Annotated in this window: 47 protein-coding genes and 3 pseudogenes; 24 read left to right on the forward strand and 26 right to left on the reverse strand. The window is 61.1% G+C overall.

What is annotated here, in order from left to right:
• The first annotated feature begins 264 nt into the window (after positions 1-264).
• Both OS914_RS12730 and OS914_RS12735 read left to right on the forward strand, forming a co-directional pair.
• On the forward strand, positions 265-873 hold the full coding sequence (locus OS914_RS12730) for a rhodanese-like domain-containing protein (RefSeq protein ID WP_267546437.1): 609 nt from the start codon (positions 265-267) through the stop codon (positions 871-873).
• Entirely contained in the window at positions 870-1,634 is a 765-nt protein-coding gene (locus OS914_RS12735; protein ID WP_267546438.1) for a sulfite exporter TauE/SafE family protein, read from the forward strand. Before OS914_RS12730 ends, OS914_RS12735 begins: the two co-directional genes overlap by 4 nt.
• 99 nt (positions 1,635-1,733) lie before the next feature.
• On the opposite strand, the gene OS914_RS12740 is transcribed toward OS914_RS12735, so the two are convergent.
• The 3 genes from OS914_RS12740 to OS914_RS12750 all read right to left on the reverse strand — a co-directional run bounded on the left by OS914_RS12740 (position 1,734) and on the right by OS914_RS12750 (position 5,000).
• Entirely contained in the window at positions 1,734-1,889 is a 156-nt protein-coding gene (locus OS914_RS12740) for a hypothetical protein (protein WP_267546522.1), read from the reverse strand.
• A 295-nt stretch (positions 1,890-2,184) separates the two neighbouring features.
• Positions 2,185-3,492, reverse strand: coding sequence for an MFS transporter (locus tag OS914_RS12745; RefSeq protein ID WP_267546439.1), 1,308 nt, complete (start codon positions 3,490-3,492; stop codon positions 2,185-2,187).
• 98 nt (positions 3,493-3,590) lie between these two features.
• A complete protein-coding gene (locus OS914_RS12750) occupies positions 3,591-5,000 on the reverse strand; it encodes an MBL fold metallo-hydrolase (protein WP_267546440.1) in 1,410 nt (469 codons plus the stop codon).
• Between the two features lie 193 nt (positions 5,001-5,193).
• Here OS914_RS12750 and OS914_RS12755 point away from each other — a divergent pair, with 193 nt between their 5' ends.
• The 4 genes from OS914_RS12755 to OS914_RS12770 all read left to right on the forward strand — a co-directional run bounded on the left by OS914_RS12755 (position 5,194) and on the right by OS914_RS12770 (position 7,805).
• Positions 5,194-5,451: a metal-sensitive transcriptional regulator gene (locus OS914_RS12755; RefSeq protein ID WP_267544417.1), complete on the forward strand. Its 258-nt coding sequence runs from the start codon at positions 5,194-5,196 to the stop codon at positions 5,449-5,451.
• A 133-nt stretch (positions 5,452-5,584) separates the two neighbouring features.
• The gene (locus OS914_RS12760; protein WP_324290659.1) at positions 5,585-5,851 is read left to right on the forward strand and encodes an SHOCT domain-containing protein; all 267 of its coding nucleotides are present in this window, start codon (positions 5,585-5,587) and stop codon (positions 5,849-5,851) included.
• Complete coding sequence (locus tag OS914_RS12765) at positions 5,851-7,338, forward strand: multicopper oxidase family protein (RefSeq protein ID WP_267546442.1); 1,488 nt, start codon at positions 5,851-5,853, stop codon at positions 7,336-7,338. The genes OS914_RS12760 and OS914_RS12765 overlap by 1 nt, the downstream gene beginning before the upstream one ends.
• 56 nt (positions 7,339-7,394) lie before the next feature.
• Positions 7,395-7,805: a DUF302 domain-containing protein gene (locus OS914_RS12770; RefSeq protein WP_267546443.1), complete on the forward strand. Its 411-nt coding sequence runs from the start codon at positions 7,395-7,397 to the stop codon at positions 7,803-7,805.
• A gap of 638 nt (positions 7,806-8,443) precedes the next feature.
• On the opposite strand, the gene OS914_RS12775 is transcribed toward OS914_RS12770, so the two are convergent.
• From OS914_RS12775 to mobC, 4 genes are read right to left on the reverse strand one after another with little or no spacing between them, the layout of a single operon-like run.
• On the reverse strand, positions 8,444-8,818 hold the full coding sequence (locus tag OS914_RS12775; protein WP_267546444.1) for a DUF1016 N-terminal domain-containing protein: 375 nt from the start codon (positions 8,816-8,818) through the stop codon (positions 8,444-8,446).
• A gap of 60 nt (positions 8,819-8,878) precedes the next feature.
• Positions 8,879-10,111, reverse strand: a complete 1,233-nt coding sequence (locus OS914_RS12780) for a hypothetical protein (protein WP_267546445.1) — start codon at positions 10,109-10,111, stop codon at positions 8,879-8,881.
• A gap of 34 nt (positions 10,112-10,145) precedes the next feature.
• Positions 10,146-11,786 (reverse strand): relaxase/mobilization nuclease domain-containing protein, encoded by a 1,641-nt coding sequence (locus tag OS914_RS12785; protein ID WP_267546446.1) that lies wholly within the window; start codon positions 11,784-11,786, stop codon positions 10,146-10,148.
• Positions 11,787-11,788: 2 nt separating this feature from the next.
• Positions 11,789-12,181 (reverse strand): plasmid mobilization relaxosome protein MobC, encoded by a 393-nt coding sequence (mobC, locus tag OS914_RS12790; RefSeq protein ID WP_267546447.1) that lies wholly within the window; start codon positions 12,179-12,181, stop codon positions 11,789-11,791.
• A 250-nt stretch (positions 12,182-12,431) separates the two neighbouring features.
• Between mobC and OS914_RS12795 the strand changes: the two genes are divergently transcribed.
• Positions 12,432-12,746 (forward strand): hypothetical protein, encoded by a 315-nt coding sequence (locus tag OS914_RS12795; RefSeq protein WP_267546448.1) that lies wholly within the window; start codon positions 12,432-12,434, stop codon positions 12,744-12,746.
• Positions 12,747-13,040: 294 nt separating this feature from the next.
• Here OS914_RS12795 and OS914_RS12800 read toward each other — a convergent pair whose 3' ends face one another.
• Entirely contained in the window at positions 13,041-13,214 is a 174-nt protein-coding gene (locus OS914_RS12800) for a hypothetical protein (RefSeq protein ID WP_267546449.1), read from the reverse strand.
• A gap of 179 nt (positions 13,215-13,393) precedes the next feature.
• A complete protein-coding gene (locus OS914_RS12805; protein ID WP_267546450.1) occupies positions 13,394-14,401 on the reverse strand; it encodes a DUF4192 domain-containing protein in 1,008 nt (335 codons plus the stop codon).
• 488 nt (positions 14,402-14,889) lie between these two features.
• On the opposite strand from OS914_RS12805, the pseudogene OS914_RS12810 reads away from it, so the two are divergent.
• Positions 14,890-15,936: pseudogene (locus OS914_RS12810) on the forward strand (PDDEXK nuclease domain-containing protein).
• Positions 15,937-16,286: 350 nt separating this feature from the next.
• Here the strand turns inward: OS914_RS12810 and OS914_RS12815 are convergent.
• The 3 genes from OS914_RS12815 to OS914_RS12825 form a co-directional block, all read right to left on the reverse strand.
• The gene (locus OS914_RS12815) at positions 16,287-17,015 is read right to left on the reverse strand and encodes a hypothetical protein (RefSeq protein WP_267546451.1); all 729 of its coding nucleotides are present in this window, start codon (positions 17,013-17,015) and stop codon (positions 16,287-16,289) included.
• A gap of 249 nt (positions 17,016-17,264) precedes the next feature.
• Positions 17,265-18,719, reverse strand: coding sequence for a hypothetical protein (locus tag OS914_RS12820; protein WP_267546452.1), 1,455 nt, complete (start codon positions 18,717-18,719; stop codon positions 17,265-17,267).
• Between the two features lie 14 nt (positions 18,720-18,733).
• A complete protein-coding gene (locus OS914_RS12825) occupies positions 18,734-19,786 on the reverse strand; it encodes an OmpA family protein (protein WP_267546453.1) in 1,053 nt (350 codons plus the stop codon).
• Positions 19,787-20,968: 1,182 nt separating this feature from the next.
• Between OS914_RS12825 and OS914_RS12830 the strand changes: the two genes are divergently transcribed.
• The 4 genes and pseudogenes from OS914_RS12830 to OS914_RS12845 all read left to right on the forward strand — a co-directional run.
• Positions 20,969-21,796 (forward strand): sigma factor, encoded by an 828-nt coding sequence (locus tag OS914_RS12830; RefSeq protein ID WP_267546454.1) that lies wholly within the window; start codon positions 20,969-20,971, stop codon positions 21,794-21,796.
• Entirely contained in the window at positions 21,789-22,754 is a 966-nt protein-coding gene (locus tag OS914_RS12835) for a hypothetical protein (protein ID WP_267546455.1), read from the forward strand. Before OS914_RS12830 ends, OS914_RS12835 begins: the two co-directional genes overlap by 8 nt.
• Positions 22,755-22,996: 242 nt before the next feature.
• Positions 22,997-25,846 (forward strand): CHAT domain-containing protein, encoded by a 2,850-nt coding sequence (locus OS914_RS12840; RefSeq protein WP_267546456.1) that lies wholly within the window; start codon positions 22,997-22,999, stop codon positions 25,844-25,846.
• A gap of 62 nt (positions 25,847-25,908) precedes the next feature.
• Positions 25,909-26,077 (forward strand): annotated as a pseudogene (locus OS914_RS12845) (recombinase family protein); the annotation flags it as partial.
• A 362-nt stretch (positions 26,078-26,439) separates the two neighbouring features.
• On the opposite strand, the gene OS914_RS12850 reads toward OS914_RS12845, so the two are convergent.
• The 6 genes from OS914_RS12850 to OS914_RS12875 all read right to left on the reverse strand — a co-directional run bounded on the left by OS914_RS12850 (position 26,440) and on the right by OS914_RS12875 (position 33,123).
• Positions 26,440-26,745: a hypothetical protein gene (locus tag OS914_RS12850; protein ID WP_267546457.1), complete on the reverse strand. Its 306-nt coding sequence runs from the start codon at positions 26,743-26,745 to the stop codon at positions 26,440-26,442.
• A 375-nt stretch (positions 26,746-27,120) separates the two neighbouring features.
• Positions 27,121-27,471, reverse strand: a complete 351-nt coding sequence (locus OS914_RS12855) for a hypothetical protein (RefSeq protein ID WP_267546458.1) — start codon at positions 27,469-27,471, stop codon at positions 27,121-27,123.
• 514 nt (positions 27,472-27,985) lie between these two features.
• Positions 27,986-28,084 (reverse strand): zinc-ribbon domain-containing protein, encoded by a 99-nt coding sequence (locus OS914_RS12860; protein ID WP_267546459.1) that lies wholly within the window; start codon positions 28,082-28,084, stop codon positions 27,986-27,988.
• Positions 28,085-28,623: 539 nt separating this feature from the next.
• A complete protein-coding gene (locus OS914_RS12865) occupies positions 28,624-28,764 on the reverse strand; it encodes a hypothetical protein (RefSeq protein ID WP_267546460.1) in 141 nt (46 codons plus the stop codon).
• Between the two features lie 248 nt (positions 28,765-29,012).
• The gene (locus OS914_RS12870; protein ID WP_267546461.1) at positions 29,013-31,022 is read right to left on the reverse strand and encodes a WD40 repeat domain-containing protein; all 2,010 of its coding nucleotides are present in this window, start codon (positions 31,020-31,022) and stop codon (positions 29,013-29,015) included.
• A 1,900-nt stretch (positions 31,023-32,922) separates the two neighbouring features.
• The gene (locus OS914_RS12875) at positions 32,923-33,123 is read right to left on the reverse strand and encodes a hypothetical protein (RefSeq protein ID WP_267546462.1); all 201 of its coding nucleotides are present in this window, start codon (positions 33,121-33,123) and stop codon (positions 32,923-32,925) included.
• Positions 33,124-34,442: 1,319 nt separating this feature from the next.
• Between OS914_RS12875 and OS914_RS12880 the strand changes: the two genes are divergently transcribed.
• Positions 34,443-34,679 carry a DUF1016 N-terminal domain-containing protein gene (locus OS914_RS12880; RefSeq protein WP_267546463.1) on the forward strand — a complete coding sequence of 79 codons (237 nt, stop codon included), beginning with the start codon at positions 34,443-34,445 and terminating at the stop codon, positions 34,677-34,679.
• Positions 34,680-34,686: 7 nt separating this feature from the next.
• Here OS914_RS12880 and OS914_RS12885 read toward each other — a convergent pair whose 3' ends face one another.
• Entirely contained in the window at positions 34,687-34,962 is a 276-nt protein-coding gene (locus OS914_RS12885; protein ID WP_267546464.1) for a ParB family protein, read from the reverse strand.
• Positions 34,963-35,157: 195 nt separating this feature from the next.
• Positions 35,158-35,442, reverse strand: coding sequence for a hypothetical protein (locus OS914_RS12890; protein WP_267546465.1), 285 nt, complete (start codon positions 35,440-35,442; stop codon positions 35,158-35,160).
• A gap of 903 nt (positions 35,443-36,345) precedes the next feature.
• Between OS914_RS12890 and OS914_RS12895 the strand changes: the two genes are divergently transcribed.
• The 3 genes from OS914_RS12895 (at position 36,346) to OS914_RS12905 (ending at position 39,560) form a co-directional block, all read left to right on the forward strand.
• The gene (locus OS914_RS12895; protein WP_267546466.1) at positions 36,346-37,830 is read left to right on the forward strand and encodes an amidase; all 1,485 of its coding nucleotides are present in this window, start codon (positions 36,346-36,348) and stop codon (positions 37,828-37,830) included.
• Between the two features lie 6 nt (positions 37,831-37,836).
• Positions 37,837-38,583 carry a 5-oxoprolinase subunit PxpA gene (locus OS914_RS12900; protein WP_267546467.1) on the forward strand — a complete coding sequence of 249 codons (747 nt, stop codon included), beginning with the start codon at positions 37,837-37,839 and terminating at the stop codon, positions 38,581-38,583.
• A 143-nt stretch (positions 38,584-38,726) separates the two neighbouring features.
• Positions 38,727-39,560 carry a hypothetical protein gene (locus OS914_RS12905; protein WP_267546468.1) on the forward strand — a complete coding sequence of 278 codons (834 nt, stop codon included), beginning with the start codon at positions 38,727-38,729 and terminating at the stop codon, positions 39,558-39,560.
• A gap of 207 nt (positions 39,561-39,767) precedes the next feature.
• On the opposite strand, the gene OS914_RS12910 is transcribed toward OS914_RS12905, so the two are convergent.
• The 3 genes from OS914_RS12910 to OS914_RS12920 form a co-directional block, all read right to left on the reverse strand.
• On the reverse strand, positions 39,768-44,666 hold the full coding sequence (locus OS914_RS12910) for a helicase-related protein (RefSeq protein ID WP_267546469.1): 4,899 nt from the start codon (positions 44,664-44,666) through the stop codon (positions 39,768-39,770).
• A gap of 185 nt (positions 44,667-44,851) precedes the next feature.
• The gene (locus OS914_RS12915; protein WP_267546470.1) at positions 44,852-45,193 is read right to left on the reverse strand and encodes a hypothetical protein; all 342 of its coding nucleotides are present in this window, start codon (positions 45,191-45,193) and stop codon (positions 44,852-44,854) included.
• Between the two features lie 93 nt (positions 45,194-45,286).
• Positions 45,287-45,655, reverse strand: a complete 369-nt coding sequence (locus OS914_RS12920) for a MerR family transcriptional regulator (RefSeq protein ID WP_267546471.1) — start codon at positions 45,653-45,655, stop codon at positions 45,287-45,289.
• Positions 45,656-45,844: 189 nt separating this feature from the next.
• Between OS914_RS12920 and OS914_RS12925 the strand changes: the two genes are divergently transcribed.
• The 4 genes and pseudogenes from OS914_RS12925 (at position 45,845) to OS914_RS12940 (ending at position 49,834) form a co-directional block, all read left to right on the forward strand.
• The gene (locus tag OS914_RS12925) at positions 45,845-46,270 is read left to right on the forward strand and encodes an Hsp20/alpha crystallin family protein (RefSeq protein WP_267546472.1); all 426 of its coding nucleotides are present in this window, start codon (positions 45,845-45,847) and stop codon (positions 46,268-46,270) included.
• A gap of 363 nt (positions 46,271-46,633) precedes the next feature.
• A pseudogene (locus tag OS914_RS12930) lies at positions 46,634-47,007 on the forward strand (hypothetical protein).
• 951 nt (positions 47,008-47,958) lie between these two features.
• Complete coding sequence (locus OS914_RS12935; protein ID WP_267546473.1) at positions 47,959-49,008, forward strand: BMP family protein; 1,050 nt, start codon at positions 47,959-47,961, stop codon at positions 49,006-49,008.
• Between the two features lie 244 nt (positions 49,009-49,252).
• Positions 49,253-49,834, forward strand: a complete 582-nt coding sequence (locus OS914_RS12940; protein WP_267546474.1) for a recombinase family protein — start codon at positions 49,253-49,255, stop codon at positions 49,832-49,834.
• A gap of 95 nt (positions 49,835-49,929) precedes the next feature.
• On the opposite strand, the gene OS914_RS12945 is transcribed toward OS914_RS12940, so the two are convergent.
• Together OS914_RS12945 and OS914_RS12950 are read right to left on the reverse strand one after the other, a co-directional pair.
• Complete coding sequence (locus OS914_RS12945) at positions 49,930-51,411, reverse strand: amidase (protein WP_267546475.1); 1,482 nt, start codon at positions 51,409-51,411, stop codon at positions 49,930-49,932.
• 98 nt (positions 51,412-51,509) lie between these two features.
• Positions 51,510-52,976 carry an MFS transporter gene (locus OS914_RS12950; protein ID WP_267546476.1) on the reverse strand — a complete coding sequence of 489 codons (1,467 nt, stop codon included), beginning with the start codon at positions 52,974-52,976 and terminating at the stop codon, positions 51,510-51,512.
• Positions 52,977-53,639: 663 nt separating this feature from the next.
• Between OS914_RS12950 and OS914_RS12955 the strand changes: the two genes are divergently transcribed.
• Genes OS914_RS12955 through OS914_RS12970 form a run of 4 tightly spaced genes read left to right on the forward strand, consistent with a single transcriptional unit; the run spans position 53,640 to position 57,365 of the window.
• A complete protein-coding gene (locus OS914_RS12955; RefSeq protein WP_267546477.1) occupies positions 53,640-54,287 on the forward strand; it encodes a GntR family transcriptional regulator in 648 nt (215 codons plus the stop codon).
• A gap of 56 nt (positions 54,288-54,343) precedes the next feature.
• Positions 54,344-55,138 carry an aspartate/glutamate racemase family protein gene (locus OS914_RS12960; RefSeq protein ID WP_267546478.1) on the forward strand — a complete coding sequence of 265 codons (795 nt, stop codon included), beginning with the start codon at positions 54,344-54,346 and terminating at the stop codon, positions 55,136-55,138.
• Positions 55,138-56,643 (forward strand): amidohydrolase family protein, encoded by a 1,506-nt coding sequence (locus tag OS914_RS12965; RefSeq protein WP_267546479.1) that lies wholly within the window; start codon positions 55,138-55,140, stop codon positions 56,641-56,643. The genes OS914_RS12960 and OS914_RS12965 overlap by 1 nt, the downstream gene beginning before the upstream one ends.
• Positions 56,640-57,365, forward strand: coding sequence for a maleate cis-trans isomerase family protein (locus tag OS914_RS12970; RefSeq protein ID WP_267546480.1), 726 nt, complete (start codon positions 56,640-56,642; stop codon positions 57,363-57,365). The genes OS914_RS12965 and OS914_RS12970 overlap by 4 nt, the downstream gene beginning before the upstream one ends.
• Before the next feature lie 68 nt (positions 57,366-57,433).
• On the opposite strand, the gene OS914_RS12975 is transcribed toward OS914_RS12970, so the two are convergent.
• Complete coding sequence (locus OS914_RS12975) at positions 57,434-57,640, reverse strand: hypothetical protein (protein WP_267546481.1); 207 nt, start codon at positions 57,638-57,640, stop codon at positions 57,434-57,436.
• Between the last annotated feature and the right edge of the window lie 31 nt (positions 57,641-57,671).

A 57,671-nucleotide genomic window follows, 5' to 3' on the forward strand; every position in this document is an offset into this window, starting at 1 on the left:
GCCGCAGCGCAGCAGCCGCGGACCAGCTCGCCGCCGCAGGCTTCACCGCGTACACCATGCCCGGCGGAATGCTCGATTGGACAGCCGCAGGCTTCCCCATCAGCTGAGCCCACCAGAGCGCCCGGGCGGCATGCCCTCCCACCTGCCGCCCGGGCTTCTACTTGACCGGACCGTGTCCCTGACACGGCCGCCCGAACGCTGGGCGGCGGCTGCGTACAAACGCGGCCGCCACCGGAAACGTTCCACAATATATCGAAAGAGATCATGACTTCCTTGACTACAACCCCCACCGTTGATTCCGCTCCTCAGTCCATTGATGCCCCCACTCTGAAGGCCTGGGAAGAAAACCACGACGATCTGATGATCGTTGACGTGCGCAGCGGCGCAGAGTTTGATGCCCTGCACATCTTGGGCTCTTACCATGTACCGCTGGCCATGCTCAGCGAACATGCGGAAGAGTTCGCGGCAAAAATGGGCACCCGCGTGGTCCTTGTCTGCCAGTCCGGTAACCGGGCCGAGCAGGCCCGCAAGCACCTGGATGCTGTTGGTCTGGCCAGTGCCAGTGTCCTTTCCGGCGGGGTCCCGGCTTACGCAGCCGCCGGCGGCAACGTGGTCCGCGGCCGCGGCCCGTGGGCGCTGGAGCGCCAGGTCCGGATGACCGCGGGCTCCCTCGTCCTGGCCGGCGTGCTCGGCAGCAAGTTCATCTCGCCCAAGCTGGGCCTGCTCGCCGGCGGGATCGGGGCCGGGCTGACGTTTTCCGCCGCGACCAACAGCTGCGCGATGGGCAAGGCACTGTCCGCGATGCCGTGGAACCGCTCCGCTAATGAGCCCACCGCGCACCAGGCCCTGCAGACCCTGAGCGCCCGGGCATGATCCTCCCCGCGGCGGCGTTCGGGCTGATCGTCGGCGCCCTGCTGGGCCTGGTCGGCGGCGGCGGATCCATTCTCGCCGTGCCCGCCCTGGTCTATGGCGTGGGGCTGCCGCTTGCCGCGGCGATCCCGACGTCGCTGGTCGTTGTCGGCGCTTCCTCCGCCGTCGCGGTGCTGCCCCGGTTACGGACCGGGGTGAACTGGCGGCTGGCGCTGATCATCGGCGCGGCAGGAACCGTGACCGCGTACCTCGGCGCGGCGGTTAACCGGCTCCTGGATCCGAAGATCCTACTGCTGGTCTTCGCCGTCATCATGGTCTTCGCCGGGATCCGGATGCTGATGCCGTCCACGACCGCCGGAGGGGCCTGCGCGCTGCCCGGCGGCGGGATCAACTGGCGCAGTTGCCTGCCCAAGGCGATCGCCACTGGAGCCGTCGTGGGGTTCCTGACCGGCCTGCTCGGCGTCGGGGGCGGTTTCCTGATCGTCCCGGCCCTCACGCTGGTTCTCGGGCTCCCGATGGCGTTGACCGTCGGAACGTCCCTGGTCATCATCGTCATTAACTCCGCCGCCGGGTTCGCCGCTCACCTGGGTGACCTGCAGATCGACTGGGCCGTCACGGCAGCCTTCGCGGTCACGGCGATGGCAGCCTCGCTCGTGGCCGGACGGATCGGCCGCAGGATTCCGGACACAGCGCTCAAGCGCGGCTTTGGCATCCTGGTCCTGGTGATTGCCGCCTACGTTGCCATCCAGGCAATCCTCTCCTGACAGTGACGGCAAAGGAATACAGAAAGCGCCGGAGGAAGTTTCCTCCGGCGCTTTCTCTATTCCCCACTGTCCTAGTACCCCGGGGCCGGCAGGGTTGGTCTACCGTCCGAACAGCTTCGCGAAGAAGCCCTTCCCGGTCAACTTTTCCTGCTCGTGCCCGCGGCAGCGCTGGGAGCTGGGAACCCCGCGCATGACCTGGTCAATGTGCTGGCCGCAGCCGGCCCACGTCGTCTTACCGCATTTCTTACATGTCACTGCACGGCACATCTGCTTGCTCCCCTACTGGCTGGATTGTCTTATCAGTATACCCCATGGGGTATTTTCGATGAGAAATACGTGCATCCCGCAGACAAGTCACCGGTCCAGCGCGTCGGTGCGTCGCCACCACGTCTGTCTCTGGCTGGCCGGCGTCGTGGATCGGACTCGTCGGTGGGAGCCGTCCTCCTGTTGATCGGATCGCGTAGCCATAGCGGCTTGGCAGGAGTCCTCGTGGGCCCGGCATCGAGCCAAGCGGTACGCAAGGCCCTTGCCCTGCAGGGGTGGGGGGCTACTACGGCGCCGGTGCGGTTCCTGAGGTTGCGGGTTTGTGGTCGGTTCCGCGCATCCGAACGGCCACGAGGATTCCTGATAATGCTGTGAGGGCGGCGACGACGGCGACGGCCGCCGGGATGCCGTAGGCGTCGGCGAGGATCCCGGCGAGCAGCGCGCCGACGGCGAATCCGCCGTCTCGCCACAGCCGGTAAATCCCCACCGAGCGTGCCCGCCAGGCCGGGTGCGCGACGTCGCCGATGGCGGCCAGCAGGGTCGGGTAGACCATGGCGGTACCGGCGCCGAGCAGGACCGCTGCGGCCAGCCAGAACCCGAAGTCGTGGCCGACGGCGACCATTCCAAGGGCCGCTGCCTGGATGAGCATGCCGCCTACGATCAGCCATTTACGCCCGTACTTATCCGACAGCGCACCTGTGACGAGCTGGCCCGCGCCCCAGACGGCCGGGTAAACGGCCGCCAGGATGCCGATGTCCCCGATGCTCAGTCCGGCTGCGGCGAAGAGGACGGGGAACAGCCCCCAGGCGAGGCCGTCGTTGAGGTTGTTCACCAGACCGGCCTGGCTGACTGAGGACAGGGATTTGTCCCGGAAGCTGGTCAGGGTGAAGACGTCCCGGTTGCTGAGCTCCGCGTGGGCTCCGGCATGGGCCACGGTGTGGTTGGCGGCTTCCAGTCTGGCATGGTGATGGGTTTCCTTCACGGCCAGCACCGACAGTCCCAGCCCGAGCGCGATGAAGGCGGCGCCGAGCAGGAACGGCCCCGGCCGCAGCCCGTGGGTGGCGGCGATGTAGCCGGTGGCCAGTGCCGTGGCGGCGACGCCGAGGTAGCCGGCCGCCTCGTTCAGGCCCATGGCCAGGCCCCGGCGCGAGGGGCCGGCGAGGTCCATCTTCATCATCACGGTGGTGGACCAGGTCAGGCCCTGGCTGATGCCCAGGATCACGTTCGCGGCGACGATCCAGGCCCAGGACGGTCCGAGAATCAGCAGCAGCGGCACGGGGATGGCGATGAGCCAGCCAGCCACGAGGACCGGTCTGCGGCCGTAGCGGTCCGAGAGCGTGCCGGCGAAGTAGTTGGTGGCCGCCTTGGCGAGGCCAAACGCGAGGATATACGTCAGGGCGGACGTGTAAAGGTCCAGGTGGAAGACCTGGTCCGCCAGTAGGGGTAACACCGTGCGTTCCTGGCCGAGGGTGCCGCCGACGAGGGCGTTGACGGCTACCAGAAGCATGAACTGGGCCAGGTTCTGCCGCAGGCCCAGCGTAATACCGGGTCGCGCTCCGAGGCGCTGCGGTGAAGAGGTGTTGCCGGATGTCATCGCTGCACTCCAGTAGCTGGGGATCCGGCGTTGGCGGTGGCCCGGTGTCCCGGGCCGCCGCCAACGCTGTCAATCACTTATTTCAGATAGGGCCTGGGTTAGTTGCTGGAGACGGATTCGCGTGACTGCTGCCAGGCGGCCCAGCCTGTGTAGCTGCCGTCGAGTTCGACGACATCATAGCCGGCGCGGCGCAGCGCGGACGCCGCCACGGAGTTCCGGACCCCGCTCTGGCAGTAGCTCACGATAGTGCCTTCGGCCGGGAGTTCGTCAAGGTGCCACATCACGCGGCCGCCGCTGAGCTGGTGGGAGCCGGGGATGTGCCCGGCTGCGTGCTCGGTGCGGTTGCGGACATCGAGCACCATCGCGGCGTCGAAGCCTTCGAGTTCTTCGGGTTGGATCAGCTTCGGCGTGCTGGCAGGCAGTCCCTCGATGCTGGTGACGTAGCCGGCGATCTGGTCGATGCCGACCCGGACAAGGTGGTCCCACATCTGCTGCGCGGACGCCTGGTCCGGCGCCAGCAGCACCAACGGGTTCTTGTCCTTTTCCGTGTCCACGACCCAGGCACCGAAGCTTGCGGTCGACTTACCGTCCGGGATATTCACCGAGCCGGTGACGGTGCCCTGATGGACCTCGGCGTTGGACCGCGTGTCCACGAACGTTACTGTGTCTGAGGCGAGGTCCCCGGCGACGTCAGCGGGGGCGAGTTCCTCCAGCGGGGCACGTTCGCCCATCACGGCCGGGCCCTGTCGGTTTTCGCGCTTCATCCGGCCGAAGTAGGCGTGGGCGTCGGGTTGGCCGTTGAGGAGTTCGTTAATGAAGCCTTCCTCGTCATTGGCGGCCAGGTACGGCCCCCACCAGGAGTAGAGCCGCTCGTAGCCGACTGTGGAGGAGGGGAGGGCGCCCAGGGCCTTGCCGCAGGCGCTGCCGGCGCCGTGGCCGGGGTGGACCTGAACGTGATCCGGCAGGGTCAGGAATTTATCCCGCAAGCTGGTGAAGAGTTGCTTGGCCCCGGCGAAGCGGGTGTCCACGCCGCCGGCGGCCTCATCGAGCAGGTCAGGCCGACCCAGGTCGCCGGCGAAGACGAAGTCCCCGGAGAGCAGGTATCCCGGAGTGTCGGCGAATGCCCCGTCGGTGATCAGCAAGGACAGGTGCTCCGGGGTGTGGCCGGGGGTATGCACGGCCTTGATGGTGATGTTTCCCAGGATGATCTCATCGTTATCGACCAGGCGTTCAGCCGCGAACCCGTACTGCCAGTGGGTCCCGCCCTCACCGGAGACATAAGCGGTGGCGCCGGTCGCGGCGGCCAGTTCACGGGTCCCGGAGAGGAAGTCGGCGTGGATGTGGGTTTCGGTGACGGCGACGATCTTCATCCCGTTCGCTGCCGCCAGGGTCTGGTAGACGGCAATGTCTCGTCGGGGGTCCACCACAAGGGCTTCGCCCTTGGCCTGGCAGCCGATCAGGTAGCTGGCCTGCGACAGGTCTTCGTCATAGATGCGCTCTAAAAGCATGGGGCTCTCCTTCGTTGGGCGGTGGGGGAGTTTCCGGGAGGGGATCCTCCGTTCCTCTCTCCACAACGGTAATACCCCAGGGGGTATCTTGCAAGTAGTCAGCGCCGGGCCGGATGCGCCCGTCCCGCGGCTGGACTATATACCCCCACCGGTATAGAATTGGTGCAACATCCACCCAGCCTTGGAGCCCATCATGGAACTCGATTCGACAGAACTCACCCCGGTCGTCAATCGCCTCAAACGGGCCCAGGGCCAGCTTGCCGCCGTCACCCGCATGCTCGAAGAGGGCCGGGACTGCAAGGACATTGTCACCCAGCTCGCCGCGGTATCCAAGGCACTGGACCGGGCAGGATTCGCCATCATCGCCAGCGGTCTAGAGCAGTGCATCACCAAAGAAGATGCCACCATGAACAAGAAAGACCTGGAAAAACTCTTCCTGTCTCTCGCCTGAGCTGCAACCAACCCAACACCAAACCCGGGAGCGCGGCTTTGTGGCCCGAGCCGCTTCCGGTCACGAATTGCCATGACTCCCGGGCTGACCGCCACGACAGAGACCGGTGAACCAGGAACGGAGCAGGAAAGTGATGAACGGATACGGTTTCATGATGGGCTGGACGTGGGTGTTTTGGCTGCTCCTGATTATCGGTGTCGTCCTGCTCGTGATCCTTGCCGTACGGGCTTTTTCCGGGGGAATTACCCGATCCGGGACCGGCCGAGGCCCTGGTCCGGAACATCCAAGCACTATGGGCGCCACTACCGCCCGACGGATTCTGGACGAACGGTACGCCAAGGGAGAATTAAGCACAGAGGAATACCGTGAACGGCTCAAGGTCCTCGGGGACGATGCCTGATGCAACCTCTCAGCCGCCGCAGTGCCCTGATGCTGGGAGGTGTGGGTGCTGCGGCGGCAGCGACGGGCGCGGCCGGATTGCTCTGGAACCAGGCCATGGGATTCCAAGCTGCCGGCGGCCTGGACCTGAGTGAACCGCACGCCCTGCGCAGTGCCGATGGCCGGCTGCAGATTAAACTGTCAGCGGCCCAGGGCCAGGTGCGGATCGCGGGTCGGGACGCCGATGTGCTGTCCTATAACGGTTCCCTGCCCGGCCCCACCCTTATCCTGCAGCCCGGGGACCGGGTGAACGTGACGCTGGAGAACGGGCTGGGGGATCCGACGAACCTGCACGTCCACGGGCTGCACGTCTCCCCGCAGGGTAACAGCGACAATGTGCTGGTTTCGGTCGACCCGGGAGAGTCCTTTGACTATGAGTACCGGCTGCCGGTGAATCATCCGCCGGGTGTGTATTGGTACCACCCGCACCGCCACGGAAGCGTCGCCGACCAGGTCTTCGGCGGCCTGTACGGGGCGATCATCGTCCAGGACCCCCGACCCGTGCCGGTGACCAGGGAACGGGTCCTGGTCATTTCGGACATCTCCCTGACCGGGGGCGGTTCCACCGCCACCGTTTCCGCGATGGAGAAAGTGATGGGCAGGGAAGGTGCGCTGGTCCTGGTCAACGGGCAGCTGAACGCGGCCATGGCCGCCCGGCCGGGCGAGCGTGAACGGTGGAGGATCATCAATGCCTGCGCCTCCCGGTACCTGAAACTGCGCCTTGACGGCCAGCACCTGCAGCTGCTGGGCCTGGATTCAGGCCGCTTCCAGAGTCCCAAGGACGTTGAAGAGGTGCTGCTGGCCCCGGGCAACCGGGCCGACCTGCTCGTCACCACTGCCGCAGGGACCGCCATCCTGCAGACCCTGCCGGTGGACAGGGGTGGCATGGGATCCATGATGGGCGGCAACAACGGCAGCGGACAGTCCCGGCCCGGCCGGGACGGGAACACCTTGGCCACTCTGGCCGTTGCCGGCGCACCGGCGGCTGCGCCGGGACCGGTCCCGGCGCAGCCTGCACCCAGGGACCTGCGGGCCGCCGCGGTGACCGCCCACCGGGAACTGGTCTTCGCCATGGGAATGGGCATGAACAGCGGCGGTATGGGCGGTGGGATGGGGTCGGGGATGATGAGTTTCACCATCAACGGCAGGCCGTTTGACCCCGCCCGGGTGGACACCACGGTCCCCGCAGGTGCCATCGAGGAATGGACCCTGCGGAACACGAGCCCGATGGATCACCCCGTGCACCTGCACGTGTGGCCGATGCAGGTCATCGAACAGGCCGGTCAGCCCGTGGATAGCCCCGTGTGGCAAGATGTCGTCAACGTCCCGGCCCGCAGCAGTGTCCGGGTCAGGATCGCCTTCGATGACTTCACCGGTAAAACCGTCTATCACTGTCACATCCTGGACCACGAGGACAGCGGCATGATGGGCCTGATCGAAGCCCGGTAGCACAGCAGACCCACAGTCCGTTGCATGAATGAGAAAACCGATGAAGGAGCACAACAATGAGCTACGCACACACCATCACCGTCACGCTGCCCTACGAAGAAGCAGTAACCCGGACCCGTGGAGCCCTCTCGGAGCAGGGCTTCGGCGTGCTCTCCGAAATTGATGTCCGCGCCACCTTCGAGGCCAAGCTCGGCTCCGACGCCGGGCAGGGCCTGGGTGACTACCTCATCCTGGGCGTCTGCAATCCCGCCCTGGCACAAAAAGCCCTCGCCGCGGACCCCGACATGGGACTGCTGCTGCCCTGCAACGTCGTGATCAGACGCGGACCTGGCAACGACACCACCGTCATCCAGACCATCGACCCGCAGACCATGGTCCAGCTCAGCGACGCCCCGGCCGTCGCCGAAGTCGCCTCGGACGCCGGCCACAGGCTCCTCGCAGCCCTGAAGGAACTCGAAACCGCCTAAGACCCGGCCAACAGGCGGCGACGGACCGCCCGCGGAGAGAACGAGTACGGTTGAACGCCGCGTGGCACCGGAGCCCGCCCTCCGGCCGGGCGGCCAGACTACCCGCCGAAGGTGCTGGTCGGCCTCAATGAGTCCCCGCCGAGAATACGCGGACGTTTCTGGTACTCCTGTGCGTTCAGTTCACCGCGTGAGTATCGCTCAGCAAGGATCTCGCGGGCACCGTTCGACGGCTGCGGTTCGTGGGGCTGCAGTTTCAAGATACTTACACTTGAAGCTTAAACCGGTTTACTGGCGTAATCACGGCAATCGGCAACGCGCCGTCAGTCTTTCAGAGGCTGCTAATCGACGGTCCAGATGAAGCAAAGTGCGGGGCCGATCAGCAGGCCGCCCAACGATGGATTGGTCTGAATGAGGCAGACTAATCACCCTCTGAAGCCTGATCCTGGGGCAAATGGGTTCAAATCGGAGTCCATGAAAGGAGTATATAGAAGAATATGACTCAATATAACTATTTTTTTATAAGGATGCATCTTTATTTATGAAATTCATGCAACTCGCAGCGAAAAGTTAACCCAGGCTCGGGGCCTGGTCCTCGAGAACTCCACGCACCTCAAGTACCGCTGAAGCCACAGAAAACTTCAGCCGCCTACTATCGCTGAGGGTGTGACCATGATGTGGGCCCAGGGTAATTGCGCAGCAGGTTGCTGCGCAATTGGTCCCTGAGCCCAAGTCCTCGCAAAAGTCGTCATGTACTGGATGTTGCGGGCCGAGAGTCCCTTCATGTCCGGGAACTCCTTGCGCAGGTCATCTAAGAGACGTTTGATGACCTGGCTTCTCCACCCCTGTTTCTCCTGCTCGGCACGGACCGTCTGCCCAATGGTCCAGTACAGCTCAATGAGCTGAGTGTTGACTGTCCTGAGTGCTTTGATGCGGGCGTCCCGAACGCGCTTCTTGAGCTCACTGAGAAGGTCGGTGTAGCCGGAGGGAAGAGCGAGGTCAGGGGTGTCAGTCATGAATTTGATCCTATCCACCAGAGCCCGTCCGGCATGCCAGCTCCCCCAACAATCAAGTGCTTAGCGGCTGGGACCGCTCTTGGTGCGTTCTGCGCCGGCCGATATCCCTGTGCGCGTCTTTCTGGCCTTTGCGGCGCCCTTGCCCGTCGTCACTGCTGCGCTGGGGTGTGTGCCTTCGCTGCGCGCTGCGGCGAGGCGTCCGCGGATCTGGGTTTCATTCGCGCCGGTGTTTGCCAGGGATTCAGCGAATTTTTCGTGGTGTTCGGCTGAGCCATAGTCGGCGGCTGAGGTACTCTCTGTTTTGAGGCCATGGTCTTTGAGTCGGTTGCTGTCGTTGCCGGTGACGCGGTTCTCGATCTCGCGGCCGACGCCCTCCAAGCGGGCAAAGAGCTCCTTCTCAGCGCGTTCGTACCGCTGTTCCACTGATGTTCGTTCGGAGCCTGTGAAACCGCCCTCGGCCAGGAGTTTCGCTTCATGCATGTCCTTGGCAGCTTTCACGAACCCGGGATCCTCGAAGTGGGCATCGCCGGCACCGTTGACGTTCGCGGTGGTCTCCTTCCGCAGCTGGGCAATGTCCGGCCCGTTGATCCCGTCCTTACCGATGAGGAACAGACGTTCCCGCACGGTAGCGTCCGCCGCTTCCAGTGCTTTGGGGGTCTTTGCTGTGTGTACTGTCTGTAACGCCTGGGCCAGCTCGGGGTTAGCCAGGTACTCCACAGGCACCTGGTGGCGTTCCATTTCCGGGGCCAGTTTTGTGGCTTGTGCGCGGAGTTCTTCTGCGCGGGCCGCGGCGAGCAGGCCCATGGCCTTCTCGTGTTCGGCCGCCGCTTTGCGCGTCTCTTCCTGGCTACGCGCCAGCTCATCCAGCCGGGCCTTTTCGGTGGTGATGGTCTGAATCCCTGATTCCAGATATGCGGCGTCCGCACCGACGTCGTGGGTGTCGATGCCGTACCGGGTGAGCACTTCCTGCCGAATCCTTTCTGAGGCGGCCAGTGCGGTGGGGTCGTTGTCCTTCCAGCTTGTCGCTACGGCGTGCGCCGTGGCAATGTCATGGGGCTGGGCTTTATCCCACCACTGGTCCTTCTCCACCGGTGCCAACGCCGCGTGCGCGGCACTGCGTTCAGCAGCGAGACGTGCCTGGGCTTCGTGTGCTGCCTGGACGTCCTGGTGTTCTTGCTGCCGCTGGCTCTCCTGGCGCCGGTGTGCCAGTATCTCGGCAATGCGTGAGGCGATCAGCAGTGACTGCCGCAGGCCGCCATCCAGAACATCATCCATTCCATCTGATTCACTCATGCTATTCCCCTTTGCAGTTGGTCGTGCCTGGTCTTTAGCGGTCGAGACCCGACCCGGAATCGTGCCGGGCCGGCTGGTAAGGCTTCGCCGGCGTTGCCGGGGTTGGTGTCGTGGGTACTGCTGATCCCGGACGGATGGGTACCATTCCACGTCGTGCGATATCGACCGCCCTGGCCCGCCCGGAAGCATCTGACGTTGACTGCTGCTCGGCACCCACCAGAACCGCTTTAGGCATGGTGCCGGTGAACGGGGCCAGCTGTTCCTCAACCACGGACCGGATGCGTTGGGCTTCACGGGCCCGCCCGGACTGAGCGTGCATCTCATACACGGCGAAGGCCGTGTTGATCAGCTGCACCATGAGGGCCGTTTGCGCGGCCGTCTTATTCTTACTCGACGCAGCCATGAACAACATCGCCGTACCCGCAATCGACGGAAGCGCAACAGGCTTGCCGTGCTGCCGGGGTGCGCGTAGCTGGGCGGTGCGGGACAGTTCAGCGGCGGTGGCAGCCAACGGCCCCGGCGTTGGCTCGAGCCGGTATGACCATGCCGCGAAGGCCCCTGATACGTCCCGTGCAGCTTTCGCCCACGTCGCGTGATCATCCCGCGGAATGGTACGCAACTGGTCAGCCAATGCGGTCGCGTTGCGGGTGTATTCCACCCACATTTCCGCCGGCGGCGTTGCGTTCTCCGGGCCGGTCCTGGACACCGTGCGCCTGTTGCGGGCCGCTGCGTTCCACTCCTTCGCAGCCTCCGTCGCCAAGAGTGGGGTGTCCATCCACTCTGCACGCAGGGCACCAAGCTTCAGATCCGAGGCGAGGGTCCCCCCGCCGAACCAAATAGGCCGCTCACCCTGTCTGGGGCGTTCGGCTACGGAGTACCCGACAATGACGTCGGTGGTGTTCTTCGCGTAGCGCGGCCGGACAAGCAGTCCGGTGTTCCGGGCACGGCGAACGAACTCCCCTTCGGTCGCCGAGGCGCTGGCGCTGGCGCGTACCTTCCGTGCCAGCGATGAGCGGTGTATTTCCCGCTCATCCCTGGCAGCGGTGGCTTTCTCGGCCCGGTCGTAGCCACGGGAGGCGTACACGGTGGAGAGCTGTTCCAGACCGTACTTGACCTCCAATTCGCGGCAGGTTTCCTGGGCCCGCTTGTAGTCCCCATGGGTAGAGGCCTTGGTACCGTCCTCACGGACAAGTGAGACGGCCAGGTGGATGTGGTGGTTGCCGTTCTCACTGGTGCCGTGGTTCACCGCAGCCCACCGGCACTGCGCCTTACCGCTGGTCTCGGTGAAGCCCATGGAGTCCATGAAGTCGTTGGCGATATCGCCCCACTGCTGGTCCGTCAGAGCCCCTTCTTCGGCGCGCAGACTCAGGGAGCAGTGCCAGACGCTGGCGTCCTTGTACCCGACATGCACGCGCTCCTTCTTCACCGCGTCCCACTCGAAGTTCTTGACCTTCACCTCGACACCGAAGTTCTTCCGGGGACGATCCAGATGCTTCGCTATTGCCAGAGCATCATCCCGGTCCAGCACACCATCGTCATACCACGCCATGATCGCCGCATCCCCTGCCACCAGGTGCGGCTCGCTGTGCGCGTTCTTCGTCCTATCCGCATCCGTCGATGCCAGGTAAACCATGAGACCACCAATACGTGAACCACGCGTGATGTTGGGAATCACTCCTACACCAACCCATCCAAGGCACGATCAATGCGCATGGCCACAGACCGAATGAACTTCAACGATTCGTGGGCCTCGACCGGGAACTCACCCGTGGCGTTAGCCTGCCGGGCCAGCTGGTTAATGTTGTTCGACGAACGCGCCAGCAAGGTGTGAACGGCCATCAGTTCCGCTGCCAATGCACGGCGCTCAGTAGGTGAATCGGAATACTCCGACAGTGCCGCCGAAATCAGAAGATTCGGAACAGTCACTTTCTGGCCCGCAGCCTTGGCAATGAGAGCCCCGTCTTCCTCAGCCGTGACCCAAACCTCACGCCGCTTCTTCGTCCCCGCAGGGCGGTTCTCCCGCCGCCGGCGAGAGAGCCTGGAAGGCAGGTTCGGCTCTTCATCCGCCATCCCAATCCATCCCTTCAAAGACCCAGCGCAGCGACCCCGAAACCGGGGACCACACTGACCAGTGTGCTGCACCCGACCGCCAGTGTCGAGCGCCACAAGCCACTTACACCCGTGTAAGTGTATAACTTGCTCCGCAGGTCAAGCCACACGCACGAAAACGACGGATCTGCAGATGGTGAGTAAACGACACCGCTCCCCTTCCTTCCCCCGCCCCGGGCGGGGGAAGGAAGGGGAGCTTAGACTGGGTGCCATGGCTACCCACATTGACGCAGAAAAGATCGAACAAGAACTACAGCAGCGGCTGAACAGCCGCATGGATTCCGTTCGCGCCCTCGTAAAGTCACGAACGTCTATCGCGAACGCGCGTGCAGCACTACAGGAAGCCGAAGACGAAGACACACGCCGCTACCAGGCCGCGCTCAGCGCAGGCTGGACCGCGGAGGAGCTGCGCGTCTCCGGACTCCCGGAACCGGAAAAAAAGCTACGCGCTCGCAAACGCGCAGCCCGGAAACCGGCAGCCGCAAAGCAACCTGCGACTGCCGGCGAACCCGCCGGTCACCAATAGCTGCCTCTCGCCCACAGGTGCACAGCAAAAGATTAATCTCCGGTCTTTTCCTGCACACATGATGGACGACAGGAACCAGCGAACCGGCTGCACACAACCGCCACGACACCGACACCACAAAAGGTCACCAAAGCGAGCAGCGGATGTGCACAGCCTCCACATCCTGGTACCCACCAACAAAACCACCACCTATGCGGCGACAGACAGAAGAAGAGGGCCGGCCAAAGGCCGGCCCTCTTCTTCTTTCCTTCGCACGGGAAAAACTTTGGTGCCACAAAAACTTAGGTAGTGGATTTACCAGGTGAACCCTTCCAACGGGTCCTTAAAGACGATGTCGACCGGCCCGGGGACGGACGTCGCGCGTTGGTCAGTCTTGGCAGCAAGGAGTGTTTCAGCCTGGCTCGCCCGCGGGTCCACGGGGGTGTATTCCAGGAACAAGTCGGGGTGGGATATATCCGGTGCTGACACGGGAAGGCTCCTTGTGTAGGTGCGTTGCTTCCCTAGCCTATCCGCACGATCGAACATCAGGCCTGGTCGCTGCGCCCGCGCAGCGTGGATACGGCCGGGGGAGCGTGCGGCGGAGGCCGCCGCACCCACACGGGGCGGGCTGGGCACCCAACGAAAAAGGGTGCCCAACCCGTCACCTGCTAGGAAGCGCCGGGGTAGGCGTTGGCCTTGTTCTTGACCACCTCGGGCAGGAAACCGCGGTCAATCATTTCCTTCAGCAGGTCAGCCAACCGGTAGCCCGGGACTGCCGCCAAGGCCTTATCCAAGTACTGGACCGCGGTGCTTGACCGGCCCTTGTACCAGCTGAGGTGGCCCAGCATCGTGTAAAGCGGGGCGCGGAACCGGCCCGGGGTGTGTGCCAGCAGTTCCACCAGCAGGGCCTCACCCTGATCAACGCGTGCCCACGTCGGGCAGGTGCTGGTTTCCCCGATCAACACGGCAGCGTATTCTTCATCATCGGTGTTGATGAAGTCCGCGATGACACGATCACGCAAGCCCACGTTCTGCAGGTACGCCACCAGCTGGCAGGCCGTCGCGGTGTCCGGGACGGTACCCAAGGCGTCCGTCCACACCGCCCTGGCTTCGATCATGGCTGGGGCGCCGAAGTCCAGCGCGTCAACGTCCGTGAACCCGGTGGCCAGAACAGCGATCGCGGCCGCGTTGCCGGGTGCCCCGGTGAACTCGCGGTCTTGGGCTTTCCCGGCGTCCGGGTTGGAACCGGCGAAGATCATTTCCGCGTTCGCTTCACTATCGGTGATGGACGCCAAAGCCGTCACGGCGGCGGCGGTGTCGAAGTAGCCTCTCCACCCTCCCGGGCCCACCAGCAGGACCTCTCTGATGGGCATTCCAGCGGCCAGCAGCTCGTATTCCAAAGCTTCAACGTACTCGCGGTACGGCTGCTCGCCGTCCGCATTCGTGTAGACGGCCAAAATCGTGCCGTCCGCGTCCTTATCGTTCAGGAGGTAATCAACGACCGTGCCATCGAACACGGCTGCGGGGGCGTTGGTCGGGATGTTCACCCGCAGCGTTGCCCCGAGACGGCCACCCTGCAAGGTCACCAGCACGAACGATTCCACCGGTGTCATGCCCAGGGTGTGGGCGAAAACGGCCAACAGACCGGCAGGGGTGGAGACTTTGAGCTTTTTCATGGTTGTTCTCTTTCCTTGTGCGAAGGATGGGGGTGAGTGGGCGGTGATACCGGACCAGCTGCCCTCCTCTTTTCCCCGTTGTTTTTTGGTTGCTGGCGAAGCATCGCGTAGCTGTGGCCGACGGAGGCCTGTCTACCCGTTAGGGCAAGGGGCGAGGAAACGTGCGGAGGAAATAAGCGACGCAGGAGCGCCGGAGCACGTTTCCCCCCGCCCCGCGGGCCCCGACGCAGGAGGGGCTAGACAGGGTGGAGCGGCCACGTACAATCCGAAGGACAGCAACCAAAAAACGCGAAGCGTAAAAACAAGGGGACGGGCCGGGCGGAGCTTGCGGAGCCCGGAACGGCCCCCAACAGCCGGCCGCGCAGCGGACGCCCGACAACTTGGTGTGAGCTGACGACGGCTGCTCTTAATTGTCCAAAGTGCTTTGGACAATTGCGTACACCTGGTGCGCTTGGGGTCCTGTCGGACGCAGCGGCTAAGGTGGGTGCGTGCCAGAGATCGAACCTAAGCTGCCCAGCGGCTACGCCGGAATACTCGTCTCACTCAAGGAGCTAGTCACCTCAGCGCAGCTGCGTGCACAGCAGGCCGCGAGCAACGCCATGGTCGAAATGTATTGGGAGATCGGCTCCACGATCCTGCAGCGCCAGGCGGCCCAGCCTTGGGGGACCAAGATTTTGCAGCGACTTGCGTCCGACCTGAAATCCGCCTTTCCACACATGCGCGGGTTCTCCCGCTCAAATCTGTTCTACATGAGGGCCTTCGCCGCCGCCTGGGACATGTCAGATTCATCCGTTCGGAGCAGTGTTAACGGGCTGCCCTGGGGTCACATTATTGAGCTGCTCAAGCTGAAAGACCCGGTGATCCGTGACTGGTATGCCGAACGGGCTGTCGAGCACAAATGGCGGCTGGAAGTTCTCGAACACCAGATCACTACCGGTCTGCACCGCAGACTAGGAGCGGCTCCAAATAACCTTGAAGAACGCCTGTCCGAAGATGGGGCGGCGCTGGCCCGGAGCGTCGCCAAGGATCCTCTGGTTTTCGACTTCCTAGGCCTGACCAAGGAAGTCGAAGAACTGGCCATGGAAGAAGCCATGACTCAGCGGATGTCCCAGACCCTGGCCGAGTTCGGCCGGGGATTTGCCTTCTACGGCCGGTAGTATCACCTCGATGCCCACGGTGAAGACTTTTACATCGACCTTCTTCTGGTGCATGTCCCGACTAACCGCTTTGTGGTCGTGGAGTTAAAGTCTGGGAAGTTCAGGCCGGAGCACCTGGGCCAGCTGAATTTTTATGTCGCGGCAGTCAATGACCTGGTGAGATTTCCTGGAATGGCCCCCAGCGTGGGGATTCTCGTGTGCGGATCAAAACACGAGCCGACAGTAAGATACGCGTTGGACGGATCGTCGCAGCCCGTCGCCGTCAGCTCATACACCTATGACTCCCTTCCACCAGAGGAGCGCGCCGCATTGCCATCCCCTGAGGCGATCACGGCGGCGCTCGAACAGGGAACAGTGACCGATTCCGACACCCTTTAACTAGAAAATCTGGCGGCCTTCTTGATCGCGGTGAGCTGGACTAAGGATCCGGCTCCGCGGAACATCCCCAAGGCGTTGCTACCCCTGAAGGGCCCCTTCCGAAGCAAGATCGGAACCCGAGGCCACCTTCAGCGAACTTCTCGCTTCAAGTCGGCTCTAGGCAAGCGCCTACTCAAAGCTGCAAGCAGGAGCTCCAATGACCCACGATTTTCTATCCTTATCCCCCTATCTGGCCGTCGTTGTGTGCTCAAACCGATTAACGCCGCTTTTCCTTTGCTTGGCCGTGCTTGCCAAGGCGGGAAAGACGTGGCACCCGGGGTCCCTGACATTGCAGAGCGATTTAGGTGTGGTTAGGAACGTCGAGTCCAGGAAAGAACCGGGTCATCGGCCGAGATCACAGTGATTGTCAGGGGAAGTCTGCCCCCCGATGCCCAGGAATGGTTTGATGCGTGGCGTGGAAGGGCTAGGGCTTGTGGGTCCTTTATGCCGAGACGACGCCTGCCGGAGGCTGTGGTGGCCTTCCGGATGAACGCCCGCCGATGACAACCGGTGAGTGCGGCATAGCGCGCCTGCCACGTTTCCAGAATCGCGCGGGCGGCTTCGTGGAGTTTTTCACGGTGTTCGATCAGTTGCACGACATCAGTCGCGAGTGAGTCCTGTTGTGCCTGGACTACAGCGGTTTTCGAGGAAATCTTGTCTTTTTCGCGTAGGGATTCCTGACCTTGCGGGGTTGCCCGTTCCTCAGCGGTAGCCGGGTGGTCTGCTGACTGCTGTTTGAAGGATTTCTTGTTCTCTTCAAGTCTCCGGATTTGTGCTTCGGCACGGGCTATATCGTTGTCGATGGGCCGGAGTGCGGCGATGAGTGCGTCGTGGATTATTGCTTCGACGTGATCGACGTGTGAGTGGAGTGTCCGGGTGAGTGGGTGATGGCCCGATGCGTCGGGTGGGGTGGTCCTGGCATCTCTGCGTCCTTTGAGGCCGGTGATCCAGTTCTCGATGGCGGTATCGATTCCGACGCGTTTTGCGAAGTGGGGCGCATTGGGCAGTTCCCGTGACGCGTTTTTCTTGTCTTCTTTCATGAGATGCCTCCGTTGGGTTTGATGTGCCTGGGGTCCCCTGTTCTTTGTTACCGCTGGGCATGTCAGGTTGTGACCCAGTGCAGGTGGCAAAGAGAGCAGGTGTAGCCAAGGCGGCAGTGCATGCAGTTGGCCGACTTCCATTCGCCTTCACAGTGGGCGCATAAGCCCAGTTCTCCTGCGCAGGAGGTGCATGCGCGGGGAGATGGGTTTCGGGATTCGGCCCGGGTGATGAACCATTCTCGGATTTTTCTAAGCATTTGGGGTCTGGTCTTCTGTGGTGGGCTCCCATTCCGAGGGGACGGTCCATTCGGAGGTTGGGTCGGGGGCAAGGTTCTCGCTCTCGCTGTCGTGGGTGGGTCCCGGGGATGTCTCTGGGCTGAAGCGTGAGCGTACGATGCCGTCGGTTCCTACGCGCCAGTGGCTTATCCTGCCGTTGGATGCGGGTTTGTTGACTCTGCCGAGGTAATCGGAGATGACTTGGTTCGCGTAGGCGTTGTACCTTTCGGCGTAGGCCTTGGCGTTGTCTTGGAGATAAGCGGTGATGGTTGGATCACCGCTGGTGCGGGCTACTCCGTGGATATAGCAGTGCAGTCCTTCACCGACCATTGGGATGAGTGCGCGCAGGTAGTGTTGGGTCTGCCCCGGGATGCGATGGTAGTCGTGCTCAGCATCTGCTGCTTGCTGGTGGGCCAGCAGGCACATTTTTTCCAGGCTTTGGGTTTCCTCGTCGAGGTTGGACTGTTCTTGGCGCAGGTGTCGGAGTTCTGAGATGAGGGCCTGCTTGTTGTGGAGAATTTCCGTGAAAATCAGCAGTGCCAGGCACAGTGGAAGTGCGATGTTGAGAAGGATGAGCATGACTGTTCCCAGCGTGTCCAGGTGGACGCTGGTTAGACCGCCGGCGACGATCTTGCCGCCGCTGTGTTGGGCTGCGGTGAGGGCAGCTTCGACAGCTCCCTTCATGTAGGTGTAGCGGATCCAGGCGAAGCCAGCGATGACGAGTGCGAGAAATCCTAGCGCAGTCCAGGCGATGGCTTTCCCTATCGTGCGTGTCCCTTTGGAGGACATCAGGGCCGGCGCTGCCTGAAGGGGGACGGCTATGGTGATGAACGTGATCAGGCCGGCGAGGAGATAGGTTTTCCACTCTTCCTCGCCCAGCACGAATCCGGCCAGAACGTTGATGGCGAACTCCCCGATGGCGCCGAGAGTGATGTATGCCAGTAGCTTCGGACTCCAGGTCCGCGTCCGCTGACGCTTGTCCTGTCCCGGCTTAACCGGCGAGGTCCTGAGCTCGATGTCGGGTACGTAGCTCTCGTGTGCACGGTCGGTCATCCTGCTGAGTAGGACGTCCACTTTCGCGTCTTTTGTCTTCAGCGCTGCCCGTGCGCTTTGGAGGCGACCTGTGAGTTGGGTGGCTTCGGCACGTGCGCGGCTGACGATGTGCATGGCCGCGCGTTCGTCCTTCCACTGTCTGATGAGGGCGCCCCCGGCGTATTTTTCCAGCCAGAGTTGGACCTTGTGCTCGAACAATAGATGCCGGTCGGGGTGGAAGGAGTGCTTGTCGTAGAGCCCTTTGGCCGCGTCTTGGGCGCCTTCCTGATCGCAGGCGTCATTGATCTGCGACTGGCTGGCGCGTTCGTCGATGTCGGGGCCTTGGACGAGGTTAAGAGTGTCCAGATCGAAGTCCTGTGGTGGAGTGTAAGGCATGTGAGGTTCCCTTCTTATTGTGCGGGGTTTTCCATTTGTCGTGTGGAGGTGATTAGGACCTTGCGGTTCAGGGCAGCTTTTCCTGCGACCAGCTGGCCATGGGTGTCGAGGTCCGATATTCGGCCCGGGCAGTTCGGGCCGTAACCATCGGTGTGGAGGGTGGAAGTGACGCCGAGTCCGCGCAGGACCGTGGCGACGGCTTCGGCCCTGCGCTGGGAGAGCGTCTTCATGCTTTCGCTGGTGGACATGGGATCGAGCGCGGTGCAGCCCGTGAGCCAGATATCGGGGTGGTCGTTTCTGTTCAGATCCGGTGCGATGGCTGCCAGGACGGTTCGGGCCTTGTCCTTGTCAGCGAAGGAGGCCAGGTTGGGGTTGAATCTGAGTTGCGTTTGGGGCAAGGTCAGCGCGACTGGGGCAACCGGCGTGTCGGTGAAATTTACGGGGGTGACGGGGGGAAGCGGAGGTGATGCTGCGTCTCCGGGGGGGAAAATTTCGTTGTTGAACTCCACGGTTCCCCCGCCTGCGGTGATGATCGCTTCCCAGAGTTGCTGGAGTTTTGTATGCGCCCAGATTGGAAGGGCAGGCTGCGGCGCGGCGACCTGCCCGAGGCCCCACCAGGTGAAATGGGTGCCCTGGAAGCGCGGCTGATTGCCTGAGGCCTGGAGTTGTTTCACCAGGCTGTTGACATCGGTCTTCGTGGAGAGCAGCCCGGTCTGGAGCATGACTGGCCCGCTGGTGGAGACACCGCTGTCAATGATGAATACGGACTTGCTGGAACGGCCGGCCGTGTCGAGGGCGGCTAGGGTGTTACTTTCGTTGACTGTTGCGCGGGATGCTGCGATAAGCCCTACCGCGGAAGAAACGTTGGACTCGGTCGAGTCGGATCTGGTCTTCGGATTCTTGTCGATAACGGCCAGGTCTGCCGACCGGGCAGCCGTGGGTGCCCCGTCAGCGGGAATGACGGTAACGGTGAGGCTGGAGGAGAGCTTGTCGTGAAGGCTTTTCCCCAGGGATGAAAGATTCAGTACCTGCCGGTCCTGACCGTCAACGGAAATCTTGGAAAACATCGAGGGTTCGCCTTGCCTGTCGCCAGCGATGATGGCGAGGGTGGGTGAGGAAGCGTCCGTGCCTTGGGGTGTGGCTGTGGAAGAACCGCTGCAACCCGTGAGGATGAGGCAGGCAGCGCTTACGGCAGCAATGCCTGAAAGTATCTTTCGGTGAGGGGAAGCGGAGAACATGGGTTGCCTTTCACAGAGGGGGGCCGAAGCTTACGTGGCTGGATGTCCGGGGCGGGGTCCCTACCGTTGGGCCCGCCGCCCCGGAGTTTCAGTTGAACCAGAACTGGCCGTGCTTGCCATAGGTATCGCAAACGAGCCGCTGTTGCGGCAGTGTTTGCATTGCTTTCCGTTGGCTTTCAGTAGCTGCATTCGATGAGCAGCGAATGGCACTTCTTGCATTGCTTACCCGAACTTGTTCGACACTTCCTCTCTTCTGTGGGGGGGGGTGCTTTTCCCGGGTGTTCACTACTACCGGTCCGACTTGTCGGCTGTGACAGCGATCGGATACTTGATCCGGCGACCGCGAATTGCTAGGGCTGCGAGGTTAGGTGCCATGCGTGACAGTGAGGGCATTGGTAGCTACGAGTTTCGTGTCGGCGTTCTGCGAGGATGCCGTCCCGCTTGTCCAACGCAAACCTGCGCAGTGTGAACTCGGCGGCGGCCCGGTCGCGGAATTGCCGCTTACCCATGGAAGGGCAGATGTCCCAGGCCTGCTCGTCGTAATGAGCATGGAGGCCGGGACGGTAGGTCCTGAAGCTGGTAGTCGACATCGTTTTCTCCTGCATCGAAGTGATGCAGCTAATACGGCGCGGAAATGGTTATCGTGACACAGAAAAAAAGATTCGCCAGATCTGTCACAAGTCCGCATACTGAGCGGTATTAGGGACTGTGAGCTCATGGGAACAGCGGCGATGGCCTCAAAGTTCCAGCCGGCACGTAAAAGACGCTGGTAGCGTCCGCAGAAGATTTGGCTGGTAACCCTGTCACGGATCACATCAGCGGCCGGTACTAGCAGATGTGGCAGATACCGGCTGTGGCGGTTGGAGCTATCCTGCCCAATGGATGAAGGAGAAGCCATGGGACCAGCGGAGACACACGTCATTTTGACGCTCTTTATTGACTCCACGCACTTAGCCCCTTTTATGGTGCAGAATTCAACCAAAATGCAACAGGAAGAAAGGGCAGTAGCGCATGGAACAGGAAGCGCATGATTCGACGGAAGACATCGACTCGGCCGAAGACATCGAATCGGTCTATAAGAAAGAGACGGGGCCGGGTCACGCGCGCGCTAAAGCAGCCGCGCTGCAGTTTGAGAAAACCACCCAAGATCAACCGTTCAATCAATTCCTTGATGAGCAGTACCGTCTCATCAACGGAAAGCTTGTTGGCAAGCTAACCAAAGAACTCGGTTACGACGCGGCCCTCGATGTGGCTGGACAGACATGGACAAAGGCATGCCGATCCCTCCACCGTTTCGATCCCGAAAAAGGGTCCTTCAACAGCTGGCTTTGGAAGATCGCTCATAACTCCAAGGTTGATCACCTCATAAAGGTGGGAGATCGCTGGAAAAAAGAGCTCGGCCAGGACATCTCAGAAATGTGGAACGAATCACCACGCGATGTTTACGCTCACTACGTCCCCAACCCTGAAATGATTGCCATCCGTGCCGATCTTGAAGAAACGATCGCAGGCCTGGGCGAATACCTCAAGCTCGACAGCACGCAACAACAAATCCTGTTATTCCTCCTCTACTCGCCCGATGATGAGGAGGAGGAAGCCATCTCTAACGCGGACCGGCAGCGTCGGACCCGCCTGCGGAAAAAGATTGACGAGCTGACGGGCCTGGATCCGGAAGAAAAAGAAGCAGTACGCCTGATGCGCCGCCACCACAGCTACCAGAACATCCTCTCGGCCCACTCCCTTGACGAGGCAGCGTTCAAGATAACGTACCGGCGTGCCTGTGACAAACTACTCAGACTTCTCACCAAGGAAATCGAAGGAAACGAACCCAATGACTGACTTCCCTGCCGCCCCGACGCTGATCGAGGTAACCCCGGTGGAAACAGGCAACACCAATCCGCTCCACGTCGTCCTGGCACGTAGAGCATGGCTGGAGAACCCCCGTGTCACGGTTTCCTACGACCCTGCAGAGGACACCCTGATCCTCCGCTTTGTCATACTTCCCAGCACATATTCGATGTCCACTGACGAGCCCCTGTTCGCCGGATTCGACGCACTGGGCGAAGGTGCTTGGCCGACCACAATAGCCGTCAGCTCTGCATCGCAGGTTTTCTTTGAACAATCCCGCGCTATGACGAATCTTCGACACCTGATAGGCGAAATGGTGTGTGGGGCTGTCAGCGAGGTCCTGGACTCGGCCAAACCCCTGACTTCCACGGTTGAACTAACCGTCGAACAGGGTTTCGACCTTCACCTGCGATGGGATGCAATGACGACCGTGCTCGACGCGATGAGCGCCGAAGCAATGACCGATGACATCCTGAAAACCGTTCTGCTGTCCTGGACGGTGGAACTGGCTCCCGCTCTGCTCCGTGACGGGACAGCGAAAAAAACCATCGACCCGAAGAAGCTGCCAGAATCGATCCGCCGATCCGCTGCTGTTACCGACGATGCCCTCTTCCAACGGCTCGTTGGTCGCAAGCGACGCCCTGTCGAACCGTGGTCGGTTGCCCGCCTCGATCTGGATCACAAAGGCGAAGATTATCTCGTTTCAGTGGTAATTCCTCTCCCGCAGGGACCGGCAGTAAATACGACAGTGTCGGCCGATATCACCATCAATGACCAGACGTGGAACGTCATCCTCGAAAAAGACGAAGCGCAGGACCGCGTGTTGTCCCGAAAGCTTGTCGGATGCCGCCTCATTCCGGCAGAGGCCCTCATGGTTGATCAGGGCGAGCCTGCGGAAAACTTCTCGATCGAGCTGAAGATCCATGCCACCCCGGCAGATCCGTCATGAATGCGCAGAGCAACACGTGGGAAGAGTTCTTTAAGCGATCAACCGTTGTGGACGACGCTGAGCTGAAAAAGGCTCGTTTGACCGAAATATGCCTCGCATATACCCAAATAACCCGGCCCCACACCTTCGGCGACCGGCCGGGAGGGTCCCCGGCGGGGCGGCCCAACAGGGAAACGGTTCGCAAGGCAGGTAGCGTTTTGGTGGCGTCAACATCAGAGGACGCTGCCGGGTCATCCGATACTGTGCGGTACGCCATCGGCCTGATCTCGGTCAACGCCGCCCCTGCTTGGAATGGTGATCCCGCCGACCCGGGGCCGGAAATGAGTCTCGCCCGAGTGACTGGAGCAATGGCCGTCGACCAGGCAGCAACTGCCGGAGACCAAGATCTCCTTACCTGGGTGCTGCTGCAGGTTGCATCAGTGGCCCGGCGGGCAAATGATTTCCGGGCATCCCGCGACCTGGCTGAGAAAGGCTTGGCTGCAGCCATGACATCACCGCGGTCAGGGTACGGGCCATGGTCCCTGATGGAGGCCGCAGGAAACCCCGATTGGGCCGAGGAAGGCGACATCTACCGCCAAGTTGTTGCTGTGTCCGTTGCCAAACTGCTGGCAGCGAACAATTCCACATTGGGGGACTACCTGAAATGGAAGGAAGCTCTCGAACATCGATATCGATTTGCGGCGTCGATCCGCTCGGAGCGACCGACTCTCTATGCTCAATCCATTTCAGGTTTTGCCGGGCTTGCGAGATCCGTCGGAGACCGCCGCGCCCTCCTTCGAGCCGAACAGGAGTTGGAGGACTTCATCGTGAACGACGGTTCTTATAATCTGAAAAGAATCCTCTTAGCCTGTAAAGCGTCTTCCGCTGATTCCATGCGGGACTGGACGGCGATGCATGCCCTCAATAAGGAACGTTTGCAGTCCGTGCTCCTCTCAGTGGAAGAGCAGGCACGTGCTTCAGGTGTACCGGAGCCCCAGCAGAATGTTGAAGATGTGCTCTCCTTCCTGAAAGAACGGGGGGATCGCGTTTTTACGGCTGCCATAGGCAATTCCTGCCTTGGACAGGCAATGGCCCTCTTCAGGAAGGGTGATACGAGAACCAATGGGGACATATACGCACAAGCGATGGGATTACTCGACATAGCCGAAAAAGCATACGAAGGATACGGGAGCAACGGCTTCGCGGCTACGCGCCTCAGCCGTGCAAGAATCTCGCATGCCGCGCCGGACGGCAGGGGGATATCGGATGAAGCAGCGGCGGCCGAATACCTGACGATAAGCCGCACTGGCCATACGGGTGGCATAAGAAGGAATGCTGTTCTGGACGCTGCGATCATCGCTCCCCCCGGTAATCCATCTGTAGCCGAACGTATTCATGAGCTGTTGGAGGATAGCCAATCGGCCCACCCGAAACTGCGGGCAGCGGAAGCCATCTGGTACCACAAGGCAGCGAGAGCGGACGTGCCCGGATTTACCTGGGCCCAAGTGGAGCGTTTGGCGTTGGATGCGGCAAACGCGCTTGTGGTTGAAGGTCGGCCTATCGATCCCTTGCTTGCCGTTGATTGTTGGCTCGCCGCCGTTGAAGCTCACAAAGAAATGCATGGCAGCCAGCAACTGGACATACGACTTGAGCGACAGTTGCAGGCCGTTTGCTTGTTGGCCATGCATTTGGTGACCGTGACGTATGCCTCTGAACGTGGTCGGGTTGCACGACAATATTTTAGAGTTTTCGCTGTTGCTGCCGATATGGCCACACGACTGGGCAATGCCGGTGCTGCCGAAATCATCATGGAAGCAGCGAGGCGTGATCGGGTGGGTGTGCTTCTCGGTGAGCTATCCAGAAACCCCCAGGTCCATGAATCCATCCGTCTGGCCGCCCAGCAAATCGTCGTCGCCAACACTGCCGCCCCCGACGTACCCGATAACGTCGATACCGGTTCTTCCGCTCTTTGGACCACAAGATCGATGGCCGACATCAGGACCAGCCAGGCGATGGCCGCGGCCGATGCAGCCAAGATAATAGGACCTGCATCGACCTTGGCCGACTTCAACGAGTTCCCGAAAATCCGATCCGGCCAGATCGCTATTGATACCAGTATCAAAGGCCGTCCCGGGATAGTTCTTCAGCTGTTCAGACCAGAGGACGGCAGCAACCAGAAACAGGAGCTGTTTTGGGTTCTCACAAGCTCCATCGATAAGGGGCAACCAGTGTCCCAGTGTGGAAAGACCATCCTTCCGGTGAACCCCAGCACGCTCCCGCCGGCGGTTGACGCCGCCTTCTGGACTGAGCTCTACCAGCTGTCGGAATACCTCCTTCCCCAACCGTTACGTGAGCTGCTGTCTGAGCGGGCCCCGGGCAGTTCTGTCAGCTTGACCATAGTTCCCACCGGTTTGCTCAACATCCCTTTTGATTCGCTGGTCGTGGACCAGGACAAAGGCCTGATGCTCATCGACTGCGCCACCGTGATCCTTACCGGTTCACTCGCGGTAACTGACTCCATCGTCAAACCCGGCACCAACGATGGTGCAGGTTCCTGGATAGGGGTCTATGACACCCAGCGGCTCCCACATGCTGAGAAGGAAAGATCCGCAATGTTCGCCAGTCATCCGTCCGCCACGACGATAAACACGGCCGAGGAACTTCACACGGTTTTCAGTATTGAAGGCCAACGGAATGTCGAGGTCCTTACGTTGGCCGTTCACGGGACGGCTGATAGCTCGGGGTGGGGACAGAGTAAACTCATGCCGGATGGGTCGATACTACGAGCCGTCGACGTTCTTCGCTGGAACGCCCCGCAATACTGCGTCCTTTCCTCCTGCCACTCGTCCTTGGCGGCGAACGAAAGCACTGAGTTGAGTGGATTCCCCATCGCCCTTATTCTCCGTGGGGCAAGCACCGTTGTCGGTTCGCTCCACGAGGTTGATGACGCATCCACCGCGGAAATCATGTCAGCCTACTGGGCAAGGGCAGGCATCGGAACGCCAGCGGCACAAGCGCTGGCAGAAGCGAAGCGCGACTGGCTCGGCCGACACCCCGAAAGCAGGCACGCACCTTGGCTCTGGGCGGGACTTATCTCCTACGGCCGCCCATAACTAAGAGTTCCCTGAAGCTTAGAAATTGAGGACGGTGTCATTCCTGAAACTGCAGAAGCTGGCTGGCCCGCAACCTCGACGACCTGCGCTCCAAAGTTCAGAAACCGACAGTCCGCGGCATCCTGAAGGAAAGCCTCCTCTTCACCGGCGAAGACTCGTCCCCTGGCGAACCTGATGCTCTCCATCATGGGAGCGTTCGCGGAGTTCGAGCGTGGCCTCATCGGTGAACGCTAGCGCGCAGCTCCCCCTGCCTCGTCACGGGTCCGGATTCCGTCAATCATGATGTAGGGCCAGCTGCCCAGCCGTCACAGCCCCAGCCGGAGATGACATGCCAGCCGCGGGACTCGACGCGGTCCATTCAGTCATACCCGTCGCCGTTGTACCAGCAGCCCTCGACGGAGGCCTGTCCAACCTATGACGGAGGCCTGTCCAACCTATAAGGCCGAAGCATGTTTCCCCGCCCCGCAGGCCCCGACGAAGGGGGCGCTGGACAGGGTGGAATGGCCACTATAATCCGAAGGAATCTCAATGATGTTGTCAAGGGATGTTGGCGTGCCGCTCCCGGTGGCCCGGCCTTTGATGGCCCGGACACCTCAGAAGCTTTTAGCTGCTCCAGCCCGGGTAGGGCCTGCGGTCCCGTGCCGACAGTTCGGCGGTGGGGAGAGGTTGTCCGGGCCGTCGGACTGGCCGGAGGTCCAGTGGAAAAACACGTCAGCGGTGATCGCCTCGAAGCAGGCGTCCTGGGCCCGGAACCAGTATGTGGCGGTGTCACCTTCGACGTAGGCGCCGTAGCCGAACAACTCCCCTTCGGGTCGTGGGTCGGGCGCCAGCGAGGATAACCGCAGCGTCCGCTGCAGCCTCGGCCGTTCAAATTCCCAAATGGCAGTAGCTGCATACACGTACCACAAGCTACCCTCCGCCGAACAACAGGTAGTGCCAAATGAAGGACACCTCAGGGCAGCGCTGGAATGGGCAGAACCCCGGTTTGCCTCCGATGCCAATCGTGGTTAGTTATCTTTCCCGCAGTGCGGGCAGTTTACCGTAACTCCGTTCCACGACCGCTTGCCCCAGAATGCTCGTTGGCAATGTCGGCACTTATGAACCTCCGTGTACTCGCCCGTGCGAGAAGAAGATGCTGTCTCAGCCATATCTTCGCTTTTCCTTTCGTGATCGGTTATTGGTACAGGGTGGTTGGTTGTTTCGGCTCAGCGGCACGCTCTCCGGACCGAAGGATCCCCCAGGAATGGACCCGTTCTCAGGCGCCAAGCAACGGTCTACCCTCTGACTGCCGCCGCCGCTTGTTCTGCAACCTTTACGCTCTTGGAAAGAGATACGGTATTTTTGACGCCGCCAAAGGCTCGAGACATTCCGGCGTCACCTAGGGCTACGAGCTTCACCTGGCGCTGGTTTCTTTGATTAAACACGTACACCTGTACGGCCCACGATCCAGCCATGCCCTTCTTTTCAGCCAGCAGTTCGACCTCAGCCTTAGGACCGGAATCAAGAAGTCCACCTGTATTGGACTGTAGCGGTTTGAGCTCTGCTCCCCTGAACACGTCTTGGAGCGCTTGCTTGATTTGCTCAATACTGACCGCTGTAGTAAAAACAATTTCTTGAGTCTTCATGCCGCGAGCATAGCAGGCCTAAGAAGTTCCTACCACGGGAACCGCGTTGACCATAATGATCCTGACGCCCACTCCGGCGCTGCCCGAAGTGGGCGATAAACACACCCTAAATCTGAGACACGAAATGGACCGCTGCGTGCTTAGATGTGTTCTTTTTTTGATGTGGAAGCAGGTAAGGACACGGCGGCCGGCTGCGTAACCTTCCCCCACCGACTGTTCTGCACGAACCCGTGCCAGAGGTTGGTCCCGCATCGGTTCCGTTACCGGTTGTCTTTAGCCAGACGGTGACGAAAGCAGTTTCAAACTACGAACAATTCCCGTGGCTGCAACTGTGCCGGGATGTAGGGATTTTGTGCTGGATTGCCTCGTTACACGCCGGGCAACGCCCGTTCGTGTTATTCACCTTGTCCTGACATGCACATGCCATAAGAATTCAACCTTCCAATCGTTGCTTTACATTGGCCCTGATTCACCTATGGAGACTGGTGGAAGAGAGGGTCAAGCATGTATTGCGCTAGATCGACGTCCCGCAGCCGATGCAGGTCGTAGAGTTCGCATTGTTGTTGGCCCCGCACTTCGCGCAGACCTTGGGTTCGCCCTTTGTTGCTGACATGATGTCTCCCTGCCTTCTGTGGATGCAAGAAATACTATGGCTTGAGCCCGATAAAGGGAATAGCCGGCGTTGACTCACCAAAGATGCATGCATAGCTGCTATCAAAGAATCATTTGATAGCGTCGGCGTAACGGTGAGGATGCCGGGCTGGTCCGGCATTGTGAGCCATGGAGCTTGCGAGGACTCAGCGCAGAGCCGTCGCCGTTCGATGTGCCAAGTCTGATCGTGCCGCCAAGACGCTCACTCTGGATGAGTTGCGCGCCCTGACCAGGCGGCACAGGGACCACCCGGAACGTTTTTGAGGCAGGCGCCGGTCCTCAAACGGGGCGAGCCACGGCCACCACGTCCACTGCTCTACGGTGAAGAGGTGATCGAGGCAGTGGGGTTCTGCTGGAGGGGTTTAGGACCCACTGCGGGCGGTTACTGGTCGCTGCCCTGCCGGATCTGGTGCCGCGGTTGCGTCGGTTCAAGGAGCTCGTCATCGACAATGTGGCGTTGCTGCTGCTGAAGATTGCCCCGGTTACGATCGACCGCCGGCTCTAGGCGGGCCGGGCGAAACTGGATCCCGCGGCCGGTCCCACACCAAGCCGGGCACGCTGCTCGATCCTGATGCGGACCCGGGCCAATTGGAACGGTGCGGTGCGGTGCGGGGGTTTGTCGAGATCGACCTGGTCGATCACGAGGGAGGAAACAGCACAGGGAAATTCTGTTTCACCCTGACAATCACTGACATCTGCACCGGCTCAACCATCGTCTCCATAGCGCTTTCCCTTCGCTGAGCACCTGGATATGACGAAGATAACGCCAGAACTAGGAAACACCAAACCGTGGAAAGCAGCTTCAAACCCCGGAACACGCGGTGCCAGTACCGTGACTCGGCTTAGCGTTTTCCTCGGCATAATCGAACTACGCCGGGGCGCTGGCAGGATCAGGGCAAAGACAGCGTGGCTGCGGGGTCGAGGAGGTCCAGCCGTCCGGTTTGGATGGCGGCAATGGCAGAGCCATAGTGTCCCCACGCAGCCACATGGTCACCTGTGACCGTGCCATCCGGTACAAGGTTAGAGGTCGCTTGTTGAAGCCCAATGAGCCACTGGGACTGCTTATCCCAAACCGCAGCGTTGTGCGCCACGGGTGCCAGGGAGGCAAGGACTTCTGGCATCAGGTGCGCCATGGGTTGGCCAGCCTTGGTCAGTTCGATGGCCTTGTTCAGGGTGGCCACCAGAATCGCCTCAGCCTCGTCGGCCCATCTCGCGGGGGAAAGGTGTTCGTGTTCAGTCTTAGGTGCGTCCAGCTTGGCGGCGAGGTCGGAGTGGAGTTGGACGGAATGCTGTGGCGGCCTCTGGGTCCAACGAGCCTCGCGCACGTCACGTTCGAGGACCTGGGCGGAGTCAAGGAAGGGCTCGTGGAGGAGTGTGCCGTTGCCGTCTTCGAGGGTAATCCTGGCCAGATGGTCTCCGGCTCCATATGCGCTCTGATAGTCGTCGCTGACCCCTGCAGTGGTCAGGGCGAGGATCTCCCGACCGTCGGGGGACACGGACGGAAACCAAAAGTAGGGGAACTTCTTCAACATTGGCATATCAAGTGTGATCTGCGGGAACGTCCTGGTGTAGGAATTGGCGGCGAGGCTGAAAAGCCGCGGGACAACCTTTCCGTCTTCGTGCTCGATGGTTAGGAGACTGGACTCGCCGAGGGGCCACCAGGCGGCGTTTGCCACCTCAAGACTCAGCCACCGGCCGGTGGCTGCTTCGATCAGTATGGATTTTCCGCTGGCAGTGGTGATCAGGATCCATGATCCGTCGCCGCTGAACCGGATCGGCTCGTTACCGGCGATCCCCTCGACCACAGTCAGCAGCCGGCGCTGCCCCGTGCCGTTGTATAGGGAGGCTGCTCCTGTGGAGCCACCGAGGAATTCGAGCGACGCGACGGTTCCAGTGGGGCCGTGAAGGTCGACGGACACTACATTGGCCTTCGAGTCCAGGGGGAGGAAGACACCGCTGCGTGACGAGCCGACGTAGAGGGTTGCCGATGGCCATAATAGGCCTCCGGGATGTCCTTGTTCCGTGAAGCTGAACGCGTTGCGTCCATCGATAGCACCTAGGTCGTGGGCGGGCGGCAGGTCCCAAACCTCGTGCGTGAAATGGCCGCTGGCAACGGTCCTTCCAGTGTTGGGATCGAAAGTGGCTGATTGGATGGTCAGCCACGATGGGGAGATCGGGGCGTCCCCTGATGCGCGCCACGTGTGTTCGAATCCTGATTTCCTCTTGGCGCGGAGCTGGTGGGCGAGGGCATTGACGGACTCAAAAGTAGACTCAGACTCGGGCACGGACTCGCGGACACGCTCGGTCGTGATGTACGGGGCCAAGGCCGGCCAGTGAAACGGCCGCAGGGCGGCGCTCTCCTCGGGGGCGGCCTCCAGCCGGTCCCAGAGCAGCCGACCGTCGGGTTCTGGCGGGAGTGTAGGAGCACTGGTGGCCTGACGTAGCTGTGCCATGCCCGTGGCAAAGTCGTCGGCTATGCGCTGACTGAGCTCGCTGAGGCCTGTGGCGTCGATCTCGTCCGGAACAGGCAAGACATAAGCAAGTGTCTCCTCGATGCGCTCGAGCGAGTACGGTCCCTGCCCGTCCAAAGCCGGGTACCGGCCAGTGCCCTCCGATGCGAGACCAAGGCCTAGCATGAGGATTATCCTGCCGTCGATTAGACCGAAAAGCACGTTCATGTCATCGCCATCGACATCCCGGACCTGGCGCTTGTAAAGCTCCTGTCCCAGGCGCTCCCATAACCGTGCGGCGCGGCGAGCCCAGAGCGGTAACGTCATGTGCCCGTCAGAATTCGGTCGGAGATGGGAGAACTCCGGGACTTCCCAAACTGGGACGACATCGGCACCTGCCACAATGTCCACCACGGCCGATGTCGTCGAACCCAAGTTCACCATCTCCATTTTCAGAGGCAGGGAGGCGACCTGGAACGGCTTCAGGACCGCTTCGAGAATGAAGCCAGAGTCGGAGCCTGGCCCACAGACCACAACGAGAGCTGACCCTTTGGGTCCATCGACCGCGGTCCATATCGTTTCAGGGTCCCGGTCCAGCCGAAAGAAGCCGCGGCCCCAATGGCTCGACCTTCCCAGCGCTGGGGCGATCCGAACAACCTCTCTAAGCAAGATTTCTGCACCGCACGGTGCGGTCAGTAGAACGCTCAGTCCCGAGCCTTCCAAGAGGAGGTAGAGAAGCTGACGCGGATTCGTCTGGTCGAGCCCTGGATTCCGTATGGACGCCTTCTCGCTGAGGACTTCGGACTCCGGTGTTTTCGAGGCCACGGGCTGTCCCGGCCCTTTTTGATCTCTCCTGCCGAAAAGGCCCATGGCCTGCCCCCTCCAAGTCCCTAACTGCCCGTGCGTTGAAGCAGTGGTAGTGGTGTTGGCGCGAACGGCGCCGGTGGAATAACTACTACCACACACACCAGTTCTACGGACCCCTTACCGGCAATGAGAGCACCATCTGATTCCAGATTACGGAAAGGCCATTGCCCACGTTTCCTTTCCAGTGGCATCGAGACCGCTGGAAACCCTACGACGCATGGAACAGTGAGGAAGAAATACGGCAAGCCATTCCTCAGTCACAATCGGGGAGGATCTGTGACGTGCCTTGTTTTCGTGGCGAATTCATTTAACTTTAGGCTAAGAGGCTAAAGACCCGTTTGTCATTTTTCGAAGTCGTCTGCACGGGACCGATCCAGCTCGGTTGGCCGAGGCACGGCCAAGGAAGGCCGCGACCAGGTACGAAAACACGGTCCCCAGCTACTACCCGGAGGCGAACAAACTCAAGGAGCCGCTGACCGATTTAGAACGGGAGCAACAGCGCAAGAAGCAATAGCCAGGCAGGCCGAGGCCAACGCTTCACGAGACCGCAGCAGCGGCGCACACCACGGCGACGAAGCACGCGAAGAGCACGGCAGGCCGGACGAAACAAGGACAGGGCCGCTGACGTCAGGTTTGACGGACCCTCAGCGGCCGAAGAAGCCTGGTACCGGGACACGTCCTAACCCACCCACCCGAAGCACAAGAGCAATCCGCAATCGTGACCGAAGAGCGACAGAAGAACGAACGCGCCCGGAGACCGGGCCGCCTGCGCGCCGGACTAGCCTAATGACTCTGTCGTACGTAAAGAAACCCTCACCGCAAAGATTCGCACCGTCGGCACCCCCCGAAAAAAGGCATCCAAGCGCGACAGTTTGCAGAGTCCCAGCAAAAACACCCCCATCACCACGCCGCCGAGGAAGGCGAAACCGTAACCCAAGTCCACGCCAACTTACCAAAGAAGAACCAGGCTAAAGGCAAGCAAATATGTCGAACGGTGTTGCCGCCGTGCATCGGAAGGTGAGAGGAGACGTGGAGTGCCTGCGAACCCACGAGCGGCAAGGCTTGTCCATCACGATGTATCTAGCAGCGGGTCGTCCAGACTTCGACAATAGAGAGGCGGCCCAAGTTAGCACCGTGGCCGGCAGTACGCGTGTAGACAACTCCGGAAAACGACACAGCGGAATAGGGGAATAAGACGAGAAAGACCAGAACGCTCTACAGCTTCCCTTGACCCGCTCGAATTGCCGATTGGATCTCTGGCCCCTTGTTTCCTGCCGGATCGTTGATTGTGGTGCGCCATGGGTGATCGGAAGAACTACGCGAAGCCACAACCTCAACGCGTCCGCTGCCATGATGCGTTACATGGACATGCGGGTAGGCGATAGTAGGCGACCCATTCTTTCCGACGAAATATTCAATCTTTCCACCAGCAGTCAACCTAGAATAAAACTGCTCAAAGCCATTTGCGCGCTCCATGCGACTCCTAAATCAGTCGTTCGTTCTCCGAGGTGAAAATCTCAATCATCTGATTCGCCTCATCAATTTGCTCTTGGTATGTATTAAGAACCATTTGACGCACGTGAGGTGCAGCGTCCGTCATCTTGACCAAAGCATCATCGTACTTGTGCTGCGCTTCGGCGAGCATCGTCTGCGCGCTAGCGATGTTCTTGTCATACTTTCCCAAATTGATTCCTTTACATTGCCGTGGGTTTGTAGTCTGTCAACAGAATGAAATCCATGTCAATGGCAATTTTCGGCTTGAAGGAGTCTGGCGGATGCACTTGCGCGGTTGAACGATGCCGTGACCGCGTTGCAGCTACACAGCGGCTCTCAAGTCAGGTGATTCAGATCTTGGTTGATTAGCCGTATCTTCGACTCTTTAAGCGTCGAAGATAGGCTAAGAACGCTTTCTTTCATCGGCTTAAGGTTCGTCCGACTCCGCGGATCTCGGGGATGATGATGGCACGGGATGTCTGGATCTTCCGGATGATTTGCTTGCCCTCGACCAGCGACGGGGCACGGTAGGTGGCGGCTCGTAACTGTTGGGCGCCCTGTCAAGCCACTTAGACCTCCTCGTAACGGGCATCGGTGTCGATCTCCTTCTCCAACGGAACACGTTGTTTGTCCGTCAACCGCTCTCGGCCGCAGCGCCAGGATTTGATTTCCGTTAAGCGAGTCTGCCTTGTGGCCGGCCGCCCCCGTTGTGGGTCAGGCCGACCATCCCGGCCAGTTCCTTCGGTCCACCGCGACCTTAGTCGATCGGCTCGATGCACGCGGCGTTACCACACGTGCTCGTCCAAGGAGATAGCAGCAGGCCAGAATTTCGTAACTGCTCGCCGGCTTGCGGCTGTTGACCAGTGTTTCCCTACGGTGCTGAAAGATCCGAGCGAGGTCACCGAGTTGACAATTGTCTCCGGATACACGTGCGCGAAGTTGAGGCCTTGGCCGCCATCGTGTCCCCGGACGCTGCCGTCCGGCACGTGGAGACCCCGGGTGTAGCGGGTTGCCGAAGCCACGGACACCGGGATGCCGGCGAACATCAATGACAATGTGAAGTGCGGGTGGCGTTGAGTCGGCAAGTTGGGGTGTACTCCAACTAGACGTCAGGCATGATGCCTTCTCGTCTGTCAGAATGAAGTCTTTTTCAATTTATTGACAGGTGTTGTCGCGGGTCTCGGATCTCATTCTGACGGTTTCAATCCTGGGGGTACTGTAAGCGGTCAGCGTCTGGGATGCACCCGGTTCAGCAGCCTGAACCGAGGAAACCCGCGGATCCACACCACCACTGATGACCTGCCAGCGGGCTACGGGGACCTGTTGGCGTCACTGAAGTCCCGGGTCTCGGATGCAAGGGGGGTCCAAGCGCGGCGAACGGTCAACTCGCTGCTTATCGGGCTCTACTGGTCTCTTGGCGAGGACATCCTTGTCCGCCAGGACAGCCAAGGGTAGGGGAGCGGTGTCATCCGACGGCTGGCAACTGATCTGGGTGCTTCGTTTCCGGATATGAAGGGTCTTTCGTACCGGAATCTGCAGTACATGACCGCGATGGTCCGCGCTTGGGGCGCGGATGAAAATGTGCCACAGTCTGTGGCACATTTGCCGTGGGGCCATGTCTGGACGATTTTGGACAAGGCCGCCACAGCCAAGGAACGGGGACTGGTATGCCGCAGCGGCCGCCCAGTACGGCTGGTCCAGGAACGTGCTTCTAAACTGAAGTTACGTTGGTCCTTTCCAACGTAACTTCCGGCTATTGGGGGCTGTCGCTTCGGTCATCAGAGGCGCGGCCTTCACTGCGCGTCCGCCGGCCGGTGCGGGCAATGCCGGCCGGCACCGGTTCCCAGGTCCTGCCGTTGTTGTGCCGGCGTTGGAGGCGGCGGACTTCCTTCAGAACTGCAGCCTCGATGAGCTCGGAGATCGAGGCGTAGCCCTCCACCGCTCCAGCGGCAAGGAACGCAGCACGGATCTGGTCCGCATCGACCGTTCGGAAGTAGGGGCTAAATGAGTCCGGCTTTGCCCTGCTCATTACCGGTTCGTTCCCGACGTTGCCGCAGCAATCCCACGAGAATGATTTCTGCGGTCAAGGGCGCGCGTCAGTGAGGTGACGGTGAAGTCCGCGACCGCCGTTCCCGAGCTGGTGAATCGCAGCTCGGGAACGGCGGTGAAACCGGCACCGACGGTGGTTGTTCTCTCTCCGGCCAAGATGCTTGCCTCCTCCTTCCTAGCGCTCTTGCGCGTAGTCGAACAGTTCGTTGACTCGTGTGGCCAGACGGTCCTCGTAGATTTCCCCGAGAAGGACCGCATTGGCCATCATGTAGGGCTCCTCGTCGGGGTTGTCTGCCGGTATTTGGCTTTCAGCCAGGTAAAACCTGCCTTCCGGCCCGCTCAGCGGCCGCTCCAGTCGAAGCATGCTGTCGACCAGGAACCTGATTTCAGGATCGTCGTGCATCCCTTCGGGGATCTGGCGCCGGGTGAGGAGGTCGGTGATTTCGTCGTCGTTGAACATGATAATCAGATCCTTAAGTCCGGTGCCGGTTCCAGTGAGGTTCGTTCTGCCTTGGTATACTTCAATTCTACCATCTTTCATATGAAAAACAGGGTTTGTTCCTTGAATTCCAGCGGTTTTTTGCCTATTTTATGCCCGGTTTCGTCACTGGCGTGCGCGGTGGTTGGCGGGTGTGGGGCAAGGCGTTTAGCAGCTCCCTGGGAGCCCCCTTGCGCCTGAAATCCTGCCGACTGCGTGCGGTTCCTGCGACTGCGATGGCTGGCGCATCGTTTGGAATCTGTGTCGTCATTGGCTGAAAGAAACCCGGCCCAGCGTGTTGGCGCGTCGACATTGAAGGTCTTGGACCATGGGAAACCCGGCCGTCAGCCCCGCAGCGGATACTCAGCACCACAAACACTCCTAAACAGCCCCGTGGCCTCACCTGCTTTCCCCCACCACAGACAGGCAACCACCACGTTACGGACAGCCAACAGCACAAGACGAGTAGCCGACCCGGCCACAACCTGCCAGCACAACGCCTTCGATTTCTCCCCGGGACAACAAGCTGAGCCAGCGGTCATGGAGGACGAGAGCCACAACAATCAATAACCTTGCCCCTCCCCCGCATGAGCACGGCAAAAGCTAAATCCTCCGGGCTTTTCCCGCACACACCCGGACGACGGGACCCAGCTGACCGGCTGCACACAACCGCCAGGACACCTTGGAACCAAGACTCACCACCGGGGCCGGCGATCATGCACAGCCTGGACGCGTGTATCACCAACGGCAAAGTCTCCCAGGGACTCCCACTTTTAGGAAAATCACCACCGGTGCTATTTTGTCCGGCGCCCTCGCCCCTGCACGGCTGCCGGCTCACGTCTCGAACCCTTTCCCTTAACACCATGATTAAGGAATAGTGAACCCATGGCTATTGATCGAACCATCGAAGAGCTGACCATCGCGCAGGCGCACGCTGCCTTCCTCGGCGGGGAATTCACTGCCGAGGATCTTGTCGGCGCCTACTTGGACCGCATTGAACTAATCGACCGGTCCGGGCCAGAACTCAACTCACTGATTTCCGTCTCGCAGAGCGCATTGGAAGAAGCACGCCAGCTCGACCGGGAACTCACCGAAACGGGCCGGCTCGTAGGACCGCTTCACGGCGTACCGATTGTCGTCAAGGATCAGATCGAGACCGCCGGCCTGCCTACGACATTTGGCAGCATCGCATCCGGTGATTATCAGCCCAAACAGGACGCACCCGCCATCACAAAACTCCGTAACGCCGGCGCAATCATCCTGGGCAAGACCACACTCCCCGACTTCGCAACGTCCTGGTTCTCGACCTCCTCCCGCAGCGGGGTGACCAAGAACCCTTACGACCTTGCACGCGACCCCGGCGGTTCATCCAGCGGGACCGCAGCAGCCGTAGCAGCTAATCTCTCACTTGTAGGAGTTGGAGAGGACACCGGAGGCTCCATCCGCCTGCCCGCGTCCTTCTGCGGCCTCGTCGGGCTCCGCGTCACCCCAGGGCTGATCAGCCGCGCCGGCATGTCCTCCCTGGTAAAACCCCAGGACACCTCCGGGCCAATGACCCGGACGGTGGAAGACACTGTCCGGCTCCTCGACGTCATGGTCGGCTACGACGCAGCCGACGACTACACCGCGGCCGCCGTCATTGCACGCCAAGAAAAGCCCTACGCGGACGCACTTCAAAACGCGACCCTCACCGGTAAGCGAATCGGGATTCTCCGCCAAGCCTTCGGCGACGACTCCGACCCGGACGGGGCCAAGGTCAACACGACCATCGAGGTCGCGCTTTCTGCTCTCCGCGACGCAGGCGCTGAGCTCATCGACATCACCATCGACAACCTCGACGATCAGGTCGGCTTCACGTCGCTTTACACCACACGATCACAGTCGGACATGAACGACTTCGTCGGTGCCCGCCCCGCTGCGGGGATCCCGTCCATGCGGCATCTGATCGAGACAAAGCAGTACCACGAGAAGCTGGACCTGCTCGAGGCGATCGTGGCCGGACCGGAACAGCCCACCGATGATTCCCACTACGTGGAACGTCTCCTCGCCCAAACCGCGTTCCAGCGACAGGTCATCGGAATCATGGCGCAGAACCAGCTCGACGCCATTGCCTTCCCTGACGCCAAACTTCCGGCACCCACACGCGAAGACATTTTCGCTGACCGCTGGACCTGCCTGACTTACCCGACCAACACGGTCATCGCATCCCAGCTCCTCTTCCCCGCGATCACCATCCCGGCCGGACAAACAGCTGATGGACTGCCCATCGGTCTGGAGTTCATGGCCGTTCCTTACGGCGAGCGGGCCCTCCTGGCACTCGCCGCCGCATCCGAAGCAACCCTGCAAGGACGAACGGCACCTGCCCTCTAGGACACCATGACTACCACCATCACCATCAACTCAGATCTCGGTGAAGACATCGGGATCCACTCGTTCGGCAACGATGACGCCATCCTGAAGATCGTCGACACAGTCAACGTAGCCTGCGGCATGCACGCCGGGGATCCCAGCACCATGGACCGTACCGTCCGGGCGGCGGCGGCAGCCGGCGTTACGATAGGCGCACACCCCGGGCTGCCCGACATAACCGGTTTCGGTCGCCGGAAGATGGCGATCACCACCGACGAGGCGCGCGACTTGGTGCGCTACCAAGTCGGCGCCCTCGTCGGCTTCCTCGCCGCCCACGGGACGCCATTGGATCACGTCAAACCTCACGGGGCCCTTTTCGGTATGGCAGCCTCCGATGAGAAACTCATGCGATCCATCTGCGAAGTCGCGGGGCAGTACGGTGTCCCCGTGTACGGGCTCGCAGGAACAGCCCACGAGTCGTCCGCTGAATCCTGCGGGGTGGAGTTCGTTGCCGAGTTCTACGTCGACCTCGACTACGGCAAAGACGGAAGCCTCATCGTGGAAAGAAGACCGAGGGAGCGCACTTTGGAGTCCGTGCGCGCCCGAACGATGCAGGCATTATTGGAAGGGACCGTCTCGACCGTGGAGGGCACGCTCGTGCCGGTCACCGTACAGTCCATCTGCGTACACTCTGACCTGGCAGCAGCGCCGGCAGTCGCAAAGACAGTCAAAGAAGCCATCGCGGCTGCTCTAGCAGCCAGACCAAAGGCTTAGAGCGCGGCTCCCCTTTCAGGGCCGACCGTTGCGGCCTTGTAGCACCTCACAGTGGGTGGCCTCCTTTTCTGCTGACAACCCCTCCTGAACCGGACTCCCTTAGACGCGAAGCCAACCGGGCACTGGGCCCTAGACTTCAACCTGTGATTACGCTTCCGGTGGATGACGAGGACGAGGTCCAGTACAGCCAATGGATCATGCGGCTCTTCGACCGAGCAGCAGAAATTGATGCGGCGCTGGAACCGCTGGTGGATCCCGTGGAGGGCTCGTCCCTGTTCTCGGACGACGACCGGTCACCCCATCACAACGTCTCCGGCTATGCGTATGGTCAGCTCGCCGTCGCAAGAGGTTGCATCGCGTCGCTCAGGCAAATGATCGTCCAGGAGTCGGAGCACAAGATTGACATGGTTGCCAGCCCTTTCGGTGCCTATGCCTTGGTAAGGAATGCACTCGACGCCGCGGCGGTCGCATTGTGGCTCTTGGAACCCGTCAACGGCACCCTGAGAATTAAGCGGAGGCTTCTCCTGGGGGTCGATGAGGTGGGTAAGGCCGCCTCCCTGCGAGACACTATGAGCCAGCCCTCGCCGAGGGCAAAGCGGCGGGCCAGATTGAAGGAAGTTGCCGGACAGGCAGGTCTGGGGGCATGGAACCCGCTCAGCGAGAGACTTCCGACGACGACGCAGATCCTGAAGCGCTTGGAAAGGTTGCACAGCAATGCCGTTTTCCCGTGGCTGGCAGCCTGGCAGCTCGCCAGCGGCCATGCCCATGGAAAGGTGTGGGCTCAACTCGCTTCCAATGAGCTACAGGAAGTCGCAGGAACCCGTACAGGGACCGGCGCACAGTTTCAAATGACCATCCGCTACGGCATGCTAGCCGTCGTGCTGTTTGAGGCGGTCCAATTGCTTGAGGCTGCTGGCGCCCGCTACGTCGAATTGTCCGGCGGTTTCAGAGATGGATCGCGTGACAGCGGCCATTAGGCTAAACGACGTCCAGACGGCCTACCTTTAGGGCCTGTGGACGCCTCCAGCAGCCATCTTTCGACGCAACTTCTCTGAATCAGACGCAGGAAAGGCTGGCGAAACTAACAATTACAGCGGTGGCCGGTCCAGCCTGTAGACGACGAAGGTATCTCCCCTGTTCAGGTAGGCCAGCGCCTCACACGTCTGTGGCCGCGCAGCGGTTGCTTACCGCTCGAGGTCAGTGTTCCTTACCCGGTGATGGTCTGCTCCGGGTCTGCCTTGAGTTGTTGGTACAGCGCCTGAAAGATGCGTTAATCCTGGTCCCGCCGGGAAGCTCGCAGCGTGGAGCTTGCGATGCCGGGCCAGCGCTGGATCCTCCCCGTCAACGATCTCCGGGGCTTGTGGTTCAGCCGGTTTGACTGGTTCGATGGAGGCTTTCAGCTTCTCGTCCAGCTCTTTACAGGCTAGTCGTGCGTCCACCAGCTTTTCCTCGTACTTGAACGGGCGGAGAAGTTGAGCGTCGGCTTCAATAACGAGCAGCTGCTTTTCGGCAATGGAGGTTTGTAGCCGGTCGGCTATTTCCGGGATAGCGGCGACCCTGTTTTCCAGCCGGGTGAGAATGCCTGTACCTCCCTCCAGGATTTCCTGTCGGCTAAAGACCGTCCCGGTATCGGGTACTCCCTTCACCTGGAGGAGGAGGTCTTGGTACTGACCCAGACGCGATTGTGGCCCTGCGTTGGACACGACCAGTTCGTGCCCGCCCAGGACGGCCATCGTGCCGTAGTCATGGTGTCGGTGGGAGTAGTTGCCGTAGTCGGGTGTATTGGTCTTGATCCAGTCGCAGATGCCGGCAACAGCATCTACCCGTTTGTCCACGGTCTTCTCCCCGACCTTCATGGTGAACGCATCACCATTCGTGGGAACGATGTTCGGGATCGCGGCGAGCACGGCGGGGAGTTTGTTCTCTGCGGTGTCGATGGTTGATTGCGCCGAGGTCTTGGACCAGGTGAGGGAGCTTTGGTTCTTTTCGAACGCGCGTTTGAGCCGTTCAAGCTTGGTCCGGGCGGCGTCGGCTGCGATCTTTTCCATCACCAGGGGATTGCCGCTGGTGGCTGCCTTAATCTGCGCCGCGTTCATGGCAAGGTCTCCGACATCTTCCAGTTCACGCACATCCAAGCGCCCGCGCAGTACCTGGTTGATCATGGTTGCCTTGCGTTGGATCCCATCCCACGCTGCACTGTCGTAGCTTCCGACGGTCGCGTACTGAAAGTTATGCACCTCTGCGTTGGCATTGCCCTGGCGGATGATGCGTCCATCCCGCTGGGTCAGATCCGCCGGACGCCAGGGGCAGGTCACATGGTGAATGGCCTTGGCGCGCAGCTGAACGTTCGTGCCGGTGCCCATCATGGCCGTGGACCCAAGAAGCACCGCCACGTCACCGGCACGGCATTGCTCAAAGAGGGCCGCTTTTTGCTCGGCTTTGGGGAAGTCATGAATGAACTTCACCTGCTCGGGCTGAATACCGCCGGCTACCAGTTGATCCTTGATCTGTTGGTAGGCCGTCCACACCGGTTGCCCGTCCGGGTCTTTGTCTTTTGAGGGAGTGCTCATGTCGCAAAAAATCAGCTGCAGTGCACCGCACTGCTCAGAGATATCGCCGGAGTTGAACGCAGTCTCATACTGATTGTCCCGGTTCGCTTCCCAGACTTTCAGCGTGTTTGCGACAACGTGGTCGATTTTCGTGGCGGACTGCGGCTCGATGTTCACCATGCGCAAATCCAGGGCTGCCTTGCGGCCGTCGTTGTAGACCGTCAGGGCATTGTCCTGCCCCTTTTGCGCCCATCCTGAAAGGTTGTCCAGGCGGTGAGCCAACTCCTCCATGTACTCCGCCAGCTCCGGTGGCTGCGGGATCAGGACCAGCTCGGGCTGGCGCTCCCCATCACTGGAGCGCCTCACCAAATCAGGGGTTGCCAGGTGCAGGTCTTCGGAGAGCTTCACATCCGCGAAGACGTGGAAGGTGCGCAGCATTTCCGGGACGTTCTTGAACTTAGCGAAGCGTGCCTTGTTCTTCAACCGCCCGCCGGCATCCATCTCGATGGCCGTCACGGTTTCACCGAACGTCGCACCCCAGATGTCGAAGTTCTCCACCCCGGCGTCTTTGAGGAGGTCAGGGCGCAGGTACCGCTGCATCACGTGGGCCTCGGTCAGGCTGTTGGCGATGGGGGTGCCGGTGGCCATGGTCGCCACCCGCTCACCGTGGGTGGCGCGCAGGTATTCCAGTTTCAGGTGCATGTCGGTCGCACGGATCGAGCCGCCGATTTCAGCGCCCCTAATGTTCGTGACCGTGCGCAGGTTCTTAAAATCGTGGGCCTCGTCCACGAACAGATAGTCCACGCCCATGTCCTCAAACGTCAGCCCCGGATCGGGGGCCGTGTCCATGAGCTTCTTCATCCGTTCCTCTTCGGCCTGAAGCTTGGTTTCCAGCTTTTTGACCGTGGTCTTATCTTCGCCGGAGTCCATGGCGTTGGTGATCGTTTCGCGGACGTCACGGATCAGGGAGTGCTGGTATTCCTCGATCGTTTCGGCCTTGACGCCGATGCTCTTGAACGCGGTCTGGGTGATGATGATGCCGTCCCAGTCGTTCGCGGCCGCGCGGGAGACAAAACGCCTGCGGGAGCTGCTGTTGGTCCCGGTCGTCTTGAGGTCATCACTGCCAGCGGAGAGTAACCGTGCCTGCGGGTACAGCTCCAGCCACTCGCGGGTGAACTGCTCCAACATGTGGTTGGGAACCACGATCATCGGTTTGCTGGCCATGCCCAGGCGTTTGAGTTCCATCGCCCCCATAACCATCTCGGCCGTCTTCCCGGCCCCGACCTCATGGAAAAGCCCCACGGCCGGTTCGGAAATAATCCGGGCCACGGCCGTGCGCTGGTGCCCGTGCGGGGTGAATGAGGCGGCGAGCCCGGGCAGGGTGAGGCGCTGGCCTTCCTGGGTGTAATCGCGCAAGGCGATGGAGTTGAACCGTCGGTTGTATTCATCAATCAACCGGGTGGCCCGCTCCGGTTCCTCCCAGACCCATTCCGAGAAGCGTTCCTGCAGCTGGTTGGAAGATTCCTGGGCGGTTTCGGTTTCTTCAAGGTTGGCAACCTGCTTGCCGTCATCGTCCTTATCTTCAACCTGGATGCTCTTTTGTTCCAGGATGCTTTGCAGCAGGTCCGGGGCGGGCCGGCGCTGGGTTCCCCATTCGCTGGTGGCCTTCAACGAGCTGCGGTTGGCCTTCACCCGCCAGATACCACTGCCGACGCTCGTCACCGTCGCTGACCGGTCGCCCAGGGTTTCGCGGACGAATCGCTGATGGTCTTCAACGCTGATCCAAACAGCGCCGAGTCTGGCTTCAACATCTTCCATGCCCACGGGAACCGGTTGTACCTTTTCAAGGGCTGACACGTTGGTGTTCCACCGCGGATCCTCACCCGCAGCCGCCCGGGCCGCGTCGAGCTTAACCCTGACATTCCCGGACAGATACTCCGGTGCCGTCACCAGAGCCTCGGCAGCCGGGTCGTCAAAAACGAGCATGCCCAGCTGCTCCCGGGCTTCCTCCGGTGTGCTGCCCACCAGATCGGCAATCACGTCCAGGTCAGGGGCACCGTAGGTGTCCAGGCAAATAGCCAAAGCCTCATCAATGGTGTCGGCCCCCAAAACGGGCTTACGTACCTGCACCTGGCGGTGCCGCAGCAACCCGCCAGGCGTCGCTATTTGCGTCTCGGTATTGAAGTCTTCCAGTGCGCTAGGCAGGCTGCCGAACGGATCAAGGTTCTGAAGTTTCTTTACAGCCGGGGCAGAGACACGGGTAACGATGGTTTCACCGGTTTCCTTATCGGTGCGTTCCCTGGTCGTGAACCTGTTGATCGGTCCGAACTTCTGCACATAGCCGGTGTAGTCCGCCCGGAGTTCGGCCCGTTTGGAGTCCATTTCGGGGGTGTCGTCCTGGTCCGCTGCCTCCATTTCCATCAGGGCCCGTGCTCCATCGCGCAGCCCCAGCAGCCCACGCATTTCCGATGCGTGGGCTTTGGCAATGTCCAGGGGCACGGGAGCACCTTTTTCAACGACCGTGAACGAACCGTCGATCTCTGCGGTGATTGTCCCGTCCCATGCAGCCTGGCTGGCGCTCAGGAGGGCAGCCGGCTGTTTGCCGGCTTCGGTTTGGCTGGGGCGGTGGCCTCGGTCTTCGGCCAGTACTTGGGTCGTGATTTCCTGCAGCCGCTCCCCCAGCAAGGCCGGGACGGCGGACAGGTTGCCGTCGGCTTTGACGCTGACCGTTTCCGCGCCATACATTCCGCTGCCGACAGTGATCCTGCCAAGAACGTTGTGCGGGTGAGTTGCGAAGTAATTGTTGATCTTGATGTTCGTTCCATCAACGATCAAGGGCCCCACGGTTTCCCAGTCGGTGTTGGCCGGCACCCGTCCTGGCTCACGCTTGCGGAACATCAGGACATCGGTGAGGGCGTCCGTTCCCGCGGCTCGGCGGTGAGCTGCGGTGGGCAGCCTGACGGCACCCACAAGGTCCGCCAGGGCGCTCATGTCCCGTCTCGCTGCGGGGTTGGCAGCATCCAGGGTGAAGCTGGAGGACAGCACCGCGACGTAACCACCGGGTTTGACGGCTTCCAGCGACTTGATGATGAAGTGATTATGGATCGAGTGTTTGTTCGGATTGAACGTCTTGTCATACAACGCGGTCCTGCCGAAGGGAACATTGCCCACGACCAAATCAAACGAATTCTTCTGCAGCGGGGTGTCCGCGAAGGACTCGGCACGGATCACTGCCTGCGGGTAGAGCGCCCGGGAAATGGAGGCGGTGAGCGGGTCCAGCTCTACACCGGTCATCTGCGCCCCGGCCGGTGCCATGCCAATGAACGTCCCCGACCCTGACCCCGGCTCGAGCACCTGCCCGCCGGTGAATCCCAGCTGTTCAACCGCTGACCACATCCGGCGGACAATTCCGGCATCTGTGTAGTGGGCGTTGATCGTTGTCCGCGAGGCCGCGTCATACTCTTTATCGGTCAGTACCTCACGTAGTTTGGCACGTTCCTGGGCCCAATCGTCCTTGTCAAAAAGCTGCGGCACCGCACCCCAACTCGACCATCGGGCAAGACTGCGCTGTTCCTCAATCGTGGCAGCACGCTGCCCGGACTCCAGGACCCGGACAATCCGGATGGCTTCATAGTTGGCCGCAAACCGGGCCTTCTGCCCCGACGGGGCAAAATCATCCTGGGACGCTGGCAGGAATGACTGTCCCTGCGCTGCGGGTTCTACTGTTGGCTGTTCTCCCGATCCAGCTCGCTGTCCGTCCCATCCGTCAGGGGCGTGAAGTCCTCCATCTCCTCCGGCTCCGGAGGCAGGGACGAATAGATCATCTCCTGATACACCATCTCCCGCGCCCTGAGCCTGGCCATGTTCCGCTCCCCCAGAATCTCCAGGGTGGACCGACCCCTGGTGTCCCGCTGGATGAGACTGTCCATCACGTTCCCGATCTGGTCCTCGATCTGGCTTCCCAAAGTCGAAAAGTACTCCTCGGGATTCTGCACCTGACTGAACGTTTCCGGATCGTGGTTCTGCATCGTTTCCATGGCGTGTCGCCCGTGCGTGTTCATTGCGTATCTCCTCCTGCTCCGACCACAGTGCATCCAAACTCATCTGGCCGTCTATGTCGTACTTGGTCCTTCTGCGTGCCACGCCCGGTTCCCCTATTCCACAGATACTCCTACCACGGTAACGGGGCGGACCGGGTTCTGGGAGTTGGCTGTGGTGCGCCGTTGCCCGCCTGGACGGTCCGTGGGGTGTGAGAGTTCGGCTTTGAGGGCCTGGTTTTCGGTTTCCAGGGCCAGAACAAGACGGATGCCGGAGGTATTGAGTCCTTGGGCGAGGAGTTCGGCAATCCGTCGCAGGGTCACCAGATCGTTTTCGCTGTACCGGCGCGTACCGCCTTCGGTGCGCCCGGGCGCCACCAGGCCTTTGCGTTCGTAGAGCCGGAGGTTTTGCTCGCCGGTCCCGACGAGTTCAGCCGCGACGGAGATGGCGTACACCCCACGTGCCCGTTGATCCCTGATTACCATGGGCATCCCCTCACTTGCGCCTGCTCCTGCCAAGTTCCCCGGCCGGCAGAATCTTCGTTCTGAATAAAATCCTCTTGCACCAGTGTGCCAGTCGTGTTATAAAAAATCTATACCCATCAAGACAGAACTTGATGGGGCAGCAAGCAAGTAAAGATGGCATCAAGTGACACTGACAAGGAGTGAATAGCCATGTTGATGCGTACAGACCCGTTCCGCGAACTCGACCGACTGGCCCAGCAGGTACTGGGGACCGCGGCCCGCCCGGCGGCCATGCCGATGGACGCCTGGCGTGAAGGGGACACCTTCGAAGTCGAGTTTGATCTCCCCGGTGTCAGCCCGGACTCGATCAACCTGGACGTGGAACGCAACGTGGTCACCGTCAGGGCCGAACGCCCGGGCCTGGACGGGAACAAGGAGATGCTCGCCACGGAAAGACCGCGGGGTGTTTTCAGCCGCCAATTGGTCCTGGGCGAGAACCTGGACACGGAGAACATCCAGGCCAGTTACGACTCCGGCGTGCTGAGCCTGCGCATCCCGGTGGCGGAGCGGGCCAAACCCCGCAAGATCTCCATCACCACCACCAAAGAAGGGGACCGCCAATCCATCAACTCCTAAAAACACGAGGGAGGAAACCTCACCAACCTCGCCGGAGGCGTAACGAAAAGACGGCTTCTGGCACTGCCTCCCAGGGATGGTTCCCGGCCCCAGCGGCCGGGGACCGTCCCACCCAAAAACACCCCCACCGCTGCAATGCCGGACACCGATGCCGGCGCCAGTGATGTCGGCCGGGCGTACATATCCCTGTTGCGCCGCCGCCACTTGAGAGATTCGACAGACGCGGCGCCCGTGCCCGGGCAGGCGCCCATGGCCGGCCGCTCTGCCAGAGGCCAGGTGTCCATACCCGAGCCTGCGCTTAGGCAGCCGGAGATTATCGTCGGGCCGCTGCGGTGGGACCCACCCGCTAGGAGGTGCATTTAGATGAGTGCATGGCGTCGCTACGACTCACCCTTGTTGCCGGCATTTCATGAACGCTTCGAGAAACGCTGGGGCAAAGGCACCGCCCCGTTCCTGGACCCGGAACTCCACGAACAACCCATGCCCCGGGCACAGTGGATCAACGCCGACACCGGCGCCGCGCTGGCCGTCGTCCCCGTATGGGCCGACGACGACGACACCCACCGCTCCTTCGCCGTGTTCTACCTCCCACCAGCCGGGGACATCTGGCTCCTACGCCCAGGTATTACCGACTACATTGAAACCCGGCAAAGCGACCACATCACATGCGCAACGATGCCTTCAAAAAAGCCGTCGATCACGCCAAAGCCTTCATCTACGGCCCCGACGACCACTAACCCCAAGGCAAGGGCGCCACGGCACCTTTCCTGAACCCGTCAGGACACTTAGACCCGGCGGAACAGGAAACCATGCGGCGCCTCCACCCCATTTTTCGGGATCCCAGTCAAGGCGACGACCACTACCATCTTGTCAAAGGATCCATTGTCGAGATTTTCGGCCCGGCTGGTCGGAGCTTCGGCGATTGGAGCACCCGTGCGATCAGCAGCGCTCCAGTCTGAAGTCTGAACATCGCCACTGAAACCGTGTCGTCCTAGCGTGCTGGAGGTTTGATTCGCATGTTCTCGGCGGGTCAAGGTTATGGAAAATGCCGGGGTGCCGTTCCCGTCTGGTCGTCGAGGTTTGGGCGGTTCATTTCCAATGGACCGGAACGGTGACCGGGTGGTCACAAATTGCCGAAACACGGAAGCTGGCGAAGCAATGCAGACGACTTCGGGTATTTCGTGGAAACGACTTCTGGGGATGACATTTAGGGGATTCAACGGCACGATTAGCGGGCCAGTGTCACCACTTCGAAACCGGTCGCGTGTGCAAGACAGTCAGCGGGTTGACAGTACTGCCCCTCCCTGATCGCCCAATAATTGTTTCCTGACTGATCCTCAGATGCCCTATCTCTTTTCCTACCTCCGGTTACTTGTAACCACTGCGATGTGAGCTGCTGTGGATCCTTGGTCATTGCGATAGACGGCCCTGTGTCCGGCATCAAGCGCATCGTTTCCACAAGTCAGGATTGGTCAAAGTCAACACTCATGCTGGCAACATAGCCCTGGCCGCCGTCCAAGGCCGCACTGCGCGCCAACGATCCTTCGCAATTCTCATGTTCCCCTCCAACCGGTGGGAGCATTCAGGCTCCATGTGCTGGTGGTCACAACCTGGACAGTTCTTGCGCGTCTGAGTCGCTATCCATATCATTAAAAAACTTTCGTTAGACGGAAGATAAAGTTCACCCTATGAAAGAGGAACTAATGCAGCGTCGCATTATCCTGAAAGCCACTTTGGCGATTGCCGGTCTGGGTCTCACGGCCTGCAGCACGGCCCCCACAAATGAACCCTCGAAGGCCAGTCCGTCAGCGGGCCCGGTGAAGGTCGGCCTGCTGCTAGCTGGCAGCTCAACCGACAAGGGTTTCATGCAGTCCGGCTTCGACGGCCTCAAACGGGCTGAAAAAGAACTCGGCATTACATTGACTGTCCTTGAAGGCATCAAACCGGAGCAAACGGACCTCGAGGCGGGCCTTCGCAAACTTGCCGAGACATCACCGGGCCTCATCGTCGCCCACGGCGGCCAAAACGCGAAAGCAGCCACGAAGGTGGCGGGGGAATTCCCCAAGATCATGTTCGTCGTCACACAGTCCGATGTCGTCGGTCCCAACCTCTCCAGCTACGAAGTCCTCCAGGAAGAATCCGCCTGGCTGGCCGGAGCAGCCGCCGGCCTCCTGACGAAAACGAACACTGTGGGCCACATGTCCGGCATCCGAGTAACGCCAGGACTCAAAGGACGGGCCGCATACGTGAACGGCGTGGCCCACACCAATCCGCAGGCCAAAGTCCTGACCAACTTCTCCGGCAACCAAGACGATGTAGAGCTCTCTCGCAAGGTTGCTGCCGCGGAAATCAGCGCGGGAGCCGACTACATCTTCACCATGCTCAACGCAGGCAGACCCGGCGTGGCCCAGGCTATTGAAGCATCAGGTGGCAAGACCCGCGAATTTGGCAACGTCCGGGACTTCACCCAAGACGATCCTAAAATCTTCGTTGGTTCAGCGGTAGCCGATTCGGGTGCGGCAGCCTTCGCCGCGGTTAAGGATTTCGTCGAGGGAGACTTCAAGGCTGGTACTACCCATCTTATTGGGCTGGAGGACCCCGAAGCCGTCCGTCTGACGCTGGCCGACTACGTACCCGAGGATGTACGCGACAAGATCAAGCAGTTCACCAGCGATATCGTGGCAAAGAAAATCACCGTAAGCGTAGAGTATTCAGGCCCGGAATTTCCCACCCCGTGACGTGACCCTCCCAAGCTGAGCTGAGATGCCGCGCGGACTCAGGGGATGATAGAGCGAGGTCCTGTCAAAGGAACCTTTGACAAGACAACTACCAGCCACTCCCCTGCACCGACAGCTCCCAATGTAGATCGCCGAATATTCGCAGTTTGCGTCAACTCCGAAAAGTCTCAGCAATGTGTCTCATTCTGATATTCTCAACATCAGAGGAAATTATCCTTTGATGGGAAACAACAGGAAGAGATCCATGACGCGCCTTGGATACGCCCGAGTGAGCACCGCAGACCAGGACACCGAGATGCAAATCCGGGAATTGGAAGCTGCCGGTTGTGAACGGATCTACCGCGACCACGGAATCAGTGGAACCAAAACAAGCCGCCCCGAACTGGACAAGATGCTGGACCGCCTCAGCCAAGGCGATGAAGTCATTGTCTGGAAGCTGGACCGCCTCGGACGCCACACCCGCCACCTGCTCGAACTCCTCGACGACTTCAAGGCAGACGGCATCAAGTTCCGCTCCCTGCGCGACGGTATCGCTACGGACCCCGCCAGTGAACTGGGCGGGGCCATGGCCCAAGCCATGGTCACCATCATCTCCGCCTTCGCCCAGCTCGAACGCGATCAGCTCTCCGAACGCACCAAAGCCGGCATGGCTGTCGCCGCCTCCCACGGCCGCAAGGCAGGCCGGCGGGAAGTCACCGCCGCCCACGCGAACGTCAAACGAGCCCGGGACTTGAAAACCCAAGGCCTGAAACCAGCCGATATCGGAAAAATCATCGGGGCAAGCCGGGCCACCATCTACCGCTACCTCAGTATGGAATCCGGCTAACGACAGCAAAGCCTGGATTTACCGGACCAGGAACACCTCAAGGTAAATGAAAGTGCCGGGAGATCCCATTTTAAGCTTCCACCCAGCTCGGGTTGTTAGCTGAGTCGTTCGAGCTCTCTGGCGACTGCCAGGACTTCGTGGTCGTGGAAGCGGCGACCGATTACTTGGATGCCGATTGGCATTCCGTTTTCGCCATGGCCTATGGGGATGACGGCGCTGGGCAGGGCGAGGATGCTTATCGCCCGGCAACTGGATCCGAGTTGGGACCACGGCACGACTGCCCCGTCGAACTGCTCGGAGGTTGTACCGATGAGTGGGGCGGTGACGCTGGCGACGGGCAGCAGGAGGATGGGATGGTCGTTGAGGAAGGTACTTACTGCCGTGTAGACCGCGTCCCTGCGGGCGGTAGCGGCGAGTAGATGGGTGAGGGCATCGCTGGCGCTTTGGTTCGTTAGGGTTGCTTCGACCGAGTCGAGGTACGCGAGGATCCCTGGCGTTACCGCGATATCGGCTTGTTCGGCCTGTGCCTGGTGGATGGCTTTCGCTACCTCTGGCAGGCCTTCAGCATCGCGGAGCTCAAGGAAGAGTCCTGCTGCCTCATTGAGTCGGGGAGGGCGTTGCTCACGGACGGATGCGACGCTTGGAGTGAGTTTTCCGGCGGCAGCGGAGAGGGCCGCGACGACGTCGCTGCGGATCGGGACTGTGCCTTCGCCTGCACACCAAGCCACCGACAGCGTTGAGATGTCTATGGTCTTTGAGGACGGGACGGTGACGGGGGCGGTTTGAGCATCAAGGCCGTCGGGGCCGGCCATGATGCGGACGAGCAGTTCGAGGTCATCGACTGACCGGGTGATCGGTCCTGCAGTCATGTAGCGATGAAGGACGGACGACGAATTTGGTGGTGCGATCGGCGCCGTCGTGTCGTAGGGCAGGATGCCCGTGCCGGGGAGCAGTCCGATCGTGGGGCGCATGCTTAGTGTTCCGGTGCAGTGTGCGGGCCAGCGGACAGACCCGCCGAAATCGGTTCCGATGCCAAAGGCGCTGAGCCCGGCGGCGACGGCAACGGCGTCACCGCCGCTGGAACCCCCTGGTGTCCGCGTCGTGTCGAGGGGGTTTCGGGAGTCTCCGAAGAGCAGGTTTCCGGCATGTGTGTCGACGGCGAATTCTGAGCAGTTTGCTTTACCCAGAAAGATGGCCCCTGCGGCCAGGATCCGGGCGATGACGGTCGCTGTTGCCTCTGGAATGTAGTCCTTGAGGACCATTGACCCGGCGGTGGTCGGGTAGCCGACCACCGCGAGGGTGTCTTTGACGGTGAAGGGTACGCCGTGAAGTGGGCCCAGGACCTCTCCGCGGGCTTGGGCCTCGTCGGCGGCAGCAGCCCGGGCGAGGGCTTCACTGCGAAGCCTCGCCGGACCAGGGGAAACTATCGCCCCCAGGAGGTGGTTGTAGCGCTCAATTCTTTCAAGATAAGCCGTGACTGCCTGCACCGCGGTGACTTGTCGGTCGCGGATGGCAGCAGCTAGGGTGCCGGCGTCCATGGTGTGGATCGGCGTTGGCTCTGTAGTGATCTCGGGCATGGTCTTCCTTGTAATACGGGGTTCACAGCGTGGTGGCATTCCGGCGGCTCTGGGCATCCTGGTGGTCCGGACGCCCAGAGCCGCCGACGGGTGGAGCTTTAGGGGGTGGTGGTCGTCGTTGGTGCGACTTCAAGGTTTTCGACCTTGTTGTCGAGTTCGGAGATCTGCTCCAGGGACTTGCCCAGGGTTTCCGGACCGAACCTTACGGCGGCAGCTGCGATGAGGTACATGGCTACGACGAGACCGAAGATGCCGACTGCGCCGAAGGACTCAAGGACTTTTCCGGCGAAGGGAGGGATGATCGAGCCGGCTGCGGAGGCAATGAACACTGATGCGCCGACGCCGAAGGCCCGGACACGGGTGGGGTACATTTCAGGGGCCCACACCCAGACGAGCGTGTTCAACACCATGGACATGAGTTGGAAGAGTGAGCCAAAGAGAAGGACCAGCCCTAGGTTCGGGGACATGACGAACCCGATGGCGGTCACGACGGCCGCGAGGCAGCCGTACGTGAGGACGATCTTGCGCCGCCATTTGTGGGCACCGAAAGCACCAAGGATGGAACCGATCAGCCCGCCGAGGTTAATGATCAGGGTGAAGCTGAGGCTGGTTGCCACCGCGTAGCCCTCGTTGACGAGAATCGAGGGCATGAAGATGGTGATGGTGTCTTGTGCACCGAAGGCCATGAAGGACACGATCCACAGCACCGCGGTCCGACGACGGAGGACTCCACGGAAGATGTCCAGGAGCCGAACCGATTCTTGGGGAGTCTTGAACCCCTCGGGCGTTTTCACGTATTCGTTGACGGGTCCGCCGTCATTGCGTAGCCGGCCACGCGAGAACAGGCTAAGAACGGTGTTCGCTTCCTTCACGCGGCCGCGGGTGAGGAGGTATCGCGGGCTTTCCGGCATGAAACGCCGGTAAACGAAGACCAGGAGTGCGGGTGCGGCCAGGACTCCCAGCAGCCAGCGCCAGCTGAGGTCCTCGCCACCGAACAGGTGTCCTCCGGGAACGAGGATCGCCCAGGAGAGGGCGCTGGAGAGGAAGATCCCGAGACCGCCGCCAGCAACCTGGACGATCGCGGTGCACGCCCCGCGCAGCTTCGTCGGAACCATTTCCGAGACAATAGTGATGCCGGTGTTCAGCTCGCCGCCGAGCCCGACTCCGACGATGATGCGCCCGATGATCAGGACGGTGTAGTCGGGGGCAAAGGCACAGACAAGGGCCCCTAAGGTGTAGAGAGCCAAGTTGTACAGATAGGTGACCTTGCGGCCCAGGACGTCTCCGGCGACGCCGGCCAAAAGGCATCCGACGGCAACCCCGCCGAATGTCGCGGTGCTTAACAGGCCCACCTGGAAGTCCTGCAGGGCCCAGACCCGCTTGATCGCGGGGGCGGCGTAGCCAATGTTGAACTGTTCGATTGCATCAAAGATGGTGCCAATGGCGACGAGCAGGATGATGATCTTCTGGGCCCGACCGAGGCCAATGGTGTCCAGGGCGGAGGCTAATTGAGAATGTTGGCGCTGCGATGTCGCAGCTTCTTGGGGCGTGAGCTGAGGGCTCAAGGGATTCTCCCTTCAGGGGCAGGCACTTCACGTGCCTGCAGGCATGGGGTGACCGGTCGGGGGTACACGATGCGTCTTGGTGCCGTAACGGTCTGGAGATGTTGAGGTTTGCTCTCAGGATAGAGACGGTGGTCCGCACCCTAAAGCTCAATACTGGGATCCCAACTTGGGATCCCAGTGATGAGCCTAAATGTGATAGGCAACACGCGTCAAGGGTTTTGGGGTGGCAAATTCGCCCGACAGTCAACGCACTCCATTTCACCCGTCCCACTTCCCCGGCCGGGCAGCCGGGCCTTCTGGCGATAAAGGACGACAGTTCCAGTTGAAGTCGCCTGACCTCTTGACGGTTGGATGCTGCGGCACCTAACGTGGCCTTGGGATCCCAATTAGTTTCACGTTTAGGCTTTGGACCCACCCCTGTCCGGAGCGTCGTGAAGAGCGTGCAGTTCGTCTTTCAAGGGCGTACTCCAGCCTCACCTGCCGCTGCTTAGTCCTACGGAATCGATAGTTTGGACGTTGAAGTGTCGGTGGATGCTGCGGTTTCACAAGGTGAGGCAGGTCGATTGGCTTGGCCGTTTCTCATGTAGTCCCATAGATGTTCTCGTTGAGCCTTGGTTAGACACCATCAGCTGCGTCCGTGCAGCTTGAGCAAAGGAGCAAGAAGTGGCGCAACCGTTACCAGAACCACAGAGGGGTCGGCCACTGCGTGAGGAGATTCGCGATACCCTGCGAACGCGAGTCTTTGAGGGCCATTACGCCGTCGGGACGAGGTTGGTTGAGCGGGATCTTGCGGCGGAGTTCAATGTTTCCCGACTGCCTATCCGCGAAGCGCTACGCATGCTCCAGCAAGAGGGCGTGCTGGCCGAGCGGGCTACCCGGGGATCCGTCGTCGCCGGGCTGAGCGAGCGGGAGGTCGAGGACCTCTTTGACGTTCGTGCCTCACTTGAGGTTTTGGCCTGCCGGCGTGCGACCGAGAGGGCAACCCCGGAAGACATAGCAACACTTGAGTCGATCTTGGACAGGGCCTCAGACGCCCTCGCCAGGGGAAGCATCAATGAGGCACACCGCGCCAACAGCGAATTTCACGACGAGGTCACACGGATTGCAGACAACGGCTTCCTGAAGGCCGCCTTGGAACCGCTGCAGGGCCGCATGCACTGGCTCTTCCGGCATGTCACCGACCTGTCCGAGCTCATCCAGGAACACCGTGAACTCCTCGCCGCGATTGCAAGCGGGGATCCCGAGCGGGGCGCGGAACAATCAGTCCATCACATTGATAAGTACAAGGACCAATACCCGCACACCATTTAGGTAGGGGCCTCCCAGGACCCATGCCATCACTGCGGTCAAGAGACAGGGAACCATCCATGAAACTTCTAGTGGTCAATCCAAACATTAGCCACGACGTTACGGAACTCATCCGTGACGAGGCAGAGCGCTCGGCAGGCCCAAGCACTGAACTGGTCGTGGGCACTGCCGGATACGGGGTCGAGTACATCGAGACCCGCTTTGAGTCACTCATCGCCGCAGGGGCGGTGGCCGAGCTCATTGCCGAACACCGCGGTACAGTCGACGGTGTCCTCGTCGCGGCGTTCGGGGATCCCGGTTTGCCTGCTCTTAAGGAACTCGTGAACGTCCCTGTCATTGGTATTACCGAGGCGGCCCTGTGTGCTGCGGCCCTGCAAGGCCAGCGGATTTCGATCATCGCGATTTCGGACCGCATCACGGCCTGGTATCGCGATTGCGTAGAACAGTTCGGCTTCGGCCAGCGGCTGGCCTCGATCCGCTCTATCAAACAGGCCCTTGGCAGCATCGGCGCGGTTCAGGACGACTTCCGTTCCACCTTGGTGGATCTTGCCCGTCTCGCTGTCGCTGAGGACGGCGCCGACGTGGTCATCCTTGCCGGCGCTCCCCTGGCGGGACTAGCCCGCAGCGTAGCCTCCGACATCCCGGTCCCCGTCGTTGACGGAATAGGAGCAGGCATCCGCCTGGCAGAGGCCGTCATCGGACTCCGTTCCGGGCCACATCGTGCCGGTTCGTTTGCACCCCCACCACCCAAGCGCAGGGGCGGGCTCTCACCGGCCATGGACGCCGCGCTCGAGGCCGCCCAAAACTCCTCGCCAACCACAACGTCCACCCGCATCGAAGGGGTTGTTCTCTGATGAGCAGTCTCGTAATTGCCAACGGCCTGGTCGTCAACTCCTTCGGTAGCCGCACAGCCCACGTGGTGGTCGACGGCGGTCGTATCTGCGCCGTGCTCGATGCTTCCGAGCCAGTGCCCCCAGCTGACCGCGTCATTGACGCCGCTGGCAGGGTCGTTATTCCCGGCGGCGTGGATGGCCACTGCCACATCGCCCAGGTGACGGGCCGCTTCAGGACCATTGACGACTATGCCTCAACGTCTATCGCCGCCCTATGGGGTGGCACCACCACTGTGATGGACTTTGGCATTCCCCGTGATGCGACAGAGTCCCCCCTCGAGGCGTCCAAAGCCAAGCTGGAGTTGGCCCGCGAATCACGCAGCGATGTCGCCCTCCATGGCGCCGTCATCGACTGGGATGAGACCATCCCGACCCAGCTTGAGGAACTCGCAGCCCTCGGCATCCGCTCCGTGAAGATGTATATGACGAACCGCGGCACCACGATCGCGGAGAACGACACGGTGCTAAAGGTCATGAAGGAGATGGTCCGGCTTGACGGGCTTACCTATATTCACGCCGAGCATGACGCCATCATCGTAGACTGCACCGCCGAGCATGCAGCAGCCGGAAAAATCGGCATTGAATATTTACACGAAACCCGCCCCGAGCTAGCCGAAGAGGCTTCCGTCAGCGAAGTCCTCGCCATGGCAGAGTACACGGGGGCCCCTGTGTACTTCGTGCACCAGTCAACTGCACGTGCCGTGGACCTGGTGACTGAGGCCAGGGCGCGGGGACTGGACATCCACTCCGAGACATGCCCGCACTACCTTGTTCTGGATGACGGCGTCTATGCCTCCCGCTTCCCCGAATGGTACTCCTGCTGCCCGCCCATGCGTTCAGCAGAAACGGTCGCAGCCTTAAAGCAGCGCTTCGCCGACGGATCAATCCACACCGTTTCCAGCGATCACTCTTGCTACGACCTAACCCAGAAACGTGAGAGGACCGACGACATCCGGCAAATGCCGCACGGCCTTCCCACCATCGAAACACGTATGCCGGTCGCCTTCACTGCACTTGCCGAAACACTGGCCACGGGTGAAAAACACACCGACAGCGCCCCAAACCGAGCACACGAAGAATTGCTGGAACGATTCGTGGAGCTTTTTTCCGCAGCTCCGGCCCGCATCAACGCTCTCCCCGGCAAAGGCGTCATCGCGGCCGGATACGACGCCGACCTTGTCGTCTTCAACCCGGACGAAACACGTACCGTCGACGGGAAGGAATTGCACATGGGTACGGACTTCTCACCTTTCCACGGCCGCGAACTGCGAGGCTGGCCGCAGATCGTCGTCGCCGGCGGCCGTCTTGTCCTTGACGAACAAGGCTTCCACGACCCCGGCCCGGTAGGCCGCTACATTGCCCGCCTCGGCTACCGGGAAGCCGCAGCAGCATCAGATCCGCAGTCTCCGGGCGACAACGAGACCGCCGGCAGCATACCTGCCACAACGGGAAGGACCCTGTCATGAACCACACCGCACGCCCCAAGCGCATCGGCATGATCGTCCCCTCATCCAACACGTGCCTCGAGCCGCAAAGCTACCGCATCCTGGGCGGCCGCGAAGACGTGACAATCCACTCAGCACGTATTCCCGTCACCCGAATCGGGGTCGACGCCGGCGCCGACAAGCAGTTCGACATCGCGGGTATGCGCCACGCTGCAGAACTGCTAGCAACCGCCGACGTGGACGTCATCGCCTGGAACGGAACGTCCGGATCCTGGCTCGGCCCCGGACACGACCGCGCGATCGCCACCGAGATTACCGCGGCCACCGGCGTGCCCGCAACAACCTCTACCCTGGCCTACTTCGACGCCTTCACCGATTTCGGCATCCAATCGATTGGTCTCATCACCCCCTATACCCAGGACGTCAACGAAAAAATCATCACTCGATACTCTGAGGAGGGGATCCATGTTGCCGGACACCGCTTCCTAGGACTCAGCGACAATGAATCCTTTGCACGCGTCGCACCCGAAGAACTCATCCCCGGCTCACTCGAGCTCGCCGCCGACCACCCCGACGCGCTCATCTACCTTTGTACAAACCTCTATGGGGCTCCCGTTGTCGAAGACCTCGAAACCCGCACGCAAGTGCCCATCCTCGACTCCGTCGCCGTCACCCTCTGGCGATGCCTTCAGCTCGCCGGAATACCCCTCCTCGACCCCCGCTGGGGCAGGCTCCTGGCCTGAAGCCGCAACCCTCACTAACCCGCACCGAAATCGCGGGTTAGTGAGTGCAGCTGTCCTCGGGACATGCGTTAGCGCTTCTTCGAGTCGCCATTCTCCCGTGCGAGATTCGTCGCGTCTGGCAGTTGGATGCGGGCCATCAGGGCGTCCTGCGTTTCCCTTAGCATGGTCCCGGTTGCGCGGACTTCGGCCAGCTGAGTGTTAAGCTCGGCGATGTCTACAGCATGCTTGCACGAGTCAAGGACGAGTTGTTCGCTGGCCTCAGCCGCGGCCGCCACATTGTCGTCGACGGCCCGGCTGGGGAATCAT

It is taken from the genome of Arthrobacter endolithicus (genome assembly GCF_026627425.1).
GTDB lineage: Bacteria > Actinomycetota > Actinomycetes > Actinomycetales > Micrococcaceae > Arthrobacter_M.

Bases quoted from the DNA above. Each gene is read 5' to 3' on its own strand.
- OS914_RS12855 (WP_267546458.1), bottom strand. From the start codon at position 27,471: ATGAAGACTCAAGAAATTGTTTTTACTACAGCGGTCAGTATTGAGCAA.
- OS914_RS12965 (WP_267546479.1), top strand. From the start codon at position 55,138: ATGAGCAGTCTCGTAATTGCCAACGGCCTGGTCGTCAACTCCTTCGGT.
- OS914_RS12885 (WP_267546464.1), bottom strand. From the start codon at position 34,962: ATGAGCAGGGCAAAGCCGGACTCATTTAGCCCCTACTTCCGAACGGTC.
- OS914_RS12730 (WP_267546437.1), top strand. From the start codon at position 265: ATGACTTCCTTGACTACAACCCCCACCGTTGATTCCGCTCCTCAGTCC.
- OS914_RS12970 (WP_267546480.1), top strand. From the start codon at position 56,640: ATGAACCACACCGCACGCCCCAAGCGCATCGGCATGATCGTCCCCTCA.
- OS914_RS12820 (WP_267546452.1), bottom strand. From the start codon at position 18,719: ATGCCTTACACTCCACCACAGGACTTCGATCTGGACACTCTTAACCTC.
- OS914_RS12960 (WP_267546478.1), top strand. From the start codon at position 54,344: ATGAAACTTCTAGTGGTCAATCCAAACATTAGCCACGACGTTACGGAA.
- OS914_RS12945 (WP_267546475.1), bottom strand. From the start codon at position 51,411: ATGCCCGAGATCACTACAGAGCCAACGCCGATCCACACCATGGACGCC.
- OS914_RS12795 (WP_267546448.1), top strand. From the start codon at position 12,432: ATGGCTACCCACATTGACGCAGAAAAGATCGAACAAGAACTACAGCAG.
- OS914_RS12920 (WP_267546471.1), bottom strand. From the start codon at position 45,655: ATGGTAATCAGGGATCAACGGGCACGTGGGGTGTACGCCATCTCCGTC.
- OS914_RS12935 (WP_267546473.1), top strand. From the start codon at position 47,959: ATGAAAGAGGAACTAATGCAGCGTCGCATTATCCTGAAAGCCACTTTG.
- OS914_RS12825 (WP_267546453.1), bottom strand. From the start codon at position 19,786: ATGTTTTCCAAGATTTCCGTTGACGGTCAGGACCGGCAGGTACTGAAT.
- OS914_RS12940 (WP_267546474.1), top strand. From the start codon at position 49,253: ATGACGCGCCTTGGATACGCCCGAGTGAGCACCGCAGACCAGGACACC.
- OS914_RS12835 (WP_267546455.1), top strand. From the start codon at position 21,789: ATGACTGACTTCCCTGCCGCCCCGACGCTGATCGAGGTAACCCCGGTG.
- OS914_RS12745 (WP_267546439.1), bottom strand. From the start codon at position 3,492: ATGACATCCGGCAACACCTCTTCACCGCAGCGCCTCGGAGCGCGACCC.
- OS914_RS12775 (WP_267546444.1), bottom strand. From the start codon at position 8,818: ATGACTGACACCCCTGACCTCGCTCTTCCCTCCGGCTACACCGACCTT.
- OS914_RS12870 (WP_267546461.1), bottom strand. From the start codon at position 31,022: ATGGAGATGGTGAACTTGGGTTCGACGACATCGGCCGTGGTGGACATT.
- OS914_RS12735 (WP_267546438.1), top strand. From the start codon at position 870: ATGATCCTCCCCGCGGCGGCGTTCGGGCTGATCGTCGGCGCCCTGCTG.
- OS914_RS12760 (WP_324290659.1), top strand. From the start codon at position 5,585: ATGAACGGATACGGTTTCATGATGGGCTGGACGTGGGTGTTTTGGCTG.
- mobC (WP_267546447.1), bottom strand. From the start codon at position 12,181: ATGGCGGATGAAGAGCCGAACCTGCCTTCCAGGCTCTCTCGCCGGCGG.
- OS914_RS12900 (WP_267546467.1), top strand. From the start codon at position 37,837: ATGACTACCACCATCACCATCAACTCAGATCTCGGTGAAGACATCGGG.
- OS914_RS12780 (WP_267546445.1), bottom strand. From the start codon at position 10,111: ATGAGTGAATCAGATGGAATGGATGATGTTCTGGATGGCGGCCTGCGG.
- OS914_RS12925 (WP_267546472.1), top strand. From the start codon at position 45,845: ATGTTGATGCGTACAGACCCGTTCCGCGAACTCGACCGACTGGCCCAG.
- OS914_RS12915 (WP_267546470.1), bottom strand. From the start codon at position 45,193: ATGAACACGCACGGGCGACACGCCATGGAAACGATGCAGAACCACGAT.
- OS914_RS12770 (WP_267546443.1), top strand. From the start codon at position 7,395: ATGAGCTACGCACACACCATCACCGTCACGCTGCCCTACGAAGAAGCA.
- OS914_RS12750 (WP_267546440.1), bottom strand. From the start codon at position 5,000: ATGCTTTTAGAGCGCATCTATGACGAAGACCTGTCGCAGGCCAGCTAC.
- OS914_RS12815 (WP_267546451.1), bottom strand. From the start codon at position 17,015: ATGAAAGAAGACAAGAAAAACGCGTCACGGGAACTGCCCAATGCGCCC.
- OS914_RS12765 (WP_267546442.1), top strand. From the start codon at position 5,851: ATGCAACCTCTCAGCCGCCGCAGTGCCCTGATGCTGGGAGGTGTGGGT.
- OS914_RS12755 (WP_267544417.1), top strand. From the start codon at position 5,194: ATGGAACTCGATTCGACAGAACTCACCCCGGTCGTCAATCGCCTCAAA.
- OS914_RS12805 (WP_267546450.1), bottom strand. From the start codon at position 14,401: ATGAAAAAGCTCAAAGTCTCCACCCCTGCCGGTCTGTTGGCCGTTTTC.
- OS914_RS12890 (WP_267546465.1), bottom strand. From the start codon at position 35,442: ATGTTCAACGACGACGAAATCACCGACCTCCTCACCCGGCGCCAGATC.
- OS914_RS12895 (WP_267546466.1), top strand. From the start codon at position 36,346: ATGGCTATTGATCGAACCATCGAAGAGCTGACCATCGCGCAGGCGCAC.
- OS914_RS12880 (WP_267546463.1), top strand. From the start codon at position 34,443: ATGAAGGGTCTTTCGTACCGGAATCTGCAGTACATGACCGCGATGGTC.
- OS914_RS12860 (WP_267546459.1), bottom strand. From the start codon at position 28,084: ATGTCAGCAACAAAGGGCGAACCCAAGGTCTGCGCGAAGTGCGGGGCC.
- OS914_RS12830 (WP_267546454.1), top strand. From the start codon at position 20,969: ATGGAACAGGAAGCGCATGATTCGACGGAAGACATCGACTCGGCCGAA.